General features: G+C 64.6%; 47 protein-coding genes and 1 pseudogene (2 of these 48 running past the window's edge). 22 read left to right on the top strand and 26 right to left on the bottom strand.

Annotation, left to right across the window (positions count from 1 at the left end; genetic code table 11):
- Nucleotides 1-355, bottom strand: partial view of a glycosyltransferase family 2 protein gene (locus BZG35_RS03860; protein ID WP_171981872.1) — the beginning only. The gene continues 2,792 nt to the left of window position 1, outside the view; the window shows 355 of its 3,147 coding nt (coding positions 1-355); the start codon lies at nucleotides 353-355; its stop codon lies off the left edge, out of view.
- Here BZG35_RS03860 and BZG35_RS03855 point away from each other — a divergent pair.
- Entirely contained in the window at nucleotides 344-1,231 is an 888-nt protein-coding gene (locus BZG35_RS03855; protein ID WP_077357798.1) for an FkbM family methyltransferase, read from the top strand. The two genes, BZG35_RS03860 and BZG35_RS03855, sit on opposite strands and share 12 nt — an antisense overlap.
- Nucleotides 1,232-1,412: 181 nt before the next feature.
- Here BZG35_RS03855 and BZG35_RS03850 read toward each other — a convergent pair whose 3' ends face one another.
- The 3 genes from BZG35_RS03850 to BZG35_RS03840 form a co-directional block, all read right to left on the bottom strand.
- Nucleotides 1,413-2,384 (bottom strand): GDP-L-fucose synthase, encoded by a 972-nt coding sequence (locus BZG35_RS03850; RefSeq protein ID WP_077354447.1) that lies wholly within the window; start codon nucleotides 2,382-2,384, stop codon nucleotides 1,413-1,415.
- A complete protein-coding gene (gene gmd / locus BZG35_RS03845; protein ID WP_077354446.1) occupies nucleotides 2,374-3,450 on the bottom strand; it encodes a GDP-mannose 4,6-dehydratase in 1,077 nt (358 codons plus the stop codon). Before gmd ends, BZG35_RS03850 begins: the two co-directional genes overlap by 11 nt.
- Nucleotides 3,451-4,114: 664 nt before the next feature.
- Nucleotides 4,115-6,397, bottom strand: coding sequence for a glycosyltransferase family A protein (locus BZG35_RS03840; RefSeq protein ID WP_171981871.1), 2,283 nt, complete (start codon nucleotides 6,395-6,397; stop codon nucleotides 4,115-4,117).
- On the opposite strand from BZG35_RS03840, the gene BZG35_RS17840 reads away from it, so the two are divergent.
- Entirely contained in the window at nucleotides 6,374-6,817 is a 444-nt protein-coding gene (locus tag BZG35_RS17840) for a hypothetical protein (RefSeq protein WP_171981870.1), read from the top strand. The two genes, BZG35_RS03840 and BZG35_RS17840, sit on opposite strands and share 24 nt — an antisense overlap.
- A 589-nt stretch (nucleotides 6,818-7,406) precedes the next feature.
- On the opposite strand, the gene BZG35_RS03835 is transcribed toward BZG35_RS17840, so the two are convergent.
- Entirely contained in the window at nucleotides 7,407-9,767 is a 2,361-nt protein-coding gene (locus BZG35_RS03835) for a glycoside hydrolase family 99-like domain-containing protein (RefSeq protein WP_077354444.1), read from the bottom strand.
- Entirely contained in the window at nucleotides 9,767-13,123 is a 3,357-nt protein-coding gene (locus BZG35_RS03830; protein ID WP_077354443.1) for a glycosyltransferase, read from the bottom strand. Before BZG35_RS03830 ends, BZG35_RS03835 begins: the two co-directional genes overlap by 1 nt.
- A gap of 155 nt (nucleotides 13,124-13,278) precedes the next feature.
- On the opposite strand from BZG35_RS03830, the gene BZG35_RS03825 reads away from it, so the two are divergent.
- From BZG35_RS03825 to BZG35_RS03815, 3 genes are all read left to right on the top strand, one after another.
- A complete protein-coding gene (locus tag BZG35_RS03825; protein WP_171981869.1) occupies nucleotides 13,279-15,738 on the top strand; it encodes a glycosyltransferase in 2,460 nt (819 codons plus the stop codon).
- Between the two features lie 109 nt (nucleotides 15,739-15,847).
- On the top strand, nucleotides 15,848-16,897 hold the full coding sequence (locus BZG35_RS03820; protein WP_077354441.1) for a phytanoyl-CoA dioxygenase family protein: 1,050 nt from the start codon (nucleotides 15,848-15,850) through the stop codon (nucleotides 16,895-16,897).
- A 171-nt stretch (nucleotides 16,898-17,068) separates the two neighbouring features.
- Nucleotides 17,069-17,782, top strand: coding sequence for a class I SAM-dependent methyltransferase (locus BZG35_RS03815; protein WP_077354440.1), 714 nt, complete (start codon nucleotides 17,069-17,071; stop codon nucleotides 17,780-17,782).
- A 63-nt stretch (nucleotides 17,783-17,845) separates the two neighbouring features.
- Here BZG35_RS03815 and BZG35_RS03810 read toward each other — a convergent pair whose 3' ends face one another.
- From BZG35_RS03810 to BZG35_RS03800, 3 genes are all read right to left on the bottom strand, one after another.
- Nucleotides 17,846-18,556, bottom strand: coding sequence for an FkbM family methyltransferase (locus BZG35_RS03810; protein ID WP_077354439.1), 711 nt, complete (start codon nucleotides 18,554-18,556; stop codon nucleotides 17,846-17,848).
- A gap of 279 nt (nucleotides 18,557-18,835) precedes the next feature.
- On the bottom strand, nucleotides 18,836-19,789 hold the full coding sequence (locus BZG35_RS03805; RefSeq protein WP_171981868.1) for a sulfotransferase family 2 domain-containing protein: 954 nt from the start codon (nucleotides 19,787-19,789) through the stop codon (nucleotides 18,836-18,838).
- A 178-nt stretch (nucleotides 19,790-19,967) separates the two neighbouring features.
- Entirely contained in the window at nucleotides 19,968-22,247 is a 2,280-nt protein-coding gene (locus BZG35_RS03800) for an AGE family epimerase/isomerase (protein WP_253189260.1), read from the bottom strand.
- Nucleotides 22,248-22,353: 106 nt separating this feature from the next.
- Between BZG35_RS03800 and argB the strand changes: the two genes are divergently transcribed.
- From argB to dapD, 3 genes are read left to right on the top strand one after another with little or no spacing between them, the layout of a single operon-like run.
- Nucleotides 22,354-23,280, top strand: a complete 927-nt coding sequence (gene argB, locus BZG35_RS03795) for an acetylglutamate kinase (protein WP_077354436.1) — start codon at nucleotides 22,354-22,356, stop codon at nucleotides 23,278-23,280.
- Nucleotides 23,277-23,954: a pyrimidine 5'-nucleotidase gene (locus BZG35_RS03790; protein WP_077354435.1), complete on the top strand. Its 678-nt coding sequence runs from the start codon at nucleotides 23,277-23,279 to the stop codon at nucleotides 23,952-23,954. The genes argB and BZG35_RS03790 overlap by 4 nt, the downstream gene beginning before the upstream one ends.
- A complete protein-coding gene (gene dapD / locus BZG35_RS03785; protein WP_077354434.1) occupies nucleotides 23,951-24,808 on the top strand; it encodes a 2,3,4,5-tetrahydropyridine-2,6-dicarboxylate N-succinyltransferase in 858 nt (285 codons plus the stop codon). Before BZG35_RS03790 ends, dapD begins: the two co-directional genes overlap by 4 nt.
- Before the next feature lie 28 nt (nucleotides 24,809-24,836).
- Here the strand turns inward: dapD and BZG35_RS03780 are convergent, their stop codons facing one another.
- On the bottom strand, nucleotides 24,837-25,421 hold the full coding sequence (locus BZG35_RS03780) for a hypothetical protein (protein WP_077354433.1): 585 nt from the start codon (nucleotides 25,419-25,421) through the stop codon (nucleotides 24,837-24,839).
- A gap of 8 nt (nucleotides 25,422-25,429) precedes the next feature.
- Nucleotides 25,430-26,578 carry a polysaccharide biosynthesis/export family protein gene (locus BZG35_RS03775; RefSeq protein WP_077354432.1) on the bottom strand — a complete coding sequence of 383 codons (1,149 nt, stop codon included), beginning with the start codon at nucleotides 26,576-26,578 and terminating at the stop codon, nucleotides 25,430-25,432.
- A 225-nt stretch (nucleotides 26,579-26,803) separates the two neighbouring features.
- Here BZG35_RS03775 and BZG35_RS03770 point away from each other — a divergent pair, with 225 nt between their 5' ends.
- From BZG35_RS03770 to BZG35_RS18100, 3 genes and pseudogenes are all read left to right on the top strand, one after another.
- Complete coding sequence (locus tag BZG35_RS03770; RefSeq protein ID WP_253189259.1) at nucleotides 26,804-29,089, top strand: S8 family peptidase; 2,286 nt, start codon at nucleotides 26,804-26,806, stop codon at nucleotides 29,087-29,089.
- A gap of 44 nt (nucleotides 29,090-29,133) precedes the next feature.
- Nucleotides 29,134-31,002 (top strand): annotated as a pseudogene (gene recQ, locus BZG35_RS03765) (DNA helicase RecQ); the annotation flags it as partial.
- The gene (locus BZG35_RS18100; RefSeq protein ID WP_253189327.1) at nucleotides 30,982-31,365 is read left to right on the top strand and encodes an endonuclease domain-containing protein; all 384 of its coding nucleotides are present in this window, start codon (nucleotides 30,982-30,984) and stop codon (nucleotides 31,363-31,365) included. The pseudogene recQ and the gene BZG35_RS18100, both read left to right, overlap by 21 nt.
- Before the next feature lie 178 nt (nucleotides 31,366-31,543).
- Here BZG35_RS18100 and BZG35_RS03760 read toward each other — a convergent pair whose 3' ends face one another.
- Nucleotides 31,544-32,074: a phosphoribosyltransferase gene (locus tag BZG35_RS03760; RefSeq protein ID WP_077354430.1), complete on the bottom strand. Its 531-nt coding sequence runs from the start codon at nucleotides 32,072-32,074 to the stop codon at nucleotides 31,544-31,546.
- Nucleotides 32,067-32,984, bottom strand: coding sequence for an MJ0042-type zinc finger domain-containing protein (locus tag BZG35_RS03755; protein WP_077354429.1), 918 nt, complete (start codon nucleotides 32,982-32,984; stop codon nucleotides 32,067-32,069). Before BZG35_RS03755 ends, BZG35_RS03760 begins: the two co-directional genes overlap by 8 nt.
- 122 nt (nucleotides 32,985-33,106) lie before the next feature.
- Between BZG35_RS03755 and BZG35_RS03750 the strand changes: the two genes are divergently transcribed.
- The 5 genes from BZG35_RS03750 to BZG35_RS03730 are packed head-to-tail and all read left to right on the top strand — an operon-like array spanning nucleotide 33,107 to nucleotide 36,331.
- Nucleotides 33,107-33,817 carry a cell division ATP-binding protein FtsE gene (locus BZG35_RS03750; protein WP_077354428.1) on the top strand — a complete coding sequence of 237 codons (711 nt, stop codon included), beginning with the start codon at nucleotides 33,107-33,109 and terminating at the stop codon, nucleotides 33,815-33,817.
- Complete coding sequence (locus tag BZG35_RS03745; protein WP_150125921.1) at nucleotides 33,814-34,749, top strand: ABC transporter permease; 936 nt, start codon at nucleotides 33,814-33,816, stop codon at nucleotides 34,747-34,749. Before BZG35_RS03750 ends, BZG35_RS03745 begins: the two co-directional genes overlap by 4 nt.
- A gap of 9 nt (nucleotides 34,750-34,758) precedes the next feature.
- A complete protein-coding gene (locus tag BZG35_RS03740) occupies nucleotides 34,759-35,391 on the top strand; it encodes a YdcF family protein (RefSeq protein ID WP_077354427.1) in 633 nt (210 codons plus the stop codon).
- Nucleotides 35,388-36,098 carry a 1-acyl-sn-glycerol-3-phosphate acyltransferase gene (locus BZG35_RS03735; protein ID WP_077354426.1) on the top strand — a complete coding sequence of 237 codons (711 nt, stop codon included), beginning with the start codon at nucleotides 35,388-35,390 and terminating at the stop codon, nucleotides 36,096-36,098. Before BZG35_RS03740 ends, BZG35_RS03735 begins: the two co-directional genes overlap by 4 nt.
- An 8-nt stretch (nucleotides 36,099-36,106) precedes the next feature.
- The gene (locus tag BZG35_RS03730; RefSeq protein WP_077354425.1) at nucleotides 36,107-36,331 is read left to right on the top strand and encodes an alkylphosphonate utilization protein; all 225 of its coding nucleotides are present in this window, start codon (nucleotides 36,107-36,109) and stop codon (nucleotides 36,329-36,331) included.
- On the opposite strand, the gene BZG35_RS03725 is transcribed toward BZG35_RS03730, so the two are convergent.
- On the bottom strand, nucleotides 36,328-37,209 hold the full coding sequence (locus BZG35_RS03725) for an alpha/beta fold hydrolase (protein WP_077354424.1): 882 nt from the start codon (nucleotides 37,207-37,209) through the stop codon (nucleotides 36,328-36,330). The genes BZG35_RS03730 and BZG35_RS03725 overlap by 4 nt on opposite strands.
- 64 nt (nucleotides 37,210-37,273) lie before the next feature.
- The gene (locus tag BZG35_RS03720; RefSeq protein WP_253189258.1) at nucleotides 37,274-37,795 is read right to left on the bottom strand and encodes an HAD-IIIA family hydrolase; all 522 of its coding nucleotides are present in this window, start codon (nucleotides 37,793-37,795) and stop codon (nucleotides 37,274-37,276) included.
- Nucleotides 37,796-37,949: 154 nt separating this feature from the next.
- Here BZG35_RS03720 and BZG35_RS03715 point away from each other — a divergent pair, with 154 nt between their 5' ends.
- On the top strand, nucleotides 37,950-39,110 hold the full coding sequence (locus BZG35_RS03715; protein ID WP_077354422.1) for a DegT/DnrJ/EryC1/StrS aminotransferase family protein: 1,161 nt from the start codon (nucleotides 37,950-37,952) through the stop codon (nucleotides 39,108-39,110).
- A gap of 8 nt (nucleotides 39,111-39,118) precedes the next feature.
- Nucleotides 39,119-40,054 (top strand): Gfo/Idh/MocA family protein, encoded by a 936-nt coding sequence (locus tag BZG35_RS03710; RefSeq protein ID WP_077354421.1) that lies wholly within the window; start codon nucleotides 39,119-39,121, stop codon nucleotides 40,052-40,054.
- Nucleotide 40,055: 1 nt separating this feature from the next.
- Here BZG35_RS03710 and BZG35_RS03705 read toward each other — a convergent pair whose 3' ends face one another.
- The 3 genes from BZG35_RS03705 to BZG35_RS03695 form a co-directional block, all read right to left on the bottom strand.
- Nucleotides 40,056-41,756, bottom strand: coding sequence for an MHYT domain-containing protein (locus BZG35_RS03705; protein ID WP_077354420.1), 1,701 nt, complete (start codon nucleotides 41,754-41,756; stop codon nucleotides 40,056-40,058).
- A gap of 62 nt (nucleotides 41,757-41,818) precedes the next feature.
- Nucleotides 41,819-42,274 carry a MaoC family dehydratase gene (locus BZG35_RS03700; protein ID WP_077354419.1) on the bottom strand — a complete coding sequence of 152 codons (456 nt, stop codon included), beginning with the start codon at nucleotides 42,272-42,274 and terminating at the stop codon, nucleotides 41,819-41,821.
- Nucleotides 42,271-43,278 (bottom strand): threonine/serine dehydratase, encoded by a 1,008-nt coding sequence (locus tag BZG35_RS03695; protein ID WP_077354418.1) that lies wholly within the window; start codon nucleotides 43,276-43,278, stop codon nucleotides 42,271-42,273. The genes BZG35_RS03700 and BZG35_RS03695 overlap by 4 nt, the downstream gene beginning before the upstream one ends.
- A gap of 60 nt (nucleotides 43,279-43,338) precedes the next feature.
- Between BZG35_RS03695 and glpK the strand changes: the two genes are divergently transcribed.
- On the top strand, nucleotides 43,339-44,832 hold the full coding sequence (gene glpK / locus BZG35_RS03690; RefSeq protein ID WP_077354417.1) for a glycerol kinase GlpK: 1,494 nt from the start codon (nucleotides 43,339-43,341) through the stop codon (nucleotides 44,830-44,832).
- On the top strand, nucleotides 44,829-45,926 hold the full coding sequence (locus tag BZG35_RS03685) for a phosphotransferase family protein (protein WP_077354416.1): 1,098 nt from the start codon (nucleotides 44,829-44,831) through the stop codon (nucleotides 45,924-45,926). The genes glpK and BZG35_RS03685 overlap by 4 nt, the downstream gene beginning before the upstream one ends.
- Nucleotides 45,927-45,981: 55 nt before the next feature.
- Here the strand turns inward: BZG35_RS03685 and rplT are convergent, their stop codons facing one another.
- The 4 genes from rplT to BZG35_RS03665 form a co-directional block, all read right to left on the bottom strand.
- A complete protein-coding gene (gene rplT, locus BZG35_RS03680) occupies nucleotides 45,982-46,341 on the bottom strand; it encodes a 50S ribosomal protein L20 (RefSeq protein WP_077354415.1) in 360 nt (119 codons plus the stop codon).
- 113 nt (nucleotides 46,342-46,454) lie between these two features.
- Nucleotides 46,455-46,652 (bottom strand): 50S ribosomal protein L35, encoded by a 198-nt coding sequence (rpmI, locus tag BZG35_RS03675; RefSeq protein WP_003166435.1) that lies wholly within the window; start codon nucleotides 46,650-46,652, stop codon nucleotides 46,455-46,457.
- A gap of 158 nt (nucleotides 46,653-46,810) precedes the next feature.
- Nucleotides 46,811-48,751, bottom strand: a complete 1,941-nt coding sequence (locus BZG35_RS03670; protein ID WP_171981867.1) for a S9 family peptidase — start codon at nucleotides 48,749-48,751, stop codon at nucleotides 46,811-46,813.
- 59 nt (nucleotides 48,752-48,810) lie between these two features.
- Complete coding sequence (locus tag BZG35_RS03665; protein ID WP_077354413.1) at nucleotides 48,811-50,067, bottom strand: MFS transporter; 1,257 nt, start codon at nucleotides 50,065-50,067, stop codon at nucleotides 48,811-48,813.
- Between the two features lie 175 nt (nucleotides 50,068-50,242).
- Here BZG35_RS03665 and BZG35_RS03660 point away from each other — a divergent pair, with 175 nt between their 5' ends.
- The gene (locus BZG35_RS03660; RefSeq protein ID WP_077354412.1) at nucleotides 50,243-51,862 is read left to right on the top strand and encodes an ATP-binding protein; all 1,620 of its coding nucleotides are present in this window, start codon (nucleotides 50,243-50,245) and stop codon (nucleotides 51,860-51,862) included.
- A gap of 6 nt (nucleotides 51,863-51,868) precedes the next feature.
- On the opposite strand, the gene BZG35_RS03655 is transcribed toward BZG35_RS03660, so the two are convergent.
- The 3 genes from BZG35_RS03655 to BZG35_RS03645 all read right to left on the bottom strand — a co-directional run bounded on the left by BZG35_RS03655 (nucleotide 51,869) and on the right by BZG35_RS03645 (nucleotide 55,575).
- Nucleotides 51,869-53,860 carry a S9 family peptidase gene (locus tag BZG35_RS03655; RefSeq protein WP_253189257.1) on the bottom strand — a complete coding sequence of 664 codons (1,992 nt, stop codon included), beginning with the start codon at nucleotides 53,858-53,860 and terminating at the stop codon, nucleotides 51,869-51,871.
- A 106-nt stretch (nucleotides 53,861-53,966) separates the two neighbouring features.
- A complete protein-coding gene (gene infC, locus BZG35_RS03650) occupies nucleotides 53,967-54,488 on the bottom strand; it encodes a translation initiation factor IF-3 (RefSeq protein WP_077354411.1) in 522 nt (173 codons plus the stop codon).
- Between the two features lie 121 nt (nucleotides 54,489-54,609).
- Nucleotides 54,610-55,575 carry a glycosyltransferase family 9 protein gene (locus BZG35_RS03645; RefSeq protein ID WP_077354410.1) on the bottom strand — a complete coding sequence of 322 codons (966 nt, stop codon included), beginning with the start codon at nucleotides 55,573-55,575 and terminating at the stop codon, nucleotides 54,610-54,612.
- A gap of 150 nt (nucleotides 55,576-55,725) precedes the next feature.
- Here BZG35_RS03645 and BZG35_RS03640 point away from each other — a divergent pair, with 150 nt between their 5' ends.
- Complete coding sequence (locus BZG35_RS03640; RefSeq protein WP_077354409.1) at nucleotides 55,726-56,484, top strand: alpha/beta fold hydrolase; 759 nt, start codon at nucleotides 55,726-55,728, stop codon at nucleotides 56,482-56,484.
- A gap of 15 nt (nucleotides 56,485-56,499) precedes the next feature.
- Here BZG35_RS03640 and BZG35_RS03635 read toward each other — a convergent pair whose 3' ends face one another.
- Nucleotides 56,500-57,671: the 3' portion of a M23 family metallopeptidase gene (locus tag BZG35_RS03635; protein ID WP_253189256.1), read on the bottom strand. Its footprint extends 148 nt past the window's final position; 1,172 of the gene's 1,320 nt are visible here — the last part of the coding sequence; the start codon falls outside the window, past its right edge; the stop codon is at nucleotides 56,500-56,502.

The following is a 57,671-nucleotide window of genomic DNA, read 5'->3' as shown; positions in this document are numbered from 1 at the left end:
TCACCCGCCCGTGCGCCAAGTCAAGTTCTAGCGGCACTGATCCCTTCTTGCGTTCCCCCTCGAACAAGGCCTCGGCCTCGGCGAACCGTCCGAGTTGGAGAAAAGCAGTCCCCCGTAGCGTCGCGATTTCGAGGGCCCTATTTTCATCTGCGATCGCATCCAGGAGAGCTAGAGCGGCACGAGGCTCTCCGTCCTTCAATAGGGCACGGACGCGCGACAGCGATTGGCGACTCTCTACAGCCTCCCGCTTGGAAGCAGCGGATGTCACGGCGCTTTTATCCAAAGCGAGCGTCTTCTTCTTCGCCACATCCACCCTCGAATTCCCGCGCTCGGCTGCCGGCTGATGCATAAACATCGCCAGACTTCTTCCGTTCGCAGTGCTCATTTTTCTGATGAGGCGTCAATCCCTCCAGGCTACAGACAGCCTCCCCCCACTGCCGTGGGAAACGGTTTTTGGAAGCCTGGCTGTAAGAGCTTGGAAGAGAGTTGCATCTGGCCCGCCTTAACGGCTAACGAAGCGCAAAGCGTCGGTCAGGATCGAAAACACATGCAGCGGAGTCCGTCCAAGGATCAGGTTCTCCAACTGTTGAAGGATCGGAATATTCCGATAACCACGATACTCGACGTGGGCATATTGTCTGGGACGCCGGAGCTGATTTCGGCCTTTCCCACCAAGACCCACATTCTGTTTGAACCCCTGTCGGAGTATACGGGCGCGATCGCGCATTCCTATCGAGATATCGATTATCGCCTCGTCAGCGCCGCCGTTTCGGACACGGACGGCTCGGTGATCTTGTCCACCGTCAGCAAAATCTCAGAAGATGAGATCTCGCACAGCTACATTGAGCCAGGCAAACAGCCTAGCAGCAATGACCGCGTCGTTCCAATGATCAAGCTCGATACTTACATAAAAGACAACCCGGTACCTGGCCCTTACCTTCTAAAGATCGACATTGATGGCGAAGATCTCCGGGTCGTCAATGGCGCTCACAATGTTCTTAACGAATGCAGCATCGTTATTATTGAGGCAACGCGGTGGAATATTGCCGAGCGGTTGCAAACCGTATGCATGCGGGGCTTCGATTTGATTGATATTGTCGAGCCTTGCTATTACGATCAGACGATCTGGCAGTGTGATCTCGTTTTCATAAAGAATGAGCTCAAGCCGAAATACTTTAAAGATCTACTGGTGGATTTTGAGCCCGATCTTTACGAGATTTATCGCGGATAGGTTTACCTGACCTTCGCCCCTCATATTGCGCGAGGGCTCAGCTCAGCTGATTTGATGGTCTACCCAAACGATATACAAAAGTCGCTTATAACTGACCCTCGGACAGCCCCGTGGGAGGCTATTTTCCAACGCCTACCCCATTGCCGCTAGAGCCTGAGCAAGCGCTACGGTCTCGACGGGCTCAGGTTACTGGCGCTGGATGCGTGAATAGACCTGAGTCCACCATCAGCGAATAGACGTCCGTGATTCCGGCCCTTAGTTCGATGGTGGGGGCCCAGCCCATGGCGCGGATTTTGTCTCCACTCATTAGCTTTCGCATGGTGCCGTCGGGCTTTGAGGTATCGGTGACGATAGAGCCCGTGAAGCCCACGACATCGCAGACCAATCTCGCGAGGTCGATTATGGCGATATCTTGCCCCGAGCCCACGTTCACATGTTCGACGTCTGAATAGGCCTTCATAAGAAAGACACATGCGTCGGCGCAGTCATCGGAGTTCAGGAATTCGCGCTTTGGCGTTCCTGTACCCCAGATCGTAATCTGGCTTGCGCCTGCCATTTTGGCTTCGTGGGCCTTACGAATCAGCGCGGGGAGGACGTGACTGGAGTTTAGGTCGTAGTTGTCGCCCCGGCCGTACAGATTGGTGGGCATGGCGCTGATGAAGTCGCAGCCATGCTGTTTGCGATAAGCCTGGGCAAGCTTGATGCCTGCGATTTTGGCGATCGCGTACCATTCGTTTGTGCCCTCCAGCGGTCCCGTAAGCAGGGCGTCTTCCGGGATCGGCTGCGGTGCATCTCTCGGGTAGATGCAGCTGGAGCCCAGAAAAAGCATCTTGGACACGTTCTGTCGATAAGCCGCCTCGGTTACATTGGCCGCAATCATCAGGTTATCGTAGAGAAAGTCTGCCGGATAAGTATCATTAGCCAAGATACCGCCGACCTTTGCCGCAGCCATAAAGATTGCATCCGGCTTGTGGTCCCCCACGAACGCCTGAACTTGATCTGGTGATTTCAGGTCGACATCGGCCCGTGTCGCAGTGATGACGTCGCAGTCTTCGGACGCGAGCCGACGGACGATTGCCGAGCCGACCATGCCACGATGCCCTGCGACCCAGACTCGCTTTCCGGCGAGCTGGAAGACGGCCTCATTCGCCATTGCCACGCCTCTCCCTGGCAACGGCGACGAGGTCAGCAGCAACCATCTCTTCGCACAACGCCTGCCATTTGGTTTCGTGAGTCCAACCCAGCTTTGCCTTTGCCTTGGCGGGATTGCCGATCAGCAGCTCAACTTCGGTAGGGCGGAAATATCTAGGATCGATCTCGACATAGACTCGGCCGGTCTCGACGCAAATACCCTTCTCATCAACCCCCTCGCCCTCCCAGCGGAGCTCAACATCGATTTGTGCGAAGGCGTGACTGACAAAGTCACGGATGACGGTGGTCTCTCCCGTGGCCAACACATAATCGTCTGGCTTTTCCTGCTGCAGCATCAGCCACATGCCGCGAACATACTCGCGGGCATGACCCCAATCCCGCTTCGCATCGATATTGCCGAGGAAGAGTGTCTGCTGGAAGCCATGGTGGATGGCAGCCACCGCCCGAGTAATCTTGCGCGTCACGAAGGTCTCGCCGCGAAGCGGGCTCTCGTGATTGAACAGAATACCGTTGGAGGCGTGGATACCATAGGCCTCGCGGTAGTTCACCACGATCCAGTAGCCGTACATCTTCGCGACCGCGTAAGGGCTTCGAGGATAGAAGGGCGTGGTCTCCGACTGCGGCACTTCCTGTACCATCCCGTAGAGTTCGGAAGTCGAAGCCTGATAGAATCGGGTCTTCTTCTCCAGTCCCAGAATACGGATCGCCTCCAAAATACGCAGGGTACCGATGCCGTCAGCGTTTGCAGTGTATTCAGGCGTCTCGAACGACACCTGGACGTGGCTCATCGCGGCCAGGTTATATATCTCGTCGGGCTGCGTTTCCTGAATGATGCGGATGAGGTTCGTCGAGTCGGTCAGATCACCGTAGTGCAAGATGAACCGCGGATCCTTTTCGTGCGGATCTTGGTAAAGATGTTCGATACGTGCGGTGTTGAACGAAGACGACCGCCGCTTGACCCCATGAACGGTGTAGCCCTTCTCCAGCAATAGTTCCGATAGATAGGCCCCATCCTGACCCGTCACACCCGTCACCAGCGCAACCTTGCCACTAACCCCGTCGGCCATCTTACCCCGCAAATTCCACGCGCTTGGAGCGTAACCCCGCCCATTCGCGCAACGCGCCCTTGTATCAACGCCGCAGCCGACCGGACAACAAAAACATTGAGGGTCAGAGCGAGACAACGCGGGCCAAATGGAAAAATGCCACGCGAACTTGGATCAAACGACCGGGTGCATGGGCCTAAGGACTTGAGTGGGCGCCGTTCAACGTGCGGGCCTTCTTCATCACCAGGAGCGTCCCAGCCCCCTCTCCTTGCGCCATCGGAACGTCTGAGCAGCGAAAGCGGCCGGTGGCTCGACCCGGCTGGCACCCATGGATCCGGCTTCAGGGAAGCCTAAGCCGGTCCTTTGCTCGATCGACTAGCGCGCAACCTCATCAAAAACACCTTCGCGGTACCACCGCGATGGCTGATCAAGAACCGGGAAAAAGCCGAAGAAAATCGTGATGGCGTGGGAAGGCAATTCCGGCTCGCCGGCTGTACATGGCGTCCTATGCGGCGATGCGGCTGCTTACAATGAGCGCCGCCCTTTCGATACGCCGGTTTCTCGGATGACCAAATTTACAGCGGACGACACAGACGCCCAGCCCCGAACTATACTATGACTATAGTGAGCCTAAGTTGAACTCACTCGAATTTTCGAACTCGGGGCTTTGCCATCGATCTGAGCATCAAGCGACCATCCTGATAAGCAGCGATAGCGCCAGCGGTTTGCATTCGACCCTACCGCCCGCCAACACCTCACGCACAAGCCCATAGATTGTCCTGCAGAGCAGCGACCGAGCTGCGTCCGGCAGCCATGGGTTGGTCTCGATCACAAGCGCCTCATAGGCACTCGCGGCGATAGCCCCTGGAGGTTCGAGCCGGCCGCGGCTGACCAGATCACCGTCGCAGGCGGTGCGTGACCCGAGCGGGGCCAAAATTTTCCAAGTTTCAACCTGATCAGACCGCACTTCCCAGAAAAGATCGTCATCTTTCCGGCGAAACACGAAGACACTGTCGGAAGAAGCCTGGCCGCGAACCGGCTTTTCACCGAACACGAACGAGAGTTGCTCATCATCAACCCCCGCCGACGTATAAGTGCCCACCTGGCCCTCAATGGATGAGGCGAACCTGTTCCAGCGCCCGAGAAACGTAGCGTCGGGCTCACGCCGCGAAAGTGAGACCTTCATCCCCTTGCGCCGTTCATCAAGGTTAGGATGTCGCACAATCAGATACCACACGCTTGCACGCGCTTCATCTGTCAGGGCGACGGGCTCGTCGGCATCTAGATGGGTCGCCCAGATGGTTGAGCCGACGCCCACGAACAAGGTCGCCGGCCCGTCGGCGACGATAAATTGCTGATTGGGGTTGGCGGCAAGCAGCCCATAATGCCCCAAGCCGTCGAACTCGATCTCATCATTTTGGCCGCCAAACTCAACCGAGGTTGGGAACGGGACGAGTTCTTCGGTTCTGACGACGCCTATATCAACGATGCGAGCACCGAGATCGCGGTCGTCGGCAGACCCATGGCGCCCCGGGTTCACGAAATGGGACGTTGTCACCGACAGCGTGATTGCGGTGCTCCCACCTGGTGGAATTTCGAGGGAAATCTGTCGCGTCTCCCAATCGGTCACAGGAAGACGGACTGACGCGCCGCTGGAGAGGCTGATCCGAATCCATTGATCGGATACCTCTGGATCGAAGGCTCCGGCACATGTCACCAGCAGGACGCAACCACCTTCGGCTGCACCGCGGGACAGATGAACCACAACAATACTGACCGTTTCCTTCGACCAGAGACCGATCCCCTCCCCGATCGGATGGAACCCCAAGCATCGATGGGCGATCACAAAGTCGCGGTCGACCGATACAGTATCTCCGTAGCGTAAGCCCACGGCAGGCTGGTGGGACGCGGTTTCCCAATTGGGATCGTTCGCCCCCGGCAGCTTTCCCGGCAGCGAGGATACGAGAAACGGCATTCGGGCCAGACGTCGCATGACCCGCTTGCCATTTTCGGCCCAGATGTTTTGGTCGATCGCGAACATGGAGTTGTCGCCGTCAGTCTGCGACCGCCAGTGCCAAAGAGCGGTAGCGCTACCAGTGAACCTGAAGGGCCCGGAGCTGGCCATGAGAAGATAAAGATAGACGTCTTCGACCACGACAAGTTCGGGATCTTCCCCTATCGCAGATTGGATAAAATCGCGCCGTGCCAGCCAGGTGTTGCTCTGAATAAAGTTATCAAAAATGGACAGCCGATCGAGATCAAAGGCGTCCAGAAACTTCAAGTCGCGATCTTCTTTTATTATCTCTTCGCGGGGGCCAAAAAAGTTTATTGTTTTGAAATAGTTGTCCGGCTCGTCGTTCATCAGTACGACTCCGGAATAGGCGACATTGGACTTAGGGTACCGCTTCAAGGTCTTAACCAGTTGGCGATAATGGTTGGGGAACACCGTATCGTCGTCGTCCATATGAGCGACAAACTCGGCCTCACACGCCAGAATGCCACCCCAGAGTGCCGTCGACCGGAAGCCTGTGTCCGGCGTGCGAACGTAGCGCACTCTGAAGACGGGCGAATGCAGCGCATCGCATAGAGCGGCAACCTCGGCCTTGCCCTTGTAGTCCGCTACGACCACGTGGACAGGCAGGTCGACAGAACTGGCGGCCATGACCGATTTGAGCGCTCGTTCTAGGAAGACGAGATCCCGTCCACCGGTACGGATGACCACCTCACAGATCGGTGCCGCAGCCGGCGAGTTCGTTTTGCGTCGGCGTCCCGCCGCCACGTCTTTGACACGCGGCGCGAAGGACCCGGCCGCCAGGACCTGCTCGTACAAAGGAAGAATGACGGTCTTGATCTTCGATTCGAGCGACCATTCGTCCTGAAACCAACGTTGGCCGCGAAGCGCCCGTTCAGCTGCCGCCTCCGGATTGTTGGTGATCCATTGTAGATGAGCCTCAATCTGGTCAGCCACGGCTTCTGGCTTCCGATTGAGATCGACAAAAAGCGCTATGTCACCGAGGTGCTCCCTCGCGAAATCAATGTTATCACAAATGGGTACTGCGCCCACGGAACAGGCTTCAAATATTCGCATGGAAGGCGTATTTTCGGCGCGGTGTTCATCCTTGTGAAGGCACAATACGGCAGTATGTTTCGCAAGCGCGGCAAGTACGGACCGTCCGTCAAACGGCAAAAAACCTCCGTATCGGCTTCCTACGTGATCCCAGCTACTAGACGGCCCGTAAAATGTCGCAGCATTTCGTTTGGCAAGCTCAGCGAACAATTCAGCGTGTCGACCACCATCCCAATGCACACCAATATAGGCGGCAGAGTTCATGCGGCGCGCTATAGGATCGGTCTTGAGGTCCGAGATGTAGGTGGTGGGCAAGAATAGGCCTTCGCCGATAGGCTTTTCAATACCAACGCCGAACGAGTTATCCTTTAGCCAACGGCGAACCCGGGTGTTGGCCGCTGTGTATCCGTCATATGAAAGCAGGGATCTGACGCGATAGGCGTCTCGCTCGAAAAATTGAGTGGGACTCCATACTAGACCAATAGTCGGATATTGGGTTAGTTTGCGCGAAAATTCATGAGACGCCAATACCATATGGGGGTCTGCCCTCATGATGTCAGCACTCGTGACGACCGTCTCGCATGCTATGCCAAGGTGATCACAGGCAATGTGAAATCTCTGGATGAATTCCTTCTCGGCATTCTCTGGTAGGTTTGGCCAGCTATCTTGAATAGCAATCTTCATAAGTCACAGCCTGATAGTTGAGGTGCAGCCCCGGGCTGCACCGCTTATGTTTCCGGGCGGCGATGGCCGATGTCCGGCGAAAGAGGAGGACGAAGTCAACGATCCGAAGCTAGCTGGTCCGAACCCCGCCGATCGCTGCACGAGTCCCGTTCCGAGACGCCACCTCATGGGACCCAGCGCTTGGTTGAGCAACCCAAAAGTCGCGCGCAAATGCTGGGCTTCCCCATCAACGCCGCTGCAGATCAGGAAGGATAGACACAGCGTTCGTGAACGCTCTATCGCGCGCTGGGGTTCGCCCTCGCACAAAGTCGATAACGCCTTCGCCTAGAGCGGCACGGGTGACATGGAGAAGGCCGTCACCATAGGTCTGGTCAGGCTCGAGGTAGGCACCCTCCGCCCATTCATTCCAGGCGTTGACAAATACGAGGGGAGCTTTGACCTCACGGCTGGAAAGCGCTTCCCAAGTGAGATGTCGCAACCACGAGCCGTAAGCCTTCGCGCTATCGTTTATAAAGACGTGCCCATATTCCCTGCGTCGCGCCGTATTGTCCCAACGGGGGAATAAGCCACGGTAACGGACATAGTTGACCGGATCGGCTTTGATGCTGCGCATCGCGACGGAGATATAGTCTTCAAGATATCCACGGAAGGAACCTCCGGCGACGCCGGCATTGATGGGATCAATCAGCATTCGGTCTTCATGCGGCGGCGAAAACTCCACCGCTGCATCCGCGCCGTAGCCCGTAGGATCGCCGAGCCCGAACGACTGGACGGCCACGACATGGATTTCCGGAATACCATTCTCCCGGGCAACGCGGCGCCAAGTGGCGATTGCGCCTCGGGCGTCCGGGATATCGCTGATTTTGTAGATCAAAAGCACGGGTGCCTCGTCGACACGGATATAGCGCGGATCCTTCAAAATCGACAGGATATCGCTGATAAATGACTCAGCGAAATTGATTCCGTAGGTCTGGTCCAGCAGGACCTCTGCATTCGAGCCGTCCCATCGACGGCTCCAAGGCTCGTTCGCCCAACAAATGCAGAACGGAAAATCTGGACCGCCTGCTAGCCAGCCATCGAGGGGTGCTTCGAGTAATCTACGCCCATCGAACCAATAATAATAAAAGCAAAACCCAGAAACCCCAAAGTCTCTCGCCATTTCTGCCTGATTGACCATGATTTCCGGCAGACGCAGATCGTAAAATCCTAGATCGGTCGGCAGTCGCGGCTGATCGTGGCTTTCTATCGTAGGACGCGCCCTGGTCACGTTTGTCCATTCGGTGAAGCCCTTGCCCCACCAGAGGTCATTTTCGGGGATTGGGTGGTACTGGGGGAGATAGAAAGCGATCAGATCCACTGGAAACTGCGGAGTCCTGCGGTCCACAGTCATGCGGCTGTCGTTGAGGTCCAGCGCATTCGAAGCCGCCTTTTCGATGAGCTTGCGGTAGAAGCTCTCCAAACGAATGGCGACTTTTGTCCAGGTAAGATTCTCAAGCGCGAAAGCGCGTCCGGCTATTCCCACGGACAAACCGCGATCAGGCAAGTCCATGATACGTTCGACATGCGATGCGATATCCAGAACACCGCTGTCTTCCAGATGGAAGGCGTTCTCGCCATCCGTCAGATGCAATCCGATATTGGCTTTCGGCAGAAGGACCGGTCGGCCGGACGCGAGAAATTCGGGTAGCTTCGACGGGAACCGGTAGTCGTTGAAGGCACCAACCTTGCCGGGCTGGACCAGAATGTCCGCCGCGCTAACCAGGCCTGGCAAATCGCCGCGCGGGATAAAGCCTAGTTCGAGGGCGCCAATATGACTGATGGCCTGCGGGCCCAGCGGCATAGCCGCGTAATCCCACCCTGTCCGGACAAGCCTGACGTTTCGACCACGTCGGCGGAGAAGCGCCACCGCCCCATAAAGGTCGGCTATCTCTTCAACGATAGAAAGGTGGACGTTGCCGGAATAAAGAATAACAGTTTCGTCTTGTTGGAGATCGTAGCTACGACGTACGGCATTGCGATCGCCTAGTTCCGCGAACGCAGCATCAAACCCCGGCCAAAAAGTCAGAGCGTCTTGGCCAACAGCAGAAAATTCAAGCAACGTCTCAATCAGACACGTAAAGCCGATAGCGCCATCGATAAACAAACGCGACTTTACCGGGTGAGAACGATGATCTACTCCGATGAGGCCGCTGATCGTTTCATCAGGCAACCTCCTAATAGTCTCGATGTCCAGAGAAGCGATTTCATCAACGAGAATCTGCTCCTCGTTATCTTCCATGTGAACAAGGTAGGGGCAGCGCTCGGCACGCGAAATAGCCTCCACCACCTCCCTTACGTGGTCCCGCGGGGTCCAGGCATGAATAAAGTCCGGCCCAGCCCCGTTCGCGAACTTCAACTTCGTGGATAGAGCCTCGGCGTAGGTAGATAAGGAGAAGCGATGCGCTCCATGAGCCAGTACGGTCTGCGGCTCGTCCGGAACAATGACAAGACAATCGTGGCCGAGGTCGATCAGCGCTTCCGCGATCGAAAACACGTGCATCGCGCTGTTGCCCTTAAAATTGCAATGCGATGCGAAGACTAAATTCATTAGATTTCGGCCCGGAAAGTCGCGTCTCCTGCGAATCCTCGACTGAAGTACGGATCTCCGTTTTCAAGCTGATCCCGATATTGATCCCTAAATATCAATGCGTCTATTTCTTCGATTGCCTGCTTTTCCTCATCGTGCTCGTCGAGAGTCACTCTCGCGCCCGACACGGCGACCAGGCGCGCGCCTGTCAGCGCCACCCTGAGAGAGAGGTCAGCCATGCCATGAAGCATGCCCTCATAATCCAGGTTGAAGCCGCCCGCCGCCCTCGCCTCGCTCACTTTGAAAGCAAAGGCCAAGTCGGACAAAACGCTCACTTCGCGGTCGCAGGCTAGCGAGCCTCCGTGGCCGTCGTGGTCACCCGCAAGACCGCTCATCGCGGGAGCCAACCCCGTTGAAGTCAACACCCAACCCGCGCTTATCACCCGGTCGTCCTCATCAACCACATGCGGACCGGCAGCGAAAACTTTCACATCGGCCAAATGCATCAGCAGGTAATCCAGCCAATCGTTCGCCGTGGAGTTGTGGATGCCCGCATCGACGTAAACTATGACTTCGGCCTCAGTTTTCTGCAGTAGATCCTCAACGTCCGCGATCAAAGAGCCTCGATCGGTTCCAGCGCCCCCCACCAGCCTGATGCTGGCCTCTGGATTTTGCTGGAGGACCTGCTCCATCAGGTTCGAGTTGCTCCCGACTGAACCGCGATCTCGAACGACAAACGCTACAGTCGGCCGGCGTGACCCTTTGTCGAAAGCTGGCTCGAGAACCAAGCGATGGGGCAAGACGGCGTGAGGACGCGCCTTTATGGGCAGCCCTCTCCGCTCAAGATGAGCGTTCACCGCGAGGGCCTGAAGCGGCTCGATGGCACCCTTGGAGTTTGGATCGGCTGCTATGCTGCCGGGCACCATCCGCCATTGATATAATATGTCAGCTATGTGGTTGATGGCCGACGACCTCTCAGAAAGCCTCAGCATGAACTCATAATCTTGAATCCTATTGAAGGCCGGATCAAAGCCGCCCATCGCCCGGACGGTTTCTGTCCGGACAACCAGCAAGTGCCCAATATACATCACGCCCAAAAGCATGGTCGGCGAGAAGTCCGGCTTAAAGAAAACCGAGCGGAATTCGCCGGAAGGGCCGATTGACGACTGATCAGTATAGCACGCGTCTGCGTCAGAACCCGCGAGCCGATCCATCGCCAAAGCAATGGCATGCGGATGCAGGACGTCATCGTGATCGAGAAAGGCGACGAACTCGCCACTCGCCAATGCCAAGGCTTGATTAGTAGCGCCAGCGATCCCTTGATTTGCGTCGAGGACTGTGAGGACGATACGCTCGTCAGCGGCTGAATACTGATCCGCTAGTTCCCGACCTAACGTCTCGGTCGATCCATCGTCTATCATGATCAACTCCCACGCCTGATGGCTTTGTAGCAGGACGGATTCGATCGCGCGTCGCAGATGGTCTACTGAGGAGTTAAACAACGGCATCACGACGGATACGAGTTCCGAACGTTCAATGACCGGTGCCCTACGGCTTTCAAAGCCGGTGCGAATGGGTCGATGCGTCGGAACGCCTGTCTTTTTGCCTTCCACCAACAGAGCGTCCAAGTTGGAGCTGGTCGTGAGGTAATGAACCAGAGGATGCATGCCGCCCAATCGGCCGCCGGCATGGGCCGCATATGCCGACGCGTCGAACAATGGGTGAGGATGACGCGCATTCCGCGGACTGCGGACGTAGTGCATCAAACCGCCCCTCCTAGCGGCGTCTGGCGTCGGGCTGTTCCAGACATAATGCTCTGGATCGAACATCGGGTTTGGCCACCGCTGCTCTGGGGCGCCGATCAGTACATAATGGAGCTGCGGCCCAAAATCTGATGCGGAGACGTCGGCGTTCCCCTGGCGATAGAAGTCGGCATCGAACAAAGGATGGCTGGATCGACCGTCGCGATCGCCCTCGGCAAGGAAGTGTGCGTAGCGATCGACATGGGCAAGCGGCACCTCAAGAGCCGCACCATAGAATTCCGCATCGAAGAGAGGATGAGGACTGGCCGGATTGGGCCCGGTGTCAGCCAGCATATGCTGCAGAGGCGAGACGTCACCACGTGTCCGCGGCGCCAAGGTTAGGTCGTACCACTCTCGATCCATGAAAGGGTTGGGCTCGCGGCCCGATAAAAACCCCTCCTTCAGATAGTGCCCAAGCAAGGAAATCTGATCACCCTTGGGGAGCCCGGCTTGATCCGCATACCAGTCGGGCCAGAAGAGGGGTGACATGGCCCTGCCTTCGGTCACCCCGGATTGAACAAAATGTTCTGCCGCACGAACTCCCGCCGACGCGACATCGGAATGCGCCATCAAGTAGTGAAGTTCGCGGAAAACCGGGTGCGTGACGCGATGCTCGCGCCACCCGCCTGCCATGAAATGTTCAACCGGCCTATGCAACGAGGCTAGATCAGGATTGCTATCGGCATAGGTGGCGGCATCGAAGATGGGACAGAAGTTCCGTATGGTCGATCCCGGCCCAAAGAGCCATACGATCAACTCCACGTTGCTCGCATCAGGGTAGCGAGAACGTATCCACGCTGGATTGATCATCGGATGAGGAGATCGCCCCTCTTTCCACCCACGTTTGAGATAGTGACTAAGTGGATCGCCGTCCGACGTAGAAGCTTCGGGATATTGGCTTTCATACCACTTTCGGTCGAAGCCAAAGGAATAGACATCTTCGGGATCCCACCGCGGGGGACCCAAGGCGGCCAGTTCCAGAAGGTGTGCATCTAGCACCGGAAACCCTTCCTGGGCCCATTCCGCCATGGCCAGTCCGGCGTCTTGAGGCGAATCGGGATTGTGTTTTCGGTATGCCAACGGATCGAACGCGTGGCTGGCGCGGCGACCTTCACGCCACCCGTGTTTCAGGAAATGCGCTAGCGGATTTGAGACGCCGCCGAGATCGGCATTCGACGTCTTATAGACTTTACCATTGAAGGCTGGCGTAAGTAGCAAATTTTTGCGAGTACTCTCTCGAACATACCATATCAACGGATTCTCGTCTTTGGAGAGTGGATACTCACGGGCGAGCCAATCTGGGCTGATCATCGGGTGGGGCGCACGGCGCTCCTTCCAGCCTTGATTAGAATAATGTTCGTAGGCTGCTATCCCCGCCGCGGCCACATCCGGGTAGCGAGCGAGATACCAATCTTGATCAAACAGGTCTTCTGGAGACCGAACCGTCACTCTCGCGCCCGGATGAATGCGGCGCTTGAATGCTCCAAAGAGCTTCGCCGCCTTCTTTGTCAGACGCATCGTATCCCCACATAGGTTTATTGGCCTGTCGGCGGCCGCTTCGGGCACACCGAACATCGCCGCAGAATCCTAACTTCCGCTTCGCGCCCGCACAAGCGATATGCAATTTTTGCAATGGCTATAAGCCTGTGAGGTCAGGACTCCGCTTGACCTGAGGGACAGGAGCGCTACGCCGACGCGACGCTCCGATCAGGATGACGAGACGACCAAATATGAAGATTGCCTCAATCCTCCGGCGCGCCAAACGCTTCATGATCGTTCGCCCGAGAGGCATCGACAACAGACAACTGGGCGACCAGGCGCGAGATCGTCAAGATTGGCAGGCAGCAAGCCTAGCATATGGGCACCATCTCGCTCGATACCCCAACGATTTCGCTATATGGGTGCAGGCTGGCCACGCCTATCGCGAGCAGTCCTGTTGGGAAGAGGCCGACAAAGCTTATCGGAGCGCGGCGGCAATTAACGCCGACGACTCGGACCTTTGGTTGCATAGGGGCCACCTGGCCAAATCTCGCGGCGATTTCCAGTCTGCGATGTCGTGCTATCGGGCAAGTTATTCACTCGATGGAAATGTCGCAGCAGAATCGGAGATCCTGTCATCGTCCAACTCACCTGGCCGCGGCGGTATCATTGATGGGTTCACAAACGGCCTTCTAACCGGCTGGGCGGTCGACCTGGATTTCCCGGATGATCCCGTTGATGTCGAAATTTTCCGCGGCGATGAGCTCCTGGCGACAGTTCGCGCGAATATCCACCGCGCACACGACGTTACGGGGGGACCGGAGCGCCAACCCAGCGGCTTTATGGTCGATATCGATGACAGGGTCAGTTTTGGAGACGTTATCAGAGCGCGAACCAAGCGTGGGAAAGTACCGCTCTCTCCGGCATCGTTGACGGTGAATCATGTCTCCGCGATCGAGACTTGGCGGACGCGCAATGACGACCTTACAGATGACGTTATCGATATTCTTCGCGCTGGCTGTGCGCGCGAGGTCGGCGACCGGTCACTTACATTTATCCTGACCCTTGATAGGCAGAATACACCCGCTTTGTTAGGCCTGCTTAAAGACCTCCGTAGCCAGTGGTGCAATCGCTGGGAGGCCATCTGGATCAGCGATAGCGGGACTCCCACAGATCTGGTGGGCGTTCTGGAAGACGCGGCTGGAAACGATTCACGCGTGCGCCGCGTGGTCGTCCCGGATGCAGAAACAGCGATATCTAGATTAGCGATCGCGGCGAGCCAGGCCGTGGGCGACGCGATAGTGCTGATAGATCGGCCTATTAGGCTTGAACCAGAAACAGTTTACCGACTACTTGATGTTACAACAGACACCTGCCAGATTTCTTATGCCGATACCGCCGTCATGGAATCAGCTTTTGATAGTGTATCGCACTTCAGTTTACGTCCATCCTTTAGCCTAGACTACCTTCACTCTTATCCGTATTTTCTCGACCTAGTATGTTTTGAAGCCAGCCTACTAAAATACCTATTATCTTCGCTTGTTGAACCTATCGAATCCATTCTACTGTTTGATCTAACTTTGCGGGCCGTAGAGGAAACGAAGGCCGTAGGGCACATACCTGCCGTCCTCTGCAGGGCTTCTCCGATTTCGATTCCTGAAGGTGACCGGCCCGCGATGGTGCGGGCCATTGCCGGTCACCTTCGGCGGTCGCGCTCAACCGGCAGCGTTGGCGTAAACGATCAGGAGCACGGCTTCATGGTCACCTATCCCCGGCCCGCAGGCTCGATCCTCATAATCGTTCCGACTAGAAATCGGGCCGATCTATTGAGAACGTGCCTTGATTCAGTCTGGCGCACCTGCGGCGACCTGAGAATAGATATCGTCGTCATCGATCACCAGTCCGATGAGACCGACACCACAACCTATTTGGACAGCATCAAAGGCAGGGTGGAGATAATGCCCTATTCTGGAGCCTTCAACTTCGCCCGAATGAATAACGTCGCATTCGAACGTTTTGGGAGAGATCATGATTTTGTATTATTCATGAACAACGACATTGAAGCGATAGAACCCGGCTGGCTTGGTCGGATCGCTAGCCTGGCAGCAAGAGAAGAAATCGGAATCGTGGGCGCCAACCTGATCTACGCCGATCGCCGTATTCAGCACTCCGGAGTTGTTGTTGGACTTTCTGGCGCGGCGGATCACGCTCATAGATATGAGCAGCTCGAAGATTTTGACGGTAATCGACGGCCTGGCCGCGACCACAGCCTTGCGTCAACTCGAGAATACTCAGCCGTCACGGCAGCTTGCATGATAATGCGCTGCGAAGTGTTTCGTGCAGTGCAGGGTTTCGATGAGGAACTGGCGATCGGCTTCAACGACACGGATCTGTGCCTTCGCGTGCGGGAGTCCGGCTATCGGATCTTAAACGATGGCCGTACGGTCCTTTATCATCACGAATCAGCAACCCGCGCGAGGTCAGGAGAGCTCGACCATCCCCGCGATACAGCGCTCTTTGTTTCAAGGTGGCGCTCTTTCTTGGCGGCAGGTGACCCGGCATACAACCCGCAACTATCGCAGGTTACGGCGCACCGCCCCGGCACATTACGAGATGCGCGTTTTCCGGCTCGGGTATGGTTCCCGAGATCGGAACGACGTCGTTCGCCTGTGACGCCGCGACACGCGCCCAGACCTACCGTGCTGAGCTAACGCACCAAAAAAACGGCTATGAAGCGGAGGACACCGTCCGCATCTCATGATACGACGCAGGCCTAAACGCCTGCACCTCAATGATTTTGGCATTGGACTGCGACTGAGCATGATTCCCAACCGCAAGAACCCGCTTCCCGGCGTACCCAATACCGAGTCGCCGTTTTTCAAGGATTTTTTTGATCCAGAAACAACCGACCCCGTAGTCTACGACTATGCGGTTCAGCTGAACGAGAAAGGCTTCGCGATCATTGATTTTCCGGATGGCGAGATCGACGCGATCGCTGACAGAATCAAGAGGAGTCTCACCGGTCGATACGACTGGGCCGCTTGGCGAGAGCGGGGGGAAGGCCTTCGCATTCAGGACGCTTGGAAGTTCGACGCCGACGTGCGGCGGCTTGCTGTCAACGAGACGATCCTGCAAATGCTGACGCAGCTTTATGGGCGGCAAGCATGGCCTTTTCAAACCTTGAACTTCCCTGTGGGAACACAGCAGCACTACCATACGGATTCGGTGCATTTTTCATCGATGCCAGAGCGTTTTATGTGTGGCGTATGGATACCGCTCGAAGACGTCGAACTCGACCAGGGACCTTTGATCTACTACCCCGGCTCACACAAATGGCCTATCTATACCAATGAACACATCGGGCATCGGCACAGTGATCGCTACCATACAAGCCAAACTGTTTATGAATACATGTGGGAGCGCTTGGTAGAGGCTAGCGGTATAGAGCCCACTCGCCTGGCGATAAAAAAGGGGCAAGCTCTCATCTGGTCGGCCAATCTCCTGCACGGTGGCGACGTCCAGACTAATCGCGATAAGACAAGATGGTCTCAGGTCACGCACTACTACTTTGACGACTGCGCCTACTACACCCCCATGAATTCTGATGTTCCTGCAGGCGTTATAGACTTTCGCCGGCCGTTCAACATTATAACCGGAAAAGAGTCGGATAACTTTTACATCGGCCAGAAGGTGCCGGAAGATTTCATCGATGTGACCAATCCGCTTCGAGTGAAAGCGGGCGGGTTCGATGGCTCGGCTTACTTGCGAGCCAATCCGGATGTGGCGGCGGTTGGCGAGGATCCCCTCGAGCACTGGTTGAAGCATGGGCGCGCCGAAGGTCGATTGCTCCGCCCAGTCGAGGAGACTTGATCGGTAAGCGGCGGGCTTAAACGGTGCGTGCTAAACGACGCGTCCGCCCCCTGGCTGCATTGCTGGGTTAACGAAGCGCCGGGCCGCGGCCCTGACTTTCTCAACCATATGATTCAGTCAGGTGTACAAGTTTGACTTGCCGCCTGACCAACCCAAGGCCATTGTCGCCCTATGCATGGAATCGCCAAACATTCGCTCGAATCGTACAAACGACTCGTGGCAAATAAGCTGTCTGAACATCCGAAAAATCGCGATCTTGCATTGGCTCAAAGCATCGGCTCCACGAATATGGAGTTGTTCGCGATACAAGGGGATGGCCACGTAGAAGTGCTCCGTCATCACGGTTTGATTGATGGGATGGACCTCTATGATCTTGGTTGCGGTTCAGGCCGGACTGCTCAGGCTCTACAGCGCAGCGGCTGGAGGGGGCAGTATACGGGAGCCGACATAGTCGATGACCTGGTCCTGCACGTTCAAAAGAAGTGTCCAGGTTTTAAGGCTATCATCCATCACGGCCTCACTATCGCTGCGCCTGACGCGTCTTTGGATATTGTCTTCCACTGGTCAGTGTTCACCCACCTCCTGCCGGAGGAATGCTTTGCGTACCTGTCGGATACCTACAGGGCCCTACGGCCTGGGGGCAAAACCGTGTTTTCGTTTCTTGAATATGAAGATGCAGAGCACAGGAATCTGTTCATTGTCCGTTCGAAGGCCATGGCATCCGGTGATCAGCTCGACCATCTCGACACGTTCCTACCGCGGAGCTGGATTTCATCTTGGGCCGAAGTGATAGGGTTCGAGGGTCCGCAGTTCACCAGCGGGTCGGATGTGAGCCATCACGCCGCCTTTTGGCAATCCATCGTTTCGATGAGAAAGCCGGCCTAAGATTACGGCCTCAGAGGTCACCATCAGCAAGATAGGTGCCGGAATTCGAAGGCTCTCCAGACATCATCCTTTAAACATTTGATATTTCTCGACCTCAAATCCTTTGTTGCGGAGGTCGGAAAAGTGCTGCGCGTGGATCTCGTTTCGAATGAAAATCGCGTCGGCCTGCCACAAGGATCCATCATAGTAGCAAGGCTCGACGATGTCATAGAGTCGAAAGCCGGCCGCTTCTAGAACCCGAAGTCTTTGCGAGAACTCGTAGACCGGCACTTCGACTATGACGACAGCACAGTTGAGAAGCACGTTCGAGGCACCTGCTAGAGCGCGAAGCTCCTGTCCGTCGATATCGATCTTTAGGAGGAAGGGGGTTTGTAGCCCCATCGCGGCGACCGCGTCATCCAATGTCGTAATCGGAATGGACCGCTGAGCCTCGCCTTCCGTGCCAATGGCCACCAGCGCACTGTGCGTAACTTCGCCCCCCATGATCGACTCAATCTGCAGGGTCCCTTCGCCCGTCCGATCCGACACCGCCATCCGTACAAGCCGATGATCTACGTTCGCGTAGGCGGCTTCAATAAAAGGCACGAACTCGGCAACCGGCTCGAACAGCACGTGCAGGAGCGACGGAAAGGCATGTATTAGTTCTGGCGTTCCGCGTTCAACTCCGACATCCAGAATCGTAGCAATCTCAACGCCTCGCGCAACAAGCAGGTCCAAGGCCTGGTGCTTAAGGGGTCCCCGGCCCTGAGGTGTCGAACGTTCGGTGTGTGACATCGTAGATCCTGACAGCGTACATTGCCCAGCATTAGCGGGCAGCTTCGTTTTAGACGGCTTGTCGTAGACACTACAACGAGCAACGCCCGCTTTGGCGGTTTGAACTGCCTCCGGGGTCTGCGGGAGGGCATATGGCTAAAGTTGCGCGGCCGGGCTGTTCGGCCCCGTCGCTCGAGACACCAGCTAGCTCGCGGGCATCGCCTCAGGCGTATTCACTCACGGGCTCGAACGGATTGACAATACAAGCACTTCCAATCGAAGACGACACTCCAAAATTTTCTAGGCTTGGTCGTTGCGTTTTTTTACGCCTGCCTGGTCCAGGGCGTCATATAGGTATTCTATCATTTCATTGCGCTCAGCCGTAGAACGCCGCCAGAAGATCTCGTCCGGGGATGCTGGAAGTGGCTTTACGCCGCCCTGCCAGTCCTCTGCATCATACCCGAATACGTCAAAGTCTTTTCTGTATACATCAGCCACGACGTTCGCCGATTTTTCGTCATAGTAGTTTCTCCATGACACGGGAGGACTTTCATTGTGACGTTCCAGCTCGATACCTTTTTTATAACCCTTTAATCTCAGTTGATTCGTAAAGATTGCTAAGGCTGAACTCATATCCTCAGTCTTGAAAATACCGGTGTAGGGTATCAATCGCGGCATCAGCAGCGTGTCTTGCAACTGAAGGTGAGCATCGTTCATCCTGGTAGCTTCTTCTCGTACCACTTGATGAATGTAGGCTGAAAAAGCACTTTGAGGATCTGCGTCTGCCATCTTCGATCCGAATTCTGCATGCGCGTTGGCGTATCCAGGCTCCCTACTGCGGACTTTGTTTTCGAAGACAGACACAAGCCGACTGAAGGGATTGCGGCAAATACCGAAGACCAACCATTCCGAGCCCGCCGTCAAAATGGCGCCGCGCTCCTTAGGTCTGACATCCAGCAATGAAGGGATCGCAATACGGCGCCGTTCATGAATCAGCATCCCGACCCTGCTTTCACGCTGATACGGTGGTGCGCTCAGATCCAAGGGCGTGGCTTCAACGGTTGCTACGAGCTTTTTCCACGCACTGCAGGCAGCCTTCGGCGTCTCGACATACATGTAGCGATGCCGACGAGAAACAAAGGTCCCGTATGCAAGGCGAGCCACTGTGAAATGAGGATCGTAGCCGGCCTGGGTTGCCATTGAGTGGAGTTGCGCCTCGACAGAAATCACTGCCTTTGGCTTCGCTTGCGACACTTGGCTTCCTCCAAACTTTCTTATCGGAAATTCTCCGATCAATGCCCCGCGAATGTTCCGACGCTTTCTCAAAGTTGGGCGCGGAGATATCACCATCAACTACTTGGGGAAGACGTCGTCCGAAGATATCGCAAATCTCCTCGTTAAGAGCTCAAACGAACCTCACGACATATGTCACTTATTTGAGATCTAGTGACGTCAGAAGGTCCACCTCATTCGATACCCCCGTATCGGCCATCTGCCGAAACGCCGCCATGATGTGATAAAATGAGCTTGCGGGAGCAGGCTCGTCAATGAAAGTGCGATCCGGCAATCGTTTATCGCGCCAGAGACCGCCGTCGGTGAGATAGAGCCATAGTGCGCCTTGCGCGTCGAGAGCGCTGTCGAGATAAGCTTGACGTTCTCCATCGTGGCTTAACTCGCTGAGGATCAAAGCGGCCTTCAACCATTCTGTCTGCGGCCATAATCGAGCCCGTCGACTACGGATCGAACCGTCGTCATTCATGGCGTCAACGGCAGTCCCCAAGAATTCGCTGACGCCGCTCAAGCCGTGGCCAAAGAGTTTGCGGGCGACATCGACGGCAGCGTGATCGCCGCGCGCACGACCGTAGCGCGCAAAGAGCCACGCCCATTCGAACTGATGCCCAGGCTCCACCAAGCGGCCAGCCTCGCCCGCAGCGGGCTGCCAATCGGCATCGAAGAACTCCCGTAGAAATCCGCCCCGCCGATCGATGAAAGTTGATCGCGCCAAACCCACGATCTGATCGGCTAGCTCCGTCCAGCCGACGTCGCCGCCTAACTCCTCCCAGGCCAAGCAGGATTCAAGCAGGTGCATGTGGCAGTTGGATTGATATGGCTCGTCGCCGCCCTCAACGAGGGCACCATTCGGCAGTGATCGAGCACGCAAGGCCTCGCGGATCCGCCGCGCTCGGATCTCCAGACTGGCATCTGAACATCTAGCGCTTTTGGCTAATGCGAATGCCAACATGACAAAGGCCTGGTCATAGACCATCGCTGTTTCGTCCAATGGAGTTCCGTCGGCACTCAACAACGTACGACACAATCCGTCGTCACGAAGGTAATCGGAGATCAACCGGTCCACTCCGTCATCGACGCAGCGACGCCACGGTCCAGACCACTCAAGCAGGCCTGCCTGGGCGAAGACATAAACCTGGCGGGCCTGGACCCGTGCTCGGCGCGCAGTGCTCAGCTTGCGGCCATCCAGCCCTATCATCTCAGCGAACGCGCCGTTGGAATTTTGGCCGAGCGTAGCCCAGGTCGGAAGAGCGCGCGTACGGAGCCAGTCGGCAAGCCTCTGCCCACTGGCCTGAAGAGTCTGCGGATCTGGGCTGGCGAAGTCTAGATGCTGAGGAGAAGCTAGCTTCAACCGCTCGACGATCCGCTTGACGTCTTGAGCGCGTGACAGGTCGCAGACGAGAACCGCGTCGCTTTCCGCAACGATCGCGATGTTTCTCACACCCAGCGCGGCGATCATGATTCCGTTTGACGACCGAGCCAGGCACCCCTCTGCGTCCTCAAAGATGTGCAACCCCGTATCGCCCTCCCCGCTCGCCGCAATAGCGTCCCAGGCCCCCAGATCTGACCAACCGAAATGGACCTCGAGCACCGAAGCTAAGCGCGTTTTCTCCATCAATCCGTAGTCGATCGATATCTTGGGTGCGGCTAAAAACGCCTGGGTCAACACCTCTACAAACGCGTTGCTTCCGGTCGGTAGAGCTGCTCGAGCCGCAGCCTCAACTGCGGGGGCATAGGCCTTCAACTCCGACAGCAGAGTTTTGGCTGAAACCACGAAATTGCCGCTATTCCACAGATATCCGGCCCCAATATACTCTGCTGCCATCGCGGAATCGGGCTTTTCGATGAACCGATCAACATCAGAAAGACCTTTGCCTGATGGCTTGATGTAACCGTAAGCCGACGACGCTTCAGTAGGCTTGACACCAAGCGTCACGATGCGGCCCTCGGAAGCGCTAATTGCCGCCGTGCGCACGGCTTCCTGAAAGGCGACATAGTCAGGAATATGATGGTCGGATGCAACGAAGGCAATCACACCGTCGGCGTCCTCGCGCTCAGTCCAGGCCGCCGCCGCCGCCATCGCCGCGGCAGAATCCCGAGCTTCGGGCTCTAGAAGAACATGCGCTTCCACGCCGATTTCCTCTAGCTGTTCGATGATCCAAGGTCTGTGGCCGACGCCCGCGACCACGATCAACCGACCCCCGGTTTTAGCCAACTCGGCAACCCGAAGGACCGTTTCCTGAAACAACGATCGATTTCCCGCCAAAGGAATAAACTGCTTTGGGCGCGAAGGTCGCGACGCTGGCCAAAGCCGGGAGCCAGACCCGCCGCACATGATCACCGGGTAAAGTTTCATGATGTTGCCTAACCCACGATCGTATTGATTCAAAGTGCTCGAAACACCCAACTTGACGAGATTCAAGGCTGCCTCACCGAGGGCGCGTACCGGATTTCTCGATCATCGGCGCCAGTTCACATTTGGGGTTTCACAGTGACACCACCCCTCACCCCCGCTATCAGCCCGCCCCATGGACGAATCCGAACGCCAATCCGAGGAGCGGGGCTGGGCCACGGCGAAAACGCTGGCCGAGGCCCTGCCCTATATCCAGATCTATGATCGCGAGACCGTGGTCATCAAATACGGCGGCCACGCCATGGGCGAGACCGCGGTGGCCAAGCAGTTCGCCGCCGACGTGGTGCTGCTGAAGCTGATGGGGGTCAACCCGGTCGTGGTGCACGGCGGCGGGCCGCAGATCAGCGCCATGCTGGACAAGGCCGGGGTCAAGTCGAACTTCGTCGATGGCCTGAGGGTGACCGATCGCGACACCATGGCGGTGGCCGAGATGGTTCTGTCGGGCGCGGTCAACAAGGAGATCGCCCACTGGATCTCCGTTGCGGGCAAGGAGGCCGACGTGCGCGGCATCGGCCTGTCCGGCAAGGACGCCGGCCTGCTGACGGTCGAGAAGACCACGCGCACCAAACGCGATCCCGACAGCCTGATCGAGCACGAGGTCGACCTGGGCTTCGTGGGCGAACCGACCAAGGTCGATCCGAAACTGATCGCCGGGCTGATCGCCTCGGAGACCGACGACTGGGTGCCGGTGATCGCCCCGATCGGGGTCGCCGACGACGGCCAGACCTACAACGTCAACGCCGACACCGTGGCCGGGGCCATCGCGGCGTCGCTGGACGCCAAGCGCATGCTGCTGCTGACCGACGTCAAGGGCGTGCTGGACAAGAACGGCGACATCATTCGCCAGATGACGGTGGCGGAGGCGCAGGGGCTGATCGACGACGGCACCGCCTCGGGCGGCATGATCCCCAAGCTGGAAACCGCCATGGCCGCCGTCCGCGCCGGGGTGGAGGCCGTGGTCATCCTGGACGGCCGCCGCCCCCACGCCATGCTGGTCGAGTTGTTCACCGAATACGGGGCAGGCACCCTGGTGCAGGCGTGAGCCGCCTCTCCGCCCGTCCGGACCTGAGCCACGTCGAGGCCTGGGTCTTCGACCTGGACGACACCCTGTATCCGCGCGAGCAGGGGGTGATGAACCTGGTCCAGGGGCGGATCAACGCCTTCATGGTCGATGCCGTCGGCCTGCCCGCCGACGAGGCCCGGGTGCTGCAGAAACAGTTCCTGACGGAGCATGGCACCACCCTGGCCGGGCTGATGGCCAACTATGCGATCGACCCGGAGCGGTTCCTGCGCGAGGTCCACGACGTGCCGCTGGACACCTTGGAGCCCAACCCCAGACTGGATGCGGTGCTGGACGGCCTGCCCGGCCGGAAATACGTGCTGACCAACGGGGCACGTTGTCACGCCGCCCGGGTGCTGGACCGGATCGGCATCACCGACCGGTTCGACGGGGTCTTCGCCATCGAGGACATGGACCTGACGCCCAAGCCCGCCCCCGCCACCTATCGCCGCTTCCTCGAGCGGTTCGGGGTGGATCCGCACCGCGCGGTCTTCTTCGAGGACACCCCCCGCAATCTGGCACCGGCCAAGGCGCTGGGCATGGCCACCGTGCTGATCGGCGACGGACACGGCCACGACCTCGGCGACTGGATCGACGCCCAGTCTCCCGATCTGCTCGACTTTCTCGTTCCCCTGTCCCTGAAGGATGCCGCATGACCGATTTGGCCGCTCTGGAAGCCGTGATCGAGTCCGCCTGGGAGGCGCGCGCCGATCTGTCGCCCAACACCCACGGCGAGACGCGCCGCGCCGTCGAGACCGCCATCGGCCTGCTGGACTCGGGCCAGGCCCGCGTCGCCTCGCGCGACGACGCCGGCGTGTGGACGACGCACCAGTGGCTGAAGAAGGCGGTGCTGCTGTCCTTCCGGCTGAACGACAACGAGATCATGCGCGCGGGCGACCGCGGCCTGTCCTCGCCGGCGCCCGGCGTCGGCCCCTGGTACGACAAGGTGCCCAACAAGTTCGGCGACTGGACCGGCAGCGACTTCAAGGCGGCGGGCTTCCGCGCCGTTCCGGGATCGATCGTGCGCAAGGGGGCCTTCATCGGCCGCAACGTCGTGCTGATGCCCAGTTTCGTGAACATCGGGGCCTATGTCGGCGAGGGGTCGATGGTCGACGGCTGGGCCACGGTCGGGTCCTGCGCCCAGATCGGCCGGAACGTGCACCTGTCGGGCGGGGTCGGCATCGGCGGCGTGCTGGAGCCGTTGCAGGCCAATCCGACCATCATCGAGGACGGCTGTTTCATCGGGGCCCGGTCCGAAGTCGTGGAGGGCGTGATCGTGCGCGAGGGCGCGGTGCTGTCGATGGGGGTCTATCTGTCGGCCACCACCCGGATCGTCGACCGGGCGACCGGCGAGATCCTGCGCGGCGAGGTACCGGCCTATTCGGTCGTCGTGCCGGGCACCCTGCCCGACCCCAACGGCGGGCCGTCGCTGTACTGCGCCGTCATCGTCAAGCGGGTCGACGCCCAGACGCGGGCCAAGACCGCGGTGAACGAGCTGCTGCGGGACTGAGCCACACCCGGCGCGCGTATCGGGTCGGCTAGGGCTTCCTGGCGGGCTTCCGGCGGGAGGGTTTCGGCGTTCCGTCGGCTCTCAGCGCCGCGTCGGGGGCGGTGAGGCGCAGCCGGGGTTCGCTGATCTTCAGGCGGCGACTTTCAAGCGCCTGCCACTGCGCCCCGAGCTGAATCGCGAGTTCCATTTCCTCCCACGGCCCGGCCCCCTCGCGGGTGGGGGGCCGCGTCCGAAGCCGCGTGCAGTTGTCGAGCACGGCCGCAGCGGCGACCACGTCCACGTCACCGGTCCGCCCGAGATCCGACAGGGTCCCATAGCGCCATCCAGCCTCAGCGGGGCGCTCCAGCAGCATCTCCCAACGGGCCTCGGGGGTCAGGTGCTCGCCCAGAAACGTCCACGTCCGGGTCCGTGGGTTCCAGCGATAATGCCCCGGGCGCGTCGGCAGACCGTGCGCGGCATACACCTCGAGCGCAGCCCGCTCGATCCGCGCCAGGACTTCGGAGCCGGGGCGGGGCGCCTGGCCAACCGAAGCCCAGACGTCATCGGCGGCCAGCGCGCTGGCATCACTCGGGTGACCAGAACGACGAAAGTTGCGCAGCAGGTCACGCAACATGCTGTCACCTAGTTGGTGTTCAGCGTGCTCGTCACCGACAGGTCGTACACAACGCGGGTCACCTGCTGGATCAAGCCGAAGAACTTGCTGATTTCTGCCGACAGGGCGCGCGGCGCGTAGATGATGTCTTCGGGCTGGATCACGAAGCTTCCGGCGGTGAACAGACCCTCGCCCTCCTCCAGGTTGAGGCGATAGATCACGGGCACCCCACGGACCGTGGCCGGCTGAGTGACGCCCAGGGCTTGCGCCACTTCGGGTCGCTCGAAGCGAAAGACCATGACCGACCGGGCATTGGCGGCACCGTCGTTAAGACCCCCCACACGGCTCAGCGCGGCCGCCAGGGTCGTGTCACCCGCGGGCATATCAACCAGGGTGATCGCCCCCAGTGCGCCGAAGGTGCTGTAGCGCCGCGGCACATAGGTGAGGCTCACCAGATCACCGGCTTGAAGCCGCACGTTTTCAGCGAAGTCGGTGTTCACCGCTGTCAACGGGGCCGAGAACGTCTGGGTGCCGCGCCGGACATCGACGCGAACATCCTGTGCCGGACGCTCCGATCCGCCGGCGGCAGCGATAACGTCCAACACGGTGTTGGCATTGACGGACAGCGGCGCGCGACCGGGTTGACGAACCTCGCCGAGCACCGTCACCGCGCTAGACCGATTGTCCGCCAACGCGACGCTGACTTGCGGATTACCGACCTTGCCCACCAGAGCCCGCCGAATGGCCGCGCCGGCCTGCGTCGGCGTCAGACCGGCGACCCGCACGGCCCCCGCGTAGGGGATCGTCACCGCCCCAGAACGGTCGACGGTCACGGCGGGCAGGGCCTGGTTGCCTGAACGCACTGCGGTGCTCCCTCCCCCGCCGCCAAACAGCGCCCCGCTCGGCTCGAAGATCGACACGACCAGTTGATCGCCTTCACCGATGAGATCGAGCGGGGCCGTGCTCGCGGCACCGGCCAACGACCCGCCATAGGGAGCCGCAGCGGCCTTGACCCGCTCGGCCGCCGCATAGTCCAGCTCGACGATGGCATAGGACGGCCCGGCGGGACCGGCTTCGGCCCCACGCTCGATGGCGCGTCCCGAGGGTCCGTCACGCGGGACCGTCGAACAGCCGCCAAGAGCGGTAAGGACCAGCAGAGCCAGCAGGGATCGTTTCATAGGACCGCACTCACGAAAGGTGGGTCGTGCTTACCGGCCTTTGTTCGGCTGGGCTAGAGGCCGTCTGAGGACGCGCGCCGGCATGCGGGTCGCCGCGCGACGACAGCCCTCTCGAAAGCGTGATCAGCTTGGCCGCAGCGCTCGCTGGCCAGCCGGGTGCGCTTAATGAAGTTTGCGGGGCGGAGGGGTTAGGGTCGCCGGGCCGTTCGGCATGAGGGGGAAGAGATGGGTCGTCTGACAGGCCGCGGCCGCTGGGTTTCGTTGAGCGCGCTGGCCCTCGTGGCCCTGCCTCTGGCCGCATGCGGTGGGGGCGGCGGTGGCGGCGGCATGGGCGCGCCGACGCCCCTGCCTTCGACGACACCGCCGCCTCCCCCTCCGCCTCCTCCGCCTCCTCCACCGCCGCCGCCGCCGGTCCCGTCCTCGAACTCCAGCGAGTACCTGCGCAACTACGGCGTCGCGAACCTGCGGGCGACGACGGCCTGGAACCGCGGAGCCACCGGCACGGGCATCACGGTCGGCGTGATCGACAGCGGGGTCCAGCCGGACCAGGCCGATCTGGTCGGACGGGTCTCGCCCCTGTCGACCGACATCATCACCGGTCGCAACCTGCCCCGGGGCGAGAACGATCACGGTACCTTTGTGGCGGGGGTGACGGCGGCGGGCTTCAATGGCTTCGGGACGGTCGGCGTGGCCTACAACGCGACGATCCTGTCCGTGCGGTCGGATATCAGCGACTGCAACGACCCGACCGATACCGTCTGTTTCGCCAGCAGCGATCTGGCCCGTAGCATCGACTATGCGGTCGCCAATGGCGCGCGGATCATCAACCTGTCGCTCGGCGGCGAAAAGCGACTGGGCGGGACGTTCGAGGCCGCCCTGCAGCGCGCCATCAGCGCGGGCGTCGTCTTCGCCATCTCGTCCGGCAATGAGGCCGGAGCCGACCCGGAGTTTCCCGGTCGCTATGCCAGCGATCCCCGCTTCGCCGGGGCCATCATCGTGGTGGGGGCCCATGGCCGGACGGACCAGATCGCCGATTTCTCGAACCGGGCGGGCAGTTCCGCCGCCAGCTTTCTCAGCGCCCCCGGCGTCGACATCATCAGCCAGTGCGACGGCACGTCCTGTTTGCTCGGCAGCGGCACCTCCTTCTCGTCGCCGGCGGTGGCCGGGGCCCTGGCGCTCCTGCTGGAAGCCTTCCCCAATCTGACGGGACGCCAGGCCGTCAGCCTGCTGCTGACCACCGCGCGCGACGCCGGCGATCCCGGCGTGGATACGGTCTATGGTCAGGGGCTGCTGGACCTGGCGCGGGCCTTCGCGCCGGTGGGAGCCACCCGTTCGCCGACGGCGACCGGATCGCCGGTGCAGGTCAGCGCCCAGCCCGGAGCCTTCCTCGGCGGGGCCTTCGGGGATGCCCTGAGCGGCCAGGGCGGACTGGCGACCATCAGCTACGACGCCTACGACCGGCTGTTCCGGACCGATCTGGGCAGCGCCTATCCGTCCGCCCCCCGGATCAGCCGCCAGCCCGGCGTGCCGGTCACAATGCAGAGCGCGGCGGTCGAGATCGCGACTCCGTCCGGCGCCACCCTGTCCCTGACCACGTCCGCCCAGTCCGCCGAGCCGGAACCGGTGCTGGACCGCGCGACCCCCTTCAACGCGCCCTGGCTGGGGGCCGAGGCGCCGCGCGAGGCGAGCCTGTCCGTCGCCGCCGGACGTTACGGCTTCTCCGCCTGGCAGGGCCAGGGGGGTGTCCGATCGCCGTTCCGGACCGGATCCGGCGACGCCTTCACGGCCCTGGCCCACGCCGACCGTGCCGTGCGGGGCGCGGTCGACCTGGGGACGTTCACCCTCACGGCCGAGACCGGCGGCGGTGATCGCGCCGCCCTGCTGCGTCCGGTCGAGCAGGACGCCTCCACCTACAGTCGGGTGGCGCTGGCCTGGCAGGGACCAGGCGGGTCTCTGACCGTCAGCCTGGGTGACCTCGAGGAACGGTTGGGCCCGCTGGGCGCCTATCTGCCGTCGGGGTCCGACCTGGCCCTGCCGTCGCGGACCACCTTCGGGGCGCTGGGGGGCGTGCTCCCGCTGTGGCATGGCGCGTCCCTGTCGGGGGAGTTCGGCCTGGGCCGGACGGCGCTGAACGGACGGCTCCTGTCGCTGGAAGAAGCGGCCGTCAGCTCCACCTGGCGCGCGGCCCTGCGCACCGGCTGCCCCGGCTGGCTACCGGGTTGTCTGGCCCTGACCTGGGAGGTGTCCCAACCGATCCGGATCGAGCGCGGCACCTTCGCCGCCGAACTGGCCGACGTGCCCCTGGCCTATTTCGATCCGATCACCTTCTCGGTCCGCCGCTTCTCCGCCGCCCCGAGCGGCCGCGAGATCAACTACGCGCTGCGCAGCCTGTACGGCCTGCCCGACGGGTCGGCGCTTTCGGTCGAGGCCCTGGCCATCACCCAGGAGCAGCACCGCCGGGGTGCGCCGCTGGGTTATGCCCTTGTCGGGAGCTGGCGGCGCGCCTTCTAGTTTCGGCGGATGACACCCCGGAACGGATGGGGCACAAACCGCCGATGCTGGCCGACTCACCCCTTTCCCCGCCCGGGCTCGATGCCGCGCGGCAGACGCTGGAGCGAGTCTGGGGCCATACCGATTTCCGGGGTCTGCAGGCCGGGGTCGTGACCGAGATCATGGCCGGGCGCGACGTCCTGGCCGTGCTGCCGACCGGCGGCGGCAAGAGCGTCTGCTACCAGATCCCCGCCATCCTGCGCCCCGGCCTGGGCCTGGTGGTGTCGCCCCTGATCGCCCTGATGACCGACCAGGTCGAGGCCCTGAAACAGCAGGGCGTGGCCGCGGCGCGGCTGGATTCCGGCCTGTCGCTGGACGAGCGCTCGGCCGTGCTGCGCGCGGCCAAGTCGGGCGAGCTGGACCTGCTGTATGTCTCACCCGAGGGCCTGGCCAGCGGGGCCCTGCTGGACCGGCTGCGCGACCTGCCCCTGTCGCTGATCGCCATCGACGAGGCCCACTGCGTCAGCCAGTGGGGCCACGACTTCCGCCCCGACTACCGGACCCTGGGCCGGCTGTCGGAATTCTTCCCCGGCGTGCCGCGCATCGCCGTGACCGCCACGGCCGACGCCCGGACCCGCGACGACATCCTGGCCTCGCTGCACCTGGAGCAGGCCAGCGTCTTCGTCGACAGCTTCGCCCGGCCGAACCTGCAGCTGTCGGCGATCCGCAAGGAAAGCGCCTCGCGCGCCAAGACGGACGCCCTGGTCATTGAACTGGTGCGGGCGCGCAAGGGTCAGTCCGGGGTCGTCTACTGCGGCAGCCGCGACGGCTGCGAGCGCGTCGCCGACGCCCTGACCTCGGCCGGGACCAATGCCATCGCCTATCACGCCGGCATGGCGGGCCCGGAACGCGACCGCCGGCTGGCGCGGTTCCTGGCCGAAGAGGGGGCGGTGATGGTGGCGACCATCGCCTTCGGCATGGGGGTGGACAAGGCCGACGTCCGCTTCGTCATCCACGCCGACCCGCCGGGCAGCCTGGAAGCCTATTGGCAGGAGATCGGCCGGGCCGGGCGCGACGGCGAGCCGGCCGACGGCATCACCCTGTACGGTCCCTCCGACATCGCCTGGACCCTGCGCCGGCTCGAGGGACGGCCGATGGCCGAGGCGGTCAAACAGGTCCAGACCCGCAAGGCGCGCCAGCTGTTCGCCATGCTGGACGGGGCGACCTGCCGGCCCCAGGCCGTGCGGCGCTATTTCGGCGAGACCGGCGCGGATGTCTGCGGCGTCTGCGACGTCTGCGCCGATCCGCCGGCCCTCTATGACGCGACCGTCCCGGCCCAGAAGGCCCTGGCGGCGGTGCAGCGGCTGGGCGGCCGGTTCGGGCGGGGACGGATCGTCGACCACCTGCTGGGCAAGACCAAGGACGTCCAGCCGTGGGAGGTCGCCCTGTCGACCTGGGGCATCGGCAAGGACATCACCCCGTCGGGCTGGCGCGACATCGTCGACCACCTGCTGTTCGAGGGCCTGCTGCTGGAGGACCCGAACGACGGCAAGCCCCTGGTCGGCCTGGGCGAGGCCGAGGCCGTCCGCGCCGTCTACAAGGGCGAACGCGCCATCGAGGTCCGTCGCACGCCGCCGGGCTTCGACGCCTCAAGCCGCTCGGGCAATCCGCGCAACCGCACGCTCAATGACCGCAACGCGGCGGTGGAGGCGCTGGACGGCGACATCCGGACCCGGTTCGAGGCCCTGCGCGCCTGGCGCCGCGACCGCGCGGCCGAACAGCATGTGCCGCCCTATGTGATCTTCCAGGACAGGACCCTGCTGGAGATCGCGCAGCGCGAGCCGGGCTCGCTCGATGCGTTGGCCGCGATCTCCGGCGTCGGCCAGACCAAGATCGATCGCTATGGGGCGGGGGTGCTTGAGGTGCTTCAACAGGGGTCTGAGGATGAAGAGCGACCCGCCACGATCATCGACCGGGCCCGCGAGCTTCGAGCCGATGCGAGTCTTCCCGAACGGCTGTTGTGGGCCAAGCTGAACGGACGCCAGTTGAGCGGGTTGAAGTTCCGTCGCCAGCACCCGATCGAACCCTACGTGCTCGACTTCTACTGTCCCGAGATAAAACTTGCGGTCGAAATTGATGGCGACATGCATAGGGATCGTGCCGAGCAGGACAAAAGACGCGACGCTTGGCTACTGGATCGAGGGATCCAGACCCTTCGACTGCCCGCCAGGCTGGTGCTCGACGACATCGGCGCGGCCTTGGGGGAAATCGCCCGCATCGCCGAAAGCGGCCGATAAGCCCTTCCCCCGCCCTTCGCGGGGGAAAGCGGTCCGTCGATCGCGCAGCGATCCAGGACCGATGGGGGAAGTCTTGCTTGGCTTGGCGAAAGGAAGATCAAGTTCCCCCATCCGTCCTGGTCTCGCTCCGCTCGACGACGGACGGCTTTCCCCCATGAAGAATGGGGGAAGGGCTATTCTAATCCAGGGCGCAGATGTCGGGGAGGCCGCGCAGCGTGCCCGCGTGATCCAGCCCATAGCCGACCAGGAACCGGCCCGGGGCCTCCCAGCCGACGAAGTCGGGTTCGGTGCGGGGTTCGGGCCAGGGCTTGCGGGCGAAGACGCAGGTCAGGACCTCGGACGCCCCGGCGTCCCGCGCGATGCGGCCCGCCTCGGCCAGCGACAGGCCGGTGTCGAACACGTCATCCAGGATCAGAACCTTGCGGCCCTGTAGCGAGCGCTGGAAGGGCGCATAGACGTCGATCCGGCCGCGGCTGGCCTTGTCGTCGCCGTAGGACGCCAGCCACAGGGCGTCGAAGCGGACGTTCCGGCCGACTCGCGACAGGGCCCGCGTCAGGTCGGCGGCGAACCACAGCCCGCCGGTCAGCAGCACCGCCGCGACCGTCTCATCATCGATGACGGGCGCAATGCGGGCAGCCAGATCGGCGACGACGCGCGCGATCTCGGTCTCGGACAGGAGGACGGTGGGCGTCTGGGGGAGGTCAGCCATGCGAGGCGGATACCGCCTCTTTCCCATGGCTGTCCACGGCCTCATGCTGCGGAGCCTCGACCGACACGGCGTCCACCGGCTGGGCATGGGCGGCGGGCGCCGTCTCCAGGATCGCCGGGCGCAGGCCGTGGTCGTCGGGCGTCGGCAGGGGCCGAGCATGGGCCGCCGTCTTCGCCGGATGGGCCGCTTCAACGGGCGCCGGCGTGGCGCCGGGGCCGGCGAAGGCCACCCCGACATCCACGCCGTGGGCGCCCGGATCCCGGATCAGGGCGGCGAAGCCCTGGACTCCGCCGGGCAGAACGGGAGCCGCGTCCAGCGCAATGATCGCATGGCCGATCTCCGCGCCGTGGTCGTCCAGCAGGGCGACGCGGACGGCCGGGGCCACGATCTCGCGGTCGCGGACGTTGCGAAGGGCCCCGGATACCACCACCGTATCCGGGCGGTCCGGCAGGGCCTTGGCGGTCACGGCCTCGAACTCCAGCCCTACGGCGTTGACCGGGGCGCCGACCATCGCATAGGCGGCGGCGGCGCGTGGGTACATCTGGACCACATCGACCCGGAATAGCCAGCCCGCCGCGATCAGGCCGACGAAGACACTGGCCAGTCCCGCCCAGACCACGCCGTGCGTCGCCGCCCGGCGCAGACGGCGCTGCTGCTCGGCGCGCGCGCGAAAGGCCTTGGGAAGCTCGGGCGCCGGGGTTTCGGCGGCGACCGGCGGCGCATCGTCGAACGCCCTTCCCTCGGCCGCGGCGAGGCCCGGCGCGGTGGCGGCAGTCAGTTCCAGCGGCTCTTCCGCCGTGGCCAGCCAGACATGGGCGCAGGACTGACAGCGGACCTTGCGACCGGCGGGGGGGATCGCTCCGTCGGGCGTGAAATAGCTGGTGGCACAGGACGGGCAGGTCAGTATCATGGCCGTGCCTTATGAGGCTGTTGGCACAGCCCCCTCCTCGAAGCGCGACGCGCTCCATTCACTGAACAATTCGGCCCGGACCCACCGGCACCGACCCTGATAGTCTTGGCGAAAAACAATCGATGCCTCTTTCGCCCCGTCGCGCCGCCGCTTCCGCGCCTTCACCCGAGACCGTCCGCCTCTCGGCGGTCAGCTTCGGCTACGCCGGACGGCCCGACGTGCTTCGGGACATTAACCTCATTTTGCCCCGCGGCTCTTTCCACTTCCTTACCGGGGCCTCCGGGTCCGGCAAGTCTTCGCTGTTGAAGCTGCTGACCCTGGCCGAGACGCCGTCTTCCGGCGCTCTGGCCCTGTTCGGCGACGACGTGGGCCAGGTCCCCCGCCACGACCGGCCCGCCTATCGCCGACGCATGGGGGTGGTGTTTCAGGACTTCCGCCTGCTGGATCACCTCAGCGTCTTCGACAACGTCGCCCTGCCCCTGCGCCTGCGCGGTCGGAAACCAGCGGACTACGCCGGGGACGTGGCCGAGATGCTGAGCTGGGTCGGGCTGTCCGACCAGGCCGAGGGGCGGACCACCGCCCTGTCGGGGGGCGAGAAGCAGAGGCTGGCGATCGCCCGCGCCGTCATGGCGGGACCGGAACTGCTGCTGGCCGACGAGCCGACCGGCAGCGTCGACGCCGCCATGGCCGAGCGGCTGCTGAAACTGTTCCAGGCCATGAACCGAATGGGCACCACCATCCTGATCGCCAGTCATGACGAGGCCCTGGCCCGGGCCTCCGGCGCGCGGCTGCTGCGGCTGGCCGACGGGCGCGTCTCGGCGGTGACGGCGTGATCCGCTGGTCCACCCTGTTCGGCCCGGGCCCCGCGGGCCGAATCCGGTCCAGGCCCCTGCGGCCCGAGCAGGGCCTGCTGCCCCGCGACCCGGCGGGCGAGCGATGGCTGGCGGCGCTGATCGCGGTGCTGTGCTTTCTCGCCTGTCTGGCCGCCGTGGGGACCCTGGCGGCGGACCGGGCCTCGCAGGGCTGGGCGCGGGCGCTGCGCGGCGAGGCGACGGTGCAGGTGCGGCCGCGCGTCGGCGAGACCGGCCCGGCCGCGGCGGCCCGGGCGGCCGAGACCCTGGCCGGGGTCGACGGCGTCGCGGAGGCCGAGGCCATGGATCGCGACACCGCGGAGGCCCTGCTGCGCCCCTGGATGGGCGAGGCGGTGCTGGCCGACCTGCCGATCCCCTTCCTGGTGACCGTCCGGCTGGAGCCGACTGCCCCGGCCGGCGCGCTGAGTCTGAGCCGGGCCTTGGCCGAGGCCGGCATCGACGCCACGGTCGACGACCATAGCCTGTGGCGCGGCGAGGTCGAGCAATCCGCCGGCGTCCTGTCCCTGCTGGCCCTGGCCGCCTTCCTGGCCACGGCCTTCGCGGCGGGAGCGGCGATCGTCTATGCCACCCGCGCGGGCCTGGAGGCGCGGCGTGGCGTGATCGAGACCCTGAGCCTGTCCGGCGCGACCGACGCCAGCATCGCCTGGCTGTTCCAGCGCCGGTTCGCCGTTCTGGCGGGGGTGGCCGGCGCGATCGGCGCGGGAGTCGCCATCGTCCTGGTCGGCGGGTTGCGGGCCCTGGGCGGAGACGGGGGCCTGACCCCGGCCCTGCCCCTGGCCTGGAGCGACCTGGCCCTGCTCTCGGCCTGCCCCCTGATTGCCGCTACGGTGGCGCTTGTCGCGGCCCGGCTCTCGGCGGCCGCGACCCTTGGCGGGCGGGCGCGGCCTGATTAGGGATAGGGGATGAAGTTTCTGACTCTCGTGGGGATCGTCGGCCTGATCTGGCTGGTGGGGCTGTTCGCCTTCGCCGACCGGGTTCGCAACCTGACGCCCGCGGTAGAACCCGCCCAGGCCGACGGCATCGTCGCCCTGACCGGGCCGTCCACCGAGCGGATCAATGCCGCCGTCCGCCTGCTGGAACAGGACAAGGGGGAGCGGGTCCTGATCTCCGGCGTCAACCGCGAGGTGCGGCGCCAGGAGCTGAACGCCCTGACGCCCGGCTCCAGCCGCCTGTTCAACTGCTGCGTCGATCTCGGCTTCGAGGCCGAGGATACCGGCGGCAACGCCCAGGAAATCGCCGCCTGGGCCGCGTCGAAGAACTATACGTCCCTGATCGTGGTGACCTCGGACTACCACATGCCCCGGTCCCTGCTGGAGATCCGCGGCGCGGCCCCCGACCTGACGCTGACGCCCTACGCCGTTTCGACCCCGTCGCTGGACAATTCGCGCTGGTGGCGGGCGGCCGTCACCGCGCGGCGCATGACGCTGGAATACATGAAATATCTCGCCGTCCTGGGACGCGAGACCCTGCGCCGCGTGATCGGCGAGGATGAAACGGTCCCCGCCCCCAGCCCCGAAGAGGCACCCGCGTCTTGATCACCCTGCGTTCCCTGGTCTTCGTCGCCTGGCTGTACCTGTCGCTGGTTCTGTTCGCGGTGGTCCTGTCGCCGGCGCTGCTGCTGCCCCATCGCCATGCCCTGTGGGTGGCCCGGAGCTGGGCCCGGTGCGTGCTGTTCGGCCTGCGCTGGATCACCGGCATCAAGGTCGAGTTCCGGGGCCTGGAGCATCGCCCGAGCGGCCGGGCCCTGCTGGCGTGCAAGCATCAGGCGATGCTGGACACCATCGTCCCGTTCGTGGTGCTGGAGGACCCCTGCATCATCACCAAGAAGGAGCTGATGGGGGTGCCCTTCTTCGGCTGGTTCGCCTCGAAGACGAAGATGATCTCGGTGGACCGCTCCGCCGGCTCCGCGGCCCTGCGCGACATGGTCAAACAGTCGCGGGCGCGCTCGGCCGAGGGCCGCCAGATCTGGATTTTCCCCGAGGGAACGCGGGCGGCGATCAACACCGTGCCCGACTACAAGCCCGGCGTGATGGCCATGTACCGCGACCTGGAGCTGCCGTGCACGCCGGTCGCGACCAATGCCGGGGCCCACTGGCCGGCACACGGCCTCCGTCGGTATCCCGGCACGATCGTCTATGAGTTCCTGCCGCCGATCGAGGCGAACCTGAAACGGCAGGACTTCATGGCCGAGCTGGAACGCCGTATCGAGACGGCCTCGACGGCCCTGCTGCCGGTCGGCTAAGCTTCACCATGACCGATGCACCGACCAAAGACTCCAACGGCAATATCCTGGCCGACGGCGACAGCGTGACCCTGATCAAGGACCTGAAGGTCAAGGGCTCCGGAGGCGTGACGCTGAAGCGCGGCACTCTGGTCAAGAGCATCCGCCTGACCGACGACACCGACGAGATCGAGGCCAATGTCGACAAGGTGCGCGGCCTGGTCCTGCGCACTGAGTTCGTTCGAAAAGCCTAGGGCACGTCCCGCAGGAACTCGAAGATCGCCGCGCGGGCCTCGGCCTCATCCAGCATCGGGGCGTGGCCGACGCCGGTGATCTCGGCATAGCGCATATCGGGCGCGGCCTTGCGCATCCGGTCGGCGATGTCCGCCCCCAGCAGGTCGGAGGTCGCGCCCCGGATCAGCAGGGTCGGCCGCTGCCGCGCCAGCTTGCGGAAATGCGGCCACAGATTGGGGACCAGGGCCTTGGGGCCCGCCGCCCGGATCGGCACGGCGATGTCGGGATCGTAGTCCAGGACCGGCGCCCCCTCCGCCCCCTCGCGGAACGTCCGGCGCGCGAACGCGTCCCAGTCGGCGTCCGTATAGTGGGGAAAGGCGACGCCATTGATCCGCCGGACATGGGCGGCGGCGGCGGCCCAGGTCGGGGTCTCCACCGGCTGGCCGGAATAGGCGGCGATGCGGGCCAGGCCTTCCGGCGACACCTGGGGGCCGATGTCGTTCAGGATGGCGGCGGCGACCACCCGGCTCTTCATCGCCGCGACCGCCATGGTGATCAGGCCGCCCATCGAGGTGCCCAGGAAGACGGCCCGGTCGATTCCGGCGACCTCCATCAGGCCCAGCACGTCCCGGGCATAGACCGGGGGCTGATAGGTCATCGGATCGGCGGCGCGGTCGGATCGGCCCCGCCCGCGCACGTCCAGGGCCAGCACCCGGCGACCGCCCCGGGCGATCAGGGGGGCGAGGGTGTCGAAATCGGCGCTGTTGCGGGTCAGCCCATGCAGGGCGATGACCGGCAATCGCGCCGCCCCGTCCGCGCCGGGATAGTCCCGTGCGAACAGGGTCAGCCCGTCGGCGGCGGTCCAGCGGCGTTCCGAAAACAGATGGGGTTCGGCCACGGCAATCCCTCCGAACGTCGGCCTGACGTCGGAGCAGGTTAATTCATCGCGGTCGGATTTGCGATCAGCCGCCGAGCAGTTCGCGCACGAAATGATCCAGATTGCCGCCCTCGAACAGGAAGCCCGGCATCCCGGCCCGTTTCGCCGCCTCCAGGTCGCTGGCCTTGTCGCCGATCAGGAAGGACCGGGCGGGGTCGATATGGTGCTCGGCGATCGCGCGCAGGATCATGCCCGGATTGGGCTTGCGGTCCGGATGGTCGGGATGGAACCAGCGCGGATCCTCGGCCTCGTCGTGGAACGGGCAGGCATAGACCGCGGCGATGCGCGCGCCCCTGGCGGCGAAGCGACGCACCAGCAGGGCGTTGAAGGCATGCATCTGGTCTTCGGTGAACAGCCCGCGCGCCACGCCCGACTGGTTGGTCACGATCACGGCCGTATAGCCCAGGCTGTTCAGCCGCCGCACCGCCTCGGTGGCCCCGGGAAGCAGCACCAGATCGGCCTCGCGATGCGGATAACCGCTGTCCTCGATCAGGACGCCGTCGCGATCGAGGAAGACGGCGGGAACGGCGGTCGGCAAGGCGGTCAAGGCAAGGCGCTCCGGGGACTGACGAGGCATTGGATAGAAGGCCCCGTTGCACGACGCAACGCGAAGTGACCCGTCCGGTTTGGCGTTCCCGCCGCACCCGGGGTAGAGGGACGGTCCCCTTCGACGGTCCGACCGTCCTGAGAGAGGCCGTCTCATGAGCATCGCCTTCATCGACCTGCAGGCCCAGCGTCGCCGTCTGGACGGCAAGATCGAGGCCGCCCTGATGGCCGCCGTCGAGAGCGGGGCCTATGTCATGGGCCCGCCGGTGCGCGCGTTCGAGACGGCCCTGGCCGCCTTCGGTCAGGCGAAACACGCCCTGGGCTGCGCCAACGGCACCGAGGCCCTGGCCCTGCCCCTGATGGCCTGGGGCATCCGGCCCGGCGACGCGGTGTTCGTGCCCAGCTTCACCTTCTGCGCCACCGCCGAGGTCGTGCCGTGGCTGGGCGCGACGCCCGTCTTCATCGACATCGATCCCAGGACCTACAACATGGACCCGGCCCATCTGGAGGCGGCGATCGAAGCGACGCTGGCCGAGGGCCGGCTTCGCCCCCGGGTCGTCATCGCCGTGGACCTGTTCGGCCAGCCCGCCGACTATCCGGCCCTCAAGGCGATCTGCGACAGGCACGGGCTGAAGCTGATCGCGGACTCGGCGCAAGGCTTCGGCTGCACCATCGACGGCGACCATCCGCTGAAATGGGCCGATGTGACCACCACCAGCTTCTTTCCGGCCAAGCCGCTGGGCTGCTACGGCGACGGCGGGGCGGTGCTGACCGACGACGACGACCTGGCCCAGGAGATCGACAGCTACCGCGTGCACGGCAAGGCGGTGGCCAAGGACCTGGTCGGGCGCAGCTTCGACCACGACCCCAAATATCTGAACATGCGGGTCGGCATGAACTCGCGGCTGGACACGGTCCAGGCGGCGGTCCTGATCGAGAAGCTGAACGTCTTCCCCCAGGAGATCGAATGGCGCATGCGCATCGCCGCCCGCTACAATGAGATGCTGGCCTCGCACGTCACCAGCGTGCCCCATCTGCCTACCGGCAACGTCTCCAACTGGGCCCAGTACACGATCGAGCATCCGGACCGCGGCGGTCTGGCGGCCCATCTGAAGGACCAGGGCGTGCCCTCGGCCGTCTACTATCCGATCCCCCTGCACCTGCAGCCGGCCTATGACCACCACCCCCGCGGACCGCAGGGCCTGCCGGTAACGGAGGCCAAGAAGGAGGTCGTCATCAGCCTGCCCATGCACGCCGATCTGGACGAGGCGACCCAGGACCGGATCGTCGCCGCCGTCGCCAGCTACAAGGCCTAGGACCGACCATGCCGAACCATCCCGCTCCCCTGAAGGTCGGCGTCGCCGGCGTCGGTGTCATGGGCCGCAACCACGCCCGCGTCCTGTCCGATATCCGCGACTTCGCCCTGACCACCATCTTCGACATGGACGGGCTGACGGCCGAGGGGGTGGCTGGCCTCTATGACGCCACGGCGGTGACGACGGCCCAGGCCTTCGTCGATGCGGGGCTGGACGCGGCCGTGGTCTCGACGCCGAACCGCACCCACGCGGACCTGACCGTCGCCCTGCTTGAGAAGGGCGTCCACGTCCTGGTCGAGAAGCCGATCGCGGCGACCGTGGCCGACGCCCGGCGCATGATCGACGCGGCCAAGGCCAACGACCGGGTGCTGATGGTCGGCCAGGTCGAGCGGTTCAATCCGGCGGTCGAGGCGGTCAAGCGCGCCATCGCGGACGAACAGGTCATCTCCATCCAGATCACCCGCGTGGGTCCCTTCCCGCCGCGCATGGGCGAGGTCGGTGTGGTGATCGATCTGGCCGTGCACGACATCGACATCATCCGTCACCTGACGGGCTCGGAAGTCGCCGAGGTCCAGCCCCAGCTGGCGCGGACCCGCGCCGAGCGCGAGGACACGGCCCTGCTGCAGTTCCGCATGGACAACGGGGTGATCGCCCATATCACGACCAACTGGGTCACCCCCTACAAGGTCCGCACCCTGCAGGTCGCCACCCAGGGCAAGTTCGTCGTCGCCGATCTGATCACCCGCCAGGTCACCGAATATTTCGGCCAGCAGCCGGACGGCAGCTACCAGACCCGCGCCGTCAACTCCTGGCCCAACGAACCGCTGAAGAAGGAGCTGGAAAGCTTCGCCCACGCCATCCGCACCGGCGAGGCCCCGGCCGTCACCGGCGAGGACGGGCTGCGGAACCTCGAGGTCGCCCTCAGGTGTCTCGGCGAGGCCTAGCCTAGGACGCCGCGGCCTGGACGTCGTCCACGGCCCGGTCGGTCCGCCGGCCGGTGGCCGGCTGCAGCAACATGCGGGCGCGGAAACCGTCCGGGGCATAGTCCAGATCGGCCGTCCCGTTCAGGTCGCCCTTCAGGCTGGTGGCGATCAGGCGCGAGCCGAAGCCCTTGCGGCTGGGCGGCGCCACGGCCGGGCCGCCCGTCTCGCCCCAGTCCAGCGCGATCCGACCGTCGGGGTCCGGCTCGGACCAGGACACGGACACGCAGCCTTCCGGCTGGCTGAGGGCCCCGTGTTTGGCCGCATTGGTGGCCAGTTCGTGCACAACCATCCCCATGGCCAGAGCCTGGGGTGCCGCGAACAGGATGTCCGGCCCGGTCAGCCGCACCTGCTCGGGCGCATAGGGCCGGAACTCCTTGGCCAGAAGATCGGTCAGCGTCGCCTGTTCCCAGCCCGAGGCGGTCAGCAGGTTGTGGGTGTCGGACAGGGCCATCAGCCGCGCCTCGAACAGGGTCGAGAACTCCTGGACCGAACCAGAGCGGCGGGCCGTCAAAGCGGCGATCGACTGGATCGTGGCCAGGGTGTTCTTGACCCGGTGGTTCAGCTCGTTGATCAGCAGCTTCTGCCGCCGCTCGCTGGTTTCCAGGGCCTCGAAGGCGCGCCGGCGATCGGTGACGTCGCTGACCACGCCCGCCAGTTTCAGCGGCCGACCGGAGCGCGACCGGACCAGGCTGCCGCGCGACTGGACCCAGCGGCCCGTGCCGACGATCGGATATTCGACATCATAGTCGGCCTCGCCCGCGATCGCGGCCTCCAGGGCGGCCGCCCGCGCCGCGATGTGGCGTTCGTCCTCGAGCCAGGACGGCTTCATCACATCGCCGTCGGGCCGCCCCGTCGGATGGGCGATCAACTCCCGCGCCCGGGGCGAGATCACGAAGGAACGATCCTTCAGATTGACCTCCCAGTAGCCGACCCCCGCCGCCGCCAACACGGAGACCAGACTGGCCCGCTCATCGGCCATGGAGGCGGCCAGGGCGAGGCACAGGATCACGGCGGTGACGGCCGCGACGCTGATGGCGATGACCAGAGGCGAGGCCCCCTGCTCGGTCATGGCGTGGGCCACGGGCTGCAGCTCCAGCGCCGCCATCCCGACATAATGCATTCCGACGACCGCCAGCCCCAGGATCGCGGCCGCGGCCGACCGCCAGACGATGGAGGTCTCGCGCCGCGCGACCCCCAGGGCGGCCATGGAAGCGCCGATGGCGATCAACACGGACAGGGCCACGAGGCCGCCGTGCCATCCCACCGTCGCGGTCGTCTCCATCGCCACCATGCCGACGTAGTGCATCCCGGCGATCGACAGCCCCATGACCGTCCCGGCCAGGGGGGTACGACCCGCGCCCAGCTCCGGCCGCGACGCGGCGGAGAAGGCGACGGCGGTGCCCGCGATCGCCAGCAGGAAGGACGCAAGGGTCAGCGTGGGGTCGTAGTGGACCGGGGCGCCGGGATCGAAGCCCAGCATGGCGATGAAATGCATCGACCAGATGCCGCCCCCCATGGCCACGGCGGCGGCGGCCAGCCAGGGGGCGCGGTCCCGCCCCTCCCGACCCCGGATCCGCTGGAACAGATCAAGCGCGGTCCAGGCCGCGAACGCCGCGACCACATAGGCCAGGATCAGGAAGGACGCGCCGTGATGGTGCTGCAAAGCTGAATACCGAACAGAGACGCAGACTTATTGGCCAGTTCGCAGGCGTCCGTCCACCGTCGTCAAGGTCGCGTGAACTGCATGCCCAGCCATTCGGCGATCAGGGCGGGCTTGTCCGATCCCTCGATCTCGACCGTCAGCTCGTGCTTCAGCAGCCAACGCCCCCCGCCCTTGTCTTCGACGCCGAGCAGTTTGAACCGTCCGCGGATGTTCGATCCGGCCGGGACGGGGGCGAGGAAACGCAGCCGATCGAAGCCGTAGTTGACGCCCATCACCACCCCCTCCAGCGGGGCGACGGCGTCGTAGCTCATCGCCGAGGCCAGGCTGAGCGTCAGGAATCCATGGGCGATAGTGCCGCCGAACGGGGTCGACGCGGCGGCTTCGGGATCGATGTGGATGAACTGGCGGTCCTCGGTCGTCTCGGCGAAGGCGTCGATCCGCGCCTGGTCGACGGTGATCCAGCGCGAGACCCCGACCTCCGTGCCGATCAGGCCGCGCAGATCGGCGGGACGGGTCATGCGGCCGCGCCCTGCCGAGGCGCCGCCTCGAAGCGGCCCTCGATGATCTCGGCGAACAGGCCCGGATCGATATTGCCCCCGGACAGGATGACCGCCGTGGTGCGATCCCGGGTCTCGATCTTGTCGGCCAGGACGGCGGCCAGGGCCGCGGCCCCGCCCGGCTCGACCACCAGTTTCAGGACGCGGAAAGCATAGGCGACCGCCCCGGCCGCCTCATTGTCGCTGATCGAAAGAGCCCCGGACAGAATGCGCCGGTTGATCGGGAAGGTCAGCACCCCCGGCATCGGCGTCTGCAGGGCGTCGCAGATCGAGGGCGGGCCGGCCGGGTGCCCGGTCCGTTCCCCCGCCGCCAGCGAGCGGGCGGTGTCGTCATAGGCCTCGGGCTCGACGGCCCAGCTTTTCGTCTGCGGGCTGCGCGCCTCCAGCACCAGATTGATCCCCGCCATCAGACCGCCGCCGGAGCAGCAGCAGATCAGCTGGTCGATCGGGCCGTCGGCCTGGTCCAGCAGTTCCAGCGCCGTCGTGCCCTGGCCCTCGATGACGTAGGGGTCGTCGAACGGGGGCACCAGCACCGAACCGCGCTCGCGGGCGACCTCGGCCCCGATCTCTTCGCGGCTCTCGGTCCAGCGATCGTACAGCCGCACCTCGCCGCCGAGGGCCTTGACCCCCTCGATCTTGATGGCCGGGCTGTCGGACGGCATGACGATGAGCGCGCGGGCCCCCATCATCCGCGCCGCCGCCGCCACGCCCTGGGCATGGTTGCCGGACGAGTAGGCGACGACGCCCGAGGCCCGTTCTGCCGCGCTCAGCCGGCTGATGCGGTTGTAGGCGCCACGGAACTTGAAGGCTCCCGAGACCTGCAGTGTCTCGGCCTTCAGCAGCACGCGGCCGCCCACGCGCGCGTTCAGCGCCGGGCTCTCGATCAGGGGCGTGCGGACCGCCGCCGGGGCGATCTGGCGGGCGGCGTCGAGGACGCCTTCATAGGACGCGGTGCGGTCGGACATGGCCGGCACTTAACCCCATCGGCCTCGTCCGCGTAAGGTGGCGAAAACAACGGAAACGCCATGACGACCTGTATCCTCGCCATCGACCAGGGCACGACCTCGACCCGCGCCATCGCCTTCGAGCTGCGCGAGGACGGCGGGCTGCACCCGCTGGCGGTCAGCCAGATCGAACTGGCCCAGCATTTTCCCCAGTCGGGCTGGGTCGAGCATGACGCGGCCGAGATCTGGGCCGCGACGCTGCAGACCTGCCGCGAGGTGATCCGCAAGGCGGGCGGGATCGGGCGGTTCTCTGCCATCGGCATCACCAACCAGCGCGAGACGGCCGTGATCTGGGACGCCGTCACCGGCGACCCCCTGCACCGCGCCATCGTCTGGCAGGACCGCCGCACCGCCGACGTCACCGCCCGGCTGGTGGCCGAGGGGCATGAGACGACGGTCCAGGCGGCCACCGGCCTGATCCTCGACCCCTATTTCACCGCCACCAAGTTCGCCTGGCTGCTGGACTCGGTGCCGGGCGCAAGAAATCGGGCCGAGCGGGGCGAGGTCCTGCTGGGCACGATCGACGCCTGGCTGGTGTGGAATCTGACCGGCGGCGCGGGCCACGTCACCGATGCGACCAACGCCAGCCGCACGTCGCTGATGGACCTGCGGACCCTGACCTGGCGCGACGACCTGTGCGCCCTGTTTCAGGTCCCGCGCGCCGCCCTGCCCCGCATCGCCGGCTGTGCCGAGCCCCGGGGCGATAGCGACCCCGCCCTGTTCGGGTGTGCCCTGCCGCTCACCGGCTCGGCGGGCGACCAGCAGGCGGCCCTGGTCGGCCACGGGGCGCTGCGGGCCGGCGACGCCAAGATCACCTACGGCACCGGGGCCTTCCTGGTCGCCAATGTCGGGGACGCGCCGGTGGCCTCCTCCAGCCGGCTGCTGGCCACCCTCGGCTATGCGGTCGGCGGGACGGCGGCCTATGCGCTGGAGGGATCGATCTTCTCAGCGGGCTCGGCGATCCAGTGGCTGAGGGACGGGGTCGGGATGATCACCGACAGCCGCCAGTCCGAGGCCCTGGCCCAGACCCTGCCGGACAACGGCGGCGTCTATCTGGTCCCGGGCTTCACCGGCCTGGGGGCGCCCTGGTGGGAGCCGGAGGCGCGCGGCGCGGTCCTCGGCCTGACCCGCGACACCACCCCCGCCCATTTCGTCCGCGCCGCCCTGGAGGCCCTGGCCTATCAGACCCGCGACCTGCTCGACGCCCTGGAACGCGACGGCGCGCCGCCCCTGAAGCTTCTGAGAGTCGACGGCGGCGTCACGGCCAATGCCTTCGCCATGCAGTTCGTGGCCGACGTCTGCGGCGTGCCGGTCGAACGCCCGGCCTTCCAGGAGATGACCGCCCTCGGGGCCGCGCGGCTGGCGGCCCTGGGCGCGGGTCTCATCGACAGTCTTGAGCCGCACAACGACGAGTCCGCCGCGGTCTGGCACCCCCGCATGGCCGAGACGGAGCGCGACCGGCTGCTGCAGGGCTGGCGTCGCGCGGTTCGGGCCGCCATCATCGCCGCCGCATGACCCAGACCGACACCACCGCCCCGGCCACGCCCGAAGACGCCCAGGCCACCTTCTCCGGCACCCGCGAGGTCGATCCTCGCTACCGGCTCGACACGGCCACCCTGGACCGCTGGATGACCGACCACGTCGACGGCTACGCCGGTCCGCTGACGATCCGCCAGTTCAAGGGCGGCCAGTCCAACCCGACCTATGAGCTGGTCACCCCGACGGCCGCCTATGTCCTGCGCCGCAAGCCGCCGGGCGCGCTGCTGCAGAGCGCCCACGCGGTGGACCGCGAGTTCACCGTCATTTCGGCCCTTCACGCGCAAGGCTATCCCGTCGCCCGGCCGTTCGCCCTGTGCAGCGACGAGGCCGTCATCGGCTCGATGTTCTACGTCATGGCCCGGGTCGAGGGGCGCGTGCTGTGGGACCTGAAACTGCCGGGGATGGAGCCGTCCGAGCGGCGGGCCATCTATGAGGCCCAGGTCGACGCCCTGGCCGCCCTGCACCGGTTCGAGCCCGAGGCCATCGGCCTGGCCGACTATGGCCGCCCGGGCAACTATTTCGAGCGCCAGACCGCGCGCTGGACCAAACAGTACCGGGCGTCGGAAACCCATCCGATCGCCGACATGGACCGGCTGATCGCCTTCCTGCCCCAGGACCTGCCGTCCCAGGGGCCGACGCGGGTCGTCCACGGCGACTTCCGGCTCGACAACCTCATCCTGGCTCCAGAGACGGCCGAAGTGCGGGCCGTGCTGGACTGGGAGCTGTCGACCCTGGGCGATCCCCTGGCCGACCTGTCCTATCTGCTGATCGGCTGGGCCATTCCGGCGTCCTTGCGCAACGGCCTGGCCGGGGCGGATCTGAAGGCCCTGGGCATCCCCTCGGTCGAGGAGACCGTCGCCCGCTATGCCGCCCGGTCCGGCACGCCGGCGCCGACCAATCTGGACTGGCTGTTCGCCTACAACCTGTTCCGGCTGGCGGCCATCTGTCAGGGGATCGGCGGCCGGGTCCGCGACGGCACCGCCGCCTCGCCCCAGGCCCGCGCCATGGCGGCCCAGGTCGAACCCCTGGCCGCCGCCGCCTGGAGCTTCGCCCAGAAGGCCGGCGGATAAAGAAAAAGCCCCCCGGCGCGAACCGGGGGGCCTTTTGATCTTCAATCCCGTCGGATCAGGCGGTCTTCAGCGCGTCGCGGACCTTGGCGGCGATGTCGGCGAAGCCCACGCCTTCCATGGCGATCGCGGCCAGGACCTTGCGGTCTAGTTCGATTCCGGCCTTGGACAGGCCGTGCATGAACTGCGAGTAGGTGAAGCCTTCCTGACGGGCGGCGGCGTTGATGCGCTGGATCCACAGGGCGCGGAAGTTGCGCTTGTTGATGCGGCGGTCGCGATAGGCGTATTGCCCGGCGCGGTCCACGGCGGCCTTGGCCGTGCGGATGGTGTTCTTGCGGCGACCCGAAAAGCCCTTGGCCTGTTCGAGAACCTTCTTGTGCCGGGCGTGGGATACTACGCCCCGTTTGACGCGAGCCATTATTTTCTTCCTTCGGAAGGGTCCCTATCGTTCGCCGCGCGGCGGCTCACTGCTTGAGGGACTCCTGATTTCAAATTCGTGCGACGAAGTGTGGGTCCGTGTGGCTGCTACGCTTAAGCGTAGGGCATGTAGGACTTGATCTTCTTGGCGTCGGCGTCGGCCATGACCGAGGTGCCGCGGTTCTGGCGGATGTATTTGGAGTTGTGGCTGATCAAGCGGTGACGCTTGCCCGCAACGCCGGCCTTGACCTTGCCTGTCGCGGTGAATTTGAAGCGCTTCTTGGCGCCCGACTTCGTCTTCAGTTTGGGCATTTCAGTTCCTTTTCTCGGGGCTACCGTCCTTCGGACTGCTTGAGCCCGACGTTTGGATCCCCTGGATTTAAGAACCGCCCAGGCATGCCTGTAAGCCCGGCGGTTCGTTACGCGAAGGCGCGGCTAGTAGCGGAAGCGACGCCGCAGGGCAAGCGGAGTCAGTCCGCCGGGTTGTGCGTGGCCAGGAAGGCGGCGGTTTCGGTCAGCATCCGCGTGCGCGCCTGCTGGCCCGACAGGCTGTGGTCCTCGCCGTCGAACGCGATCAGGCGCGCGATGGGGCCCTCGCCGCCCAGCGCGCGGAGCATGATCTGGCTCTGCTCGAACGGGACCACGAGATCAGACCGGCCATGGATCAACAGCACCGGCCCCTGGACGGCGGAGGCATGCGACGCGGGCGAGCGCGTGGCCAGGCTGGGGTCCGATGAGCTTTCGGCGCCCATGAACCGCTTCCAGTATCGAATGGTGGGATTGTCGTCGCCGCGACCGCCCTCGAACTCGGCCCGCCGCAACATGGCGTTCAGGTCCGACACCCCGGCGACCGAGACCGCGCAGCGATAGGTCCCGGGCTCCATCGCCATGCCGGCGAGCGCGACGTATCCGCCGTAACTCCACCCGACGATGCACGCCCGCGCCGGATCGACGATCCCCAGGCGGGTCAGATGGCGCAGACCGTCCGACACATCGCTCTGCATCTTCTTGCCCCACTCGCCATATCCGGCCTGGAGCAGGTCCCGACCCAGACCGTCGGACCCGCGGAACTGAGGTCGGAACACCGCATAGCCGCGCGAGGCGATGCCTTGCGACAACCAGTCGTAGCCCGCCTCGTCACGCGCCTGAGGGCCGCCGTGTGGCAGCATCACCACCGGCAGGCCCCGCGGCTCCCGGCCGGCGGGGAGGGTCAGATAGCCGAACAGCGGCAGTCCGTCCGCCGCTTCGTACCGGATGATCCGAACCTCGGATTGCGCACCCGCGGGGACCAGCGGATAGGCCCGACCGACGATGGAGACGCGTTGTTCGGTGGCATCGTAAAGATAATAACCGCCGGTCTCCCCTGTCCCCTCAACATAGACGCAGACGACGCTGTAGTCGTCGCTGAAGGATTCAATGCTGATCTGCACACCGGATAAGGCGGTCTTGAAGACGTCCAATGCCGCTTGCAGCCTGGGCTCGAACAAGCGGTGCTCGCGATAGACGTCGGTGTACCCGAAACCCACCATCAGGCCCCGGTTGTCGTGGAAGATCCGGTCGATCTCGCGGTCCATTTCGAACGTCTCGCGAACCGATCCGTCGGCGACGGCGATTTCTGTGATCGAGCGCCCGCCTTCGGCAAGCGCCCGGCTCAGCATCAGGCTGTCCGACGTCCGGCCCATGCCGGGGACGGAGGGCTGATCCAGCAGGGCCCGTTCGGTGTGGATCTCTCGCCACCCCGACCCCGTCCGGGCGGCCAGCCTCCACAGACCGTTGCCGGGCTGATAGGCGATGCGGGCCGTGGGTTCACCCTCGGCGTTGAGCACGTAACCCTGGGTGTCGCTGTCGCCGCGCGTCTGACGGAAGCCGCGTCCCGTATCGAGATCGACGCGGTACACGTCGAGCCTCAGATCGCCCTGCTCATAGGTCAGGGCTTCGGCATAAAGGACGGGCCGGCCTCGGTAGGTGCCGCCGCGCCAGTCGAAGACGGACGAGTAGGCATTGTAATCGGCCTTGTCGAGGACACGGACAAAGCTGCGTGTTCTGACGTTCAGGATGTCGACGAGCTGGAAATTCTGTCGGACGCCGCCGAAGGGAAACCGCTGCGGACTGATCCAGGACACCGCCACGTGATCGGGCGACACCCAGTCCAGGGCTCTCAGCTTCATTTCGCCCGTTTCGACGGCGGCCAGGACCTCGCCGCGCCTCGTCTGCACGATGACCTTCACCGACGTCCCCTCGCGCCGAATGTAGGCGAGGTTCGTCCCGTCAGGCGATACGGCCACGCTCCGGATCGTCGCGAGGGCGGCATAGGCTTCGATCGGCGGCGACTGGGCCGCCGCCGCGCCCGGAAGCCCGATCGTGAAGGCCGCGGCCAGCAGCCAGCCGGCCAAGCCCAGGAGTCTGGTCACGTTCATCTTGAGGCCCCCCGCCGCATGGCCTTCAACCTAACGTCGTCGTGCCGGATGGATCAAGCCGCCGTGTGTGGATCCATCACCGACACGCTGTTGCCGCGCTTGACGGCGCGGCCGGCGTTCGCGGCCATCAGGGCCGCCGGGATCATCAGCAGGGCCCCCACCGCCAGCGGCCAGTCGTGGCCGAGGCTCGAGAACATCGCCCCCGCCACCACCGGCCCGAAGATCCGCCCCGATGAGCTCGCCGCCATGTTCAGGCCCAGCATGGCCCCCTGCCGGTCCGGCGGGGTGGCGCGCGAGATCATGGCCGAGATGTTGGGCATGGTCATCGCCATGCCGAAGGCTCCGACCGACATGGCCACCGGCAGGAACCAGGCGGCCGGAGCCAGGACCTGGCCGATCAGGCCGCAGCCGAACATCAGACAGCCGACCGACAGCATCCGGCTTTCGCCGAACCGGCGCGACAGCCGGCCGGTCACCGCCGACTGGCAGATGACCGAGACGATGCCGACGGTCATGAAGGCGAAGGCGACCTCGCGGGCGCCCCAGTCGTAGCGGGCCCCGGCCCACAGGCCGAAGGTGGACTCCATGCCGGAGAACCCGGCCATGTAGATCAGGGTCACCAGGATGACGCGCGAGACGACGGGATTGGTGGCCGCATCGCGTACGCCGCTGAGGAAGGCCGGCCGCGCGGTCGGCGGCCCGGCCTGTCGCACCAGGCTTTCCTTCAGCAGGAACACCACGCCGAGGGCGGCCAGGGTCGCCAGACCGCAGGCGGCGAAGATCGGCAGCTGATAGCCCAGGGCCCCCAGGTCCTCGCGCACCAGCAGGCCGCTGAGCGCAGGTCCGGCCACGAACCCGGCCCCGAAGGCGGCCCCGATCAGCCCCATCCGCCCGGCCCGCTTTTCCGGCGGGGTGACGTCGGCGACATAGCCCTGGACCGTCGAGACATTGCCGGCGCCCAGGCCGGTGAACAGCCGGATGCCGATGGCGACCCAGATGTTGGGCGCGTAGGCCAGCATCAGATAGCCCAGGGCATTGGCGATGACCGTGATCAGCAGCACGGGCTTGCGGCCGATCCGGTCCGACAGCCGGCCCCAGAAGGGCTCGGCGAAGAACTGGCCCAGGGAATAGGCCGAGAACATCAGCGCCACCTGCCAGGCCTCCGCGTTCAGGCTCCGCCCGAAGAAGGGCAGCAGGGGCACGACCAGGCCGAACCCGACCAGGTTGATGAAGACGATGGCGAACAGGACGGCCAGGGCGCGCCGGTCGCTGGAACCAACGGCGGGCGGGGGCGGAGGCGTCTGGGTCATGCCGCTTTCTAGCGGAGCGGCGCACCGACGGCGAGGGGCATATAGGAGGCCACATCCGCGCGGATGTCATCCGTACGCGGATATAATGCCTTGCAATCGAAGCAAAACTTTCAACAACGGCAAAGCTGCCGTTAAGCCCGCGCCCCTATGGCTTCGTCCGTCAGTAGGAGGGTCAATGGCCAGGATCGGCGATTTTGTGGACGCGGTCGACGCGGTCTCGCCAGAGACCTTCGGGGCCGTCGTATTCGACCGGTTCCAGAACGAGCCCAATACCCTGGCCATCGCCGTCATCGATGAAGAGGGCCGCCCCCTCGGCCTGCTGGAGCGCAACGCCTTCTGTCTGAAGATGGCCGCCGAGTTCGGTCGCGCCCTGTACGCCCGTCGACCCGTATCCTCCCTGATGGACCCGAACCCGCCCCTGGCGGAGGCCGACGCCTCGGCCGAGACCTTCTTCGACACCGTCGACGCGGCCGAGTTGGGGACCCTGCTGCGCGGCTTCATCGTCGTGCGCGACGGGCGCTACCTGGGCGTCGGCGCCGGCGTCCAGATCCTGCAGGCCGGCTCGGCCCTGTATCGCCAGAAGGCCGAGGACATGAGCGCCCTGGCGCGAGACCTGGCGGCGGCGGAGGCCGAAGCCCAGGCCTCCAGCCGCGCGAAGTCGGAGTTCCTGGCCGTCATGAGCCACGAGATCCGCACCCCCCTGAACGGCGTTCTGGGTGTCGCCGGCCTGCTGGAACGAAAGCTCGAGCAGGAGGAACTCCGACCCTATGTCCAGACGATCCTGGACTCCGGCCAGACCCTGTTGCGGCTGCTGACCGACGCTCTGGACATGTCGCGCGCCTCGGCGGGTATCCTCAGTCTCGAACCGGCGCCGCTGCACCTGGATGCCCTCGGCGCCGACCTCCAGGCCCTGTGGCGCCCGCGCGCCGAGGAGAAGGGTCTGGTGCTCACCGTGGCGTGCGACACCGCAGGGGGCGACTGGGTCGTGGGCGACGCCATGCGGGTGAAGCAACTGCTCAACAACCTGATCGGCAATGCGCTGAAATTCACCACCGAGGGCGAGGTCGTCGTCTCCCTGGCCAGTCGTTGGCAGGACGGCGCGGTCCGGATCGACGCCGTCGTGGACGACTCCGGGCCGGGCATCCCCGAGGCCACCGCGGCCTCCATCTTCGAACCGTTCAACACCGGCCAGGCGGGCCGCGAAGGGGCCGGGGCCGGGCTGGGCCTGGCCATCTGTCGCCAGATCGTGGACCGGATGGGCGGGACGATCGGGGTCGCCCGCTCTCCCCAGGGCGGGGCGCGGTTCCATTTCAGCCTGGCGCTGCCCTGTTGCGACCCCGAGATGCGGGCCGCCGCCGCCGTCATGGCCGAACCGACCCCGCACGAGACGCTCCACGTCCTGATCGCCGACGACAACGCCACCAACCGCTTCGTCGCCGCGCGCCTGATGGAGATGTTCGGCTGCAGCCACGAACAGGTCGAGGACGGAGCCGAGGCCCTGGCGGCCGCCCGGGACCGCCGGTTCGACCTGATCCTGATGGACATCAAGATGCCGGTGATGGATGGGGTCGCCGCCACCCGCGCCATTCGCGCCCTGCCCGGACCGGCCGGGCGGGTGCCGATCCTGGCCCTGACCGCCAATGCGGACGATCGCGACGCGGCCGAATACTGCGCCGCCGGCATGAACGGCGTGGCCCAGAAGCCGATCCAGCCCGACGCCCTGCTGAACGCGATCCGGCTGGCCATGACGCAGGTGTCCGCGCCGTCGGAGGCGATGGCCGCCGTTGCGGCCTGACGCGACTTAAGGGTCCTGAGCCGGATTGTGGGTCTCGAGAAACCGTACGGTTTCCGTCAGCATCCGCATTCGGGTTTCGGTCCGCGACAACCAGTGATCCTCGCCGCCCAGTTCGACCAGCTCCACCGGCTTGCCGGCCCGTCGCAGGGCCGAGTCCATCAGGCGGCTCTGCTCGATCGGCACCACCGTATCGTCCCGGCCGTGGATCAGCAGGATGGGCGCATCGGCCTCGGCGGCCAGGCGAGCCGGAGAGCGGGCATCCAGTGACCGATCCCTCGGGCCATCGCCGCCCATGAAGCGGTTCCAGTAACGCACGGCCTCGTTGTCCCGACCCTCGCCCCGCTCGGCCTCGTACGCGACCATCCGACGGAGTTCCGAAACCCCGGCGACGGCGACGGCGCAGCGATAGACACCCCGGTCCAGGGTCGGCCCGGCCAGCGCCGCATAGCCGCCGTAGCTGGCACCCACGATGCAGACCCGAGCCGGATCGACGATCCCCTGATCCGTCAGGTGACGCACGCCGTCCGAAAGGTCGGTCTGCATCTTTCGGCCCCATTCGCCATAGCCGGCCTCGAGAAACGCTTGGCCATAGCCCGAAGACCCTCTGAAATTCGCCTGGAGCACGGCGTAGCCGCGCGAAGCCAAAGCCTGGGCCCACCAGTCGAACTCATTCACGTCTCGAGAGGCAGGCCCGCCGTGGGCCAGCACCACGAGCGGAAGAGACCTTGCCTCTCGACCGGGGGGCGTCGTCAGATAGCCATGAATCTCCAGCCCGTCGGCGGCCTCGTACGAGATCGGCGTGATCGGCGCGACCGCCGAGGCCGGGATCGCGCCGTAGGCGGAGCCTACCGTTTCCAGCGTGCGGTCGGCCAGATCCACGAGGCGGTATGTGCCGGGGTCGTTCGAGCCGCTGGTGAACACGACAGCCGACTTCAAATCGTGGCCCAGGCTGACCAGGGACGGCGATGTGTTGGGCAGGGCCGCCAGGATCGTGTGCCACAGATCCCCGGCGTCGGCATCGGCGAACGAATATCGACGCCCCGCCTCTTCCATGCGCCAAGCCCCGATCAGGCGTCCCGAAACCGGATGGAAGAACAGGCTGGTCGGATCGAACTCGAACCGGACGGGTCGCCAGGTTCCGGTCGCCAGGTTCACGTCGAAGAAGGCCGCGTCCTCGCGGTCCTCGCGATGGAAGTCGGGGCGATCTGCGCCCACGATCACGCTGTCGCCACTCAGACCCAACCCGAATAGGGCCGGCAGATCGAGCGGGGCCGTCGTGCGCCAGGTCTCCTCAAACGTCCTGCCCCGACGCAGGTGAAGGCTCCAGACCTTGGATCGTTCGTCATACGCGCTGCGCGCGACCGACTGGCCGGATGGGTCGAGGACATAGCCGTCCACGTCAATATTCATGGCCTCGGCCCGGCGCGCGCGCCCTGTTTCGGGATCGACCCTGTAGAGATCCCGGGCTGCGGGCCTGCTGAACGAATGCGCCCTAACGAATGCCGTGGGGGCGTCGTCCGCCGTGATGATGTCGACGGGGCCCAGAAGCACCGGCAACAGCTCCTGCGTCGGTCTGAGCATCTGAACCACGCGCTGCCGCGTCACGTCGTAGATCTGTCCGCCCGTGAGCTCGCGCCGGATGATGCCGATCGCCGGCAGGGACGTCATGATCGAGCTGGTGATCAGGATGCGGTCTTCGCCGATCCAGTCCAGATCTCGGACCTTCGCCTCGCCGATGCCGATGCGGCCCAGGGTGGCATCCGCCGCCAGATCGGTGACGACCAGCGCCCTCTGCTCCCCGATCACGGTGATGAAGGCCAGGCGCTGACCCGAGGGCGAAAGCGCCACCAGTTCCAGCGACGGCAAAGCCCCGTAGGCCGACAGCGGTGGTGGAGCCGCATCCTGCGCCCGCGCCGCCCCAGAGAAGACGAAAGCGGCGAGCGCCAGGCTCGCCGCCAATATCGATGCGGATGCCCGGCACCGGATCGAACCCATCATGCCATAAGCCCCCTTACGCGATCGCGACCCTACTGGGCGATCGGCTGGGCGCAATACGAAAACGCCCCGGCGAACCAGGGCGTCTGATCGTTGACCGGTCGGTGACCTACTTCGGTGCCAGGATCATGATCATCTGGCGGCCTTCCATGCGGGGCGCATATTCGACCTTGGCGATCTCGTCGAAATCGGCCTGGACCTTGTTCAGCAGCTTCATGCCCAGTTCGGGGTGGGCCATCTCGCGGCCGCGGAAGCGCAGCGTCACCTTGACCTTGTCGCCCTCGTCGAAGAAGCGGTGCATGGCCTTGGCCTTCACCTCATAGTCGTGGACGTCGATGTTGGGGCGAAGCTTGATCTCTTTCAGCTCGACGACCTTCTGACGCTTGCGCGCCTCGGCCTTCTTCTTTTGCTCCTGGAAGCGGAACTTGCCGTAGTCGAGAATCTTGGCGACGGGCGGCTCCGACGTCGAGACGATCTGAACCAGATCCATGCCCGCCTCTTCGGCGGCCTCCAGCGCGGCGGAGGTCGGCATGACCCCCTGTTTCTCGCCGTTCTGATCGATCAGCAGAACGCGCGGGGCGCGGATGTCTTGGTTCATGGGCGGCCCGTCCTTGACGGGCGGCGATTGCATCGGACGGCGAATGAGCGTCGTTTCCTTGTGTTTCTGAAAGCATTGTGGTCGCAGGGGTCAGCGCACGGCCCTCCGGCGCGTTCCCTCACAACCTTCTATATGACGCCGAAACGCCTTTGCTTCAAGGCGTGGTGGGGTCGGGCGCGCCGATCCAGGCGTCGTGAAGCGCCAGAACGGCCTCGAAGACACGCTCCACGGTCAGGGCCTCGATCGGGGCGAACTGGCCGCGGGTCGGATTGGAGGCCGCGATCGCCGTCCGGGGGCCGCGCGGACCATAGAGCCACCACTCCGTCGGTCCGAACAGGCCGAGGGTCGGCTTTCCCGCCGCCGCCGCGACATGCATCAGGCCGGAGTCATTGCCGACGAACAGCGCCGCCCGATCGATGGCCGCGGCCGAACACAGGATGTCGCCCTTGCCCACGCAGTCGATCCCGCGCGCCCCGGCCGCCGTCAGCGCCGGGGTGGCGGGCGGCCGGTCGCCGGGTCCGCCGACCGGCATGAACCGCCAGCCCTCGAAGCGCGGCTCGGCCTTCAGCCGCTCGACCAGTTCGCCCCAGCGATCGGCCGGCCAGCTCTTGCCGGGCTGGTGGGCGATGGGGGCCAGGGCGATGATCGGCCCCGGCGCGGACGCCAGCTGCGGGTCGATCACGGCCGCCGCCTCGGCGCGGGCGCGGGCGTCGATGAACAGTTCGGGTTCCAGTGCCCGCTCGGCGCCCATCAGCCGCGACACCATCTCGACCTTGGGCAGGCCGGTCTCCCAGCGGCGGTTGTAGACCACCCGCCGGTCGGCCCGCAGCAGCCAGGCCAGGGCCGAGCCCCGGATGTCGACGACCAGGGCCCAGCGCGTACCGACGACCTGTCGCCACAACTCCAGCCAGTGTCCGGCCGCCTTCTTCTTGTCCAGCACGATGACCCGCTCGACGCCGGGGGCGGAGCGGAAGAAGGGGGCGGGCGGACGGCCGCAGGCGACGGTGATCTCCGCCCCCGGCACCTGGCGGGCGATCTCCCGCAGGATCCCGGACGAGATCACGCAGTCGCCGATGCGGTTGGAGGTGACGAACAGGACCTTGTTGGACGGCACGCTCATTCCCTCGTCATCCTCGGGCTTGACCCGAGGATCGGATGCGCCCCACGACAGTCGCGAGGGCAGGCGCTCGGTGGATCTGACCGCCTGCCTCGTGTGCACAACGTCCGATCCTCGGGTCAAGCCCGAGGGTGACGGCCTGAGGTTCCGACCATGTCCGAGATCCATCACCTCGCTCGCCCCGACGGCGAAACCTTGGCCTTCAAGCGCGTCGCCGGCACCGGCCCGACCGTGCTCTGGATCGGCGGCTTCCGCTCGGACATGGAGGGGACCAAGGCCCTGGCGCTGGACGCCGCAGCCCGCGAGCGCGGCTGGTCGTTCGTCCGCTACGACCATTTCGCCCATGGCCAGTCCTCCGGCGACTGGCGTCAGGCCACCATCGGCCGGTGGCGCGAAGATGCGATCGGCCTGATCGATTACCTGGCCGAACCCGTGATCCCAGTGGGGTCCTCGATGGGGGGATGGGTCGCCCTGCTCGCGGCCCTGGCCCGGACGGAACGAATGGCCGGGCTGGTGCTGGTCAATCCGGCGGCCGATTTCACCGAGCGGCTGATGTGGCCCTCGCTGGACGATCACGTCCGACAGGCCATCCTGCGCGACGGCGAGGCGACGATCACCGAAGCCGGTCTGGGCGAATACGTCCTGACGGCGCGCATGTTCGAGGAGGCGCGGGACTGGCTTTTGATGGACGGCCCCATCGCGATGTCCGCCCCTGTGCACGTGCTGCAGGGGCGGGCCGACGAGACCGTGCCGTGGTCGCACGCCATCACCCTGATCGAGCGGCTGATCGGCGGCGATGCGCGACTGGACCTGATCGAGGGCGGCGATCACCGCCTGTCCACGCCGGCTGATCTCGCCCGGCTGGTCGCGGCGGTGGACGGGATGCGGACCCGGTCCGGCCCCGCGTCCTGAATTTCCGGACGGAGTTTAGGAGCGGGTCGCCGCAGCGGCCGGCCGCAGGCCGTTGACGCTCGCCTGCATCACCGCGGGGCGACGCTCGCCGCCCGAGGCGATGATCCGGTCGATCCGGGACTTCTCGGCCCGGAAGGCGGCCAGGTCGTTGCCGGCCAACTGGACATTGTCCTCGACCTTGATGCTGCCCGGGTTGATGCGCTGGCCGTTGCGCCACAGCTCATAGTGCAGGTGGGGGCCGGTCGAGGCCCCGGTCGAGCCGACATAGGCGATGACCTGGCCCTGGCGGACGCGCTGGCCGGGACGGATGCCCGAGCCGTAGCGCGACAGGTGGCCGTAGCCGCTTTCCAGCCCGCTGGCGTGGCGCACGCGCAGCCAGTTGCCGTAGCCGCCCCAGCGCCGGGCCTCGATCACCACGCCGTCGGCGGGGGCCACGATCGGCGTGCCGGTGCCGGCGGCGAAATCGATGCCCTGGTGCATCTTGCGGTAGCCGGAGATCGGATGGACGCGGAAGCCGAAGCTGGAGCTGACGCGCGCGGCGCGATCCAGCGGGGTGCGCATCATCGACGAGCGCATGCTCTTGCCGGCCGCGTCGAAATATTCGACCTCGCGGGCACCCGGGCGCTGGAAGCGATAGAAGACCGCGCCCTTCAGCTCGGCGTACAACAGGTCACCGGTGTCAATGGTCCGGCCGTTCTCGGTCACCGAACGATCGAACACCAGGGTGAAGGAGTCGGCGGCGCGGATGTCGCGATCCAGGTCGAAGCGGTGGCCGAACAGTTTGTTGGCGGTGCGGCGGATGGCGGCGTCCGCCCCCATGCGCTGGGCCGTGGCGGTCAGCGAACCCTCGACCTTGGCGTTGACGACCATGGTCTCCTGCGTGACGCGTTCCTCGAGCGCGCGCAGCCGCAGCGCGCCGTCGAAGCTGCGCGAGACGGTCAGCTGGCTGGCGGGACCGGTCCGCATGGTCAGGCCGATCAGGCGGGCGTCGCCGCGACCGGCGCGGGGACGGGAAATGGCGGTCTCGAACTTCAGGCCGGCGCGGAGCTGGCTCAGGTCGAAGGCATTGGACAGGGTCGCGGCCACGGCGGACGCCTCGGCCTCGCCGATGCCGGTGCGACGCACGGCGTCTTCGAAGGTCTCGCCGCGCCGGATCTGGACCGGGATGGCCTCGGGCGCCGTCAGGC

Origin of the sequence: Brevundimonas sp. LM2 (genome assembly GCF_002002865.1) — a bacterium.
Classification (GTDB): Bacteria; Pseudomonadota; Alphaproteobacteria; order Caulobacterales; family Caulobacteraceae; genus Brevundimonas.
Note: the sequence above shows the minus strand (reverse complement) of the source record. Positions and strands in the feature narration are given on the sequence as shown.

Coding starts and splice junctions, on each gene's coding strand:
- BZG35_RS03775 (WP_077354432.1), bottom strand. CDS start 26,578: ATGAAACGATCCCTGCTGGCTCTGCTGGTCCTTACCGCTCTTGGCGGC.
- BZG35_RS03750 (WP_077354428.1), top strand. CDS start 33,107: ATGCCTCTTTCGCCCCGTCGCGCCGCCGCTTCCGCGCCTTCACCCGAG.
- argB (WP_077354436.1), top strand. CDS start 22,354: ATGGACGAATCCGAACGCCAATCCGAGGAGCGGGGCTGGGCCACGGCG.
- BZG35_RS03810 (WP_077354439.1), bottom strand. CDS start 18,556: ATGTCACACACCGAACGTTCGACACCTCAGGGCCGGGGACCCCTTAAG.
- infC (WP_077354411.1), bottom strand. CDS start 54,488: ATGCAATCGCCGCCCGTCAAGGACGGGCCGCCCATGAACCAAGACATC.
- BZG35_RS03700 (WP_077354419.1), bottom strand. CDS start 42,274: ATGACCCGTCCCGCCGATCTGCGCGGCCTGATCGGCACGGAGGTCGGG.
- BZG35_RS03855 (WP_077357798.1), top strand. CDS start 344: ATGCATAAACATCGCCAGACTTCTTCCGTTCGCAGTGCTCATTTTTCT.
- BZG35_RS03850 (WP_077354447.1), bottom strand. CDS start 2,384: ATGGCGAATGAGGCCGTCTTCCAGCTCGCCGGAAAGCGAGTCTGGGTC.
- BZG35_RS03685 (WP_077354416.1), top strand. CDS start 44,829: ATGACCCAGACCGACACCACCGCCCCGGCCACGCCCGAAGACGCCCAG.
- BZG35_RS03655 (WP_253189257.1), bottom strand. CDS start 53,860: ATGATGGGTTCGATCCGGTGCCGGGCATCCGCATCGATATTGGCGGCG.
- BZG35_RS03640 (WP_077354409.1), top strand. CDS start 55,726: ATGTCCGAGATCCATCACCTCGCTCGCCCCGACGGCGAAACCTTGGCC.
- BZG35_RS03660 (WP_077354412.1), top strand. CDS start 50,243: ATGGCCAGGATCGGCGATTTTGTGGACGCGGTCGACGCGGTCTCGCCA.
- BZG35_RS03830 (WP_077354443.1), bottom strand. CDS start 13,123: ATGTTCGGTGTGCCCGAAGCGGCCGCCGACAGGCCAATAAACCTATGT.
- BZG35_RS03740 (WP_077354427.1), top strand. CDS start 34,759: ATGAAGTTTCTGACTCTCGTGGGGATCGTCGGCCTGATCTGGCTGGTG.
- glpK (WP_077354417.1), top strand. CDS start 43,339: ATGACGACCTGTATCCTCGCCATCGACCAGGGCACGACCTCGACCCGC.
- gmd (WP_077354446.1), bottom strand. CDS start 3,450: ATGGCCGACGGGGTTAGTGGCAAGGTTGCGCTGGTGACGGGTGTGACG.
- BZG35_RS03715 (WP_077354422.1), top strand. CDS start 37,950: ATGAGCATCGCCTTCATCGACCTGCAGGCCCAGCGTCGCCGTCTGGAC.
- dapD (WP_077354434.1), top strand. CDS start 23,951: ATGACCGATTTGGCCGCTCTGGAAGCCGTGATCGAGTCCGCCTGGGAG.
- BZG35_RS03770 (WP_253189259.1), top strand. CDS start 26,804: ATGGGTCGTCTGACAGGCCGCGGCCGCTGGGTTTCGTTGAGCGCGCTG.
- BZG35_RS03815 (WP_077354440.1), top strand. CDS start 17,069: ATGCATGGAATCGCCAAACATTCGCTCGAATCGTACAAACGACTCGTG.
- BZG35_RS03665 (WP_077354413.1), bottom strand. CDS start 50,067: ATGACCCAGACGCCTCCGCCCCCGCCCGCCGTTGGTTCCAGCGACCGG.
- BZG35_RS03835 (WP_077354444.1), bottom strand. CDS start 9,767: ATGAATTTAGTCTTCGCATCGCATTGCAATTTTAAGGGCAACAGCGCG.
- BZG35_RS03780 (WP_077354433.1), bottom strand. CDS start 25,421: ATGTTGCGTGACCTGCTGCGCAACTTTCGTCGTTCTGGTCACCCGAGT.
- BZG35_RS03825 (WP_171981869.1), top strand. CDS start 13,279: ATGAAGATTGCCTCAATCCTCCGGCGCGCCAAACGCTTCATGATCGTT.
- BZG35_RS03645 (WP_077354410.1), bottom strand. CDS start 55,575: ATGAGCGTGCCGTCCAACAAGGTCCTGTTCGTCACCTCCAACCGCATC.
- rplT (WP_077354415.1), bottom strand. CDS start 46,341: ATGGCTCGCGTCAAACGGGGCGTAGTATCCCACGCCCGGCACAAGAAG.
- BZG35_RS03730 (WP_077354425.1), top strand. CDS start 36,107: ATGACCGATGCACCGACCAAAGACTCCAACGGCAATATCCTGGCCGAC.
- BZG35_RS03755 (WP_077354429.1), bottom strand. CDS start 32,984: ATGATACTGACCTGCCCGTCCTGTGCCACCAGCTATTTCACGCCCGAC.
- BZG35_RS17840 (WP_171981870.1), top strand. CDS start 6,374: ATGAGCCTCAATCTGGTCAGCCACGGCTTCTGGCTTCCGATTGAGATC.
- BZG35_RS03820 (WP_077354441.1), top strand. CDS start 15,848: ATGATTCCCAACCGCAAGAACCCGCTTCCCGGCGTACCCAATACCGAG.
- rpmI (WP_003166435.1), bottom strand. CDS start 46,652: ATGCCCAAACTGAAGACGAAGTCGGGCGCCAAGAAGCGCTTCAAATTC.
- BZG35_RS03695 (WP_077354418.1), bottom strand. CDS start 43,278: ATGTCCGACCGCACCGCGTCCTATGAAGGCGTCCTCGACGCCGCCCGC.
- BZG35_RS03710 (WP_077354421.1), top strand. CDS start 39,119: ATGCCGAACCATCCCGCTCCCCTGAAGGTCGGCGTCGCCGGCGTCGGT.
- BZG35_RS03760 (WP_077354430.1), bottom strand. CDS start 32,074: ATGGCTGACCTCCCCCAGACGCCCACCGTCCTCCTGTCCGAGACCGAG.